Origin of the sequence: Streptomyces sp. AgN23 (assembly GCF_001598115.1) — a bacterium.
GTDB classification, from domain to species: domain Bacteria; phylum Actinomycetota; class Actinomycetes; order Streptomycetales; family Streptomycetaceae; genus Streptomyces; species Streptomyces antimycoticus.
Map to the genome: position 1 here is coordinate 1,774,758 of NZ_CP007153.1, position 57,671 is coordinate 1,832,428.

Annotated in this window: 47 protein-coding genes and 3 pseudogenes (1 of these 50 only partly in view); 38 read left to right on the plus strand and 12 right to left on the minus strand. The window is 71.3% G+C overall.

The features are described from left to right. The 6 genes and pseudogenes from AS97_RS07845 to AS97_RS47000 form a co-directional block, all read left to right on the plus strand. Window positions 1-195: the final stretch of an MFS transporter gene (locus AS97_RS07845; RefSeq protein WP_086707928.1), read on the plus strand. 1,134 nt of this gene lie to the left of the window's left edge; 195 of the gene's 1,329 nt are visible here — the last part of the coding sequence; the start codon falls outside the window, past its left edge; its stop codon occupies window positions 193-195. Further along, complete coding sequence (locus AS97_RS07850) at window positions 195-1,049, plus strand: SDR family oxidoreductase (RefSeq protein WP_210564604.1); 855 nt, start codon at window positions 195-197, stop codon at window positions 1,047-1,049. Before AS97_RS07845 ends, AS97_RS07850 begins: the two co-directional genes overlap by 1 nt. After that, a complete protein-coding gene (locus AS97_RS07855; protein ID WP_210564605.1) occupies window positions 1,046-3,274 on the plus strand; it encodes a M20/M25/M40 family metallo-hydrolase in 2,229 nt (742 codons plus the stop codon). The genes AS97_RS07850 and AS97_RS07855 overlap by 4 nt, the downstream gene beginning before the upstream one ends. A 355-nt stretch (window positions 3,275-3,629) precedes the next feature. Then, complete coding sequence (locus AS97_RS07860; protein WP_247204270.1) at window positions 3,630-4,358, plus strand: hypothetical protein; 729 nt, start codon at window positions 3,630-3,632, stop codon at window positions 4,356-4,358. A 118-nt stretch (window positions 4,359-4,476) separates the two neighbouring features. Continuing rightward, a complete protein-coding gene (locus AS97_RS07865; RefSeq protein ID WP_086708068.1) occupies window positions 4,477-5,370 on the plus strand; it encodes an NAD-dependent protein deacetylase in 894 nt (297 codons plus the stop codon). A 98-nt stretch (window positions 5,371-5,468) separates the two neighbouring features. Continuing rightward, a pseudogene (locus AS97_RS47000) lies at window positions 5,469-5,615 on the plus strand (serine hydrolase); the annotation flags it as partial. Window positions 5,616-5,726: 111 nt separating this feature from the next. Here the strand turns inward: AS97_RS47000 and AS97_RS07870 are convergent. Continuing rightward, the gene (locus AS97_RS07870) at window positions 5,727-6,062 is read right to left on the minus strand and encodes a hypothetical protein (protein ID WP_086708064.1); all 336 of its coding nucleotides are present in this window, start codon (window positions 6,060-6,062) and stop codon (window positions 5,727-5,729) included. A 76-nt stretch (window positions 6,063-6,138) separates the two neighbouring features. After that, the gene (locus AS97_RS07875) at window positions 6,139-6,510 is read right to left on the minus strand and encodes a helix-turn-helix domain-containing protein (RefSeq protein WP_059143010.1); all 372 of its coding nucleotides are present in this window, start codon (window positions 6,508-6,510) and stop codon (window positions 6,139-6,141) included. Window positions 6,511-6,616: 106 nt separating this feature from the next. On the opposite strand from AS97_RS07875, the gene AS97_RS07880 reads away from it, so the two are divergent. Then, complete coding sequence (locus tag AS97_RS07880) at window positions 6,617-7,456, plus strand: enoyl-CoA hydratase/isomerase family protein (RefSeq protein ID WP_210564606.1); 840 nt, start codon at window positions 6,617-6,619, stop codon at window positions 7,454-7,456. A gap of 490 nt (window positions 7,457-7,946) precedes the next feature. Here AS97_RS07880 and AS97_RS07885 read toward each other — a convergent pair whose 3' ends face one another. The 4 genes and pseudogenes from AS97_RS07885 to AS97_RS07900 all read right to left on the minus strand — a co-directional run bounded on the left by AS97_RS07885 (window position 7,947) and on the right by AS97_RS07900 (window position 13,492). Next, window positions 7,947-9,062, minus strand: a complete 1,116-nt coding sequence (locus tag AS97_RS07885) for a Xaa-Pro peptidase family protein (protein ID WP_210564607.1) — start codon at window positions 9,060-9,062, stop codon at window positions 7,947-7,949. A 245-nt stretch (window positions 9,063-9,307) separates the two neighbouring features. Next, a pseudogene (locus AS97_RS07890) lies at window positions 9,308-9,448 on the minus strand (3-hydroxyacyl-CoA dehydrogenase NAD-binding domain-containing protein); the annotation flags it as partial. Between the two features lie 41 nt (window positions 9,449-9,489). Continuing rightward, window positions 9,490-12,720, minus strand: a complete 3,231-nt coding sequence (icmF, locus tag AS97_RS07895; protein ID WP_210564608.1) for a fused isobutyryl-CoA mutase/GTPase IcmF — start codon at window positions 12,718-12,720, stop codon at window positions 9,490-9,492. 223 nt (window positions 12,721-12,943) lie between these two features. Continuing rightward, the gene (locus tag AS97_RS07900; protein WP_086708056.1) at window positions 12,944-13,492 is read right to left on the minus strand and encodes a class I SAM-dependent methyltransferase; all 549 of its coding nucleotides are present in this window, start codon (window positions 13,490-13,492) and stop codon (window positions 12,944-12,946) included. 487 nt (window positions 13,493-13,979) lie between these two features. On the opposite strand from AS97_RS07900, the gene AS97_RS07905 reads away from it, so the two are divergent. Next, window positions 13,980-15,119 (plus strand): PQQ-dependent sugar dehydrogenase, encoded by a 1,140-nt coding sequence (locus AS97_RS07905; RefSeq protein WP_210564609.1) that lies wholly within the window; start codon window positions 13,980-13,982, stop codon window positions 15,117-15,119. 95 nt (window positions 15,120-15,214) lie between these two features. Here AS97_RS07905 and AS97_RS48480 read toward each other — a convergent pair whose 3' ends face one another. Then, entirely contained in the window at window positions 15,215-15,649 is a 435-nt protein-coding gene (locus tag AS97_RS48480; protein WP_282615674.1) for a dihydrodipicolinate synthase family protein, read from the minus strand. Beyond that, window positions 15,556-15,900: a dihydrodipicolinate synthase family protein gene (locus AS97_RS48485; protein WP_282615675.1), complete on the minus strand. Its 345-nt coding sequence runs from the start codon at window positions 15,898-15,900 to the stop codon at window positions 15,556-15,558. The genes AS97_RS48480 and AS97_RS48485 overlap by 94 nt, the downstream gene beginning before the upstream one ends. A 187-nt stretch (window positions 15,901-16,087) precedes the next feature. Between AS97_RS48485 and AS97_RS07915 the strand changes: the two genes are divergently transcribed. Together AS97_RS07915 and AS97_RS07920 are read left to right on the plus strand one after the other, a co-directional pair. Further along, window positions 16,088-16,663, plus strand: coding sequence for a helix-turn-helix domain-containing protein (locus tag AS97_RS07915; RefSeq protein ID WP_059143016.1), 576 nt, complete (start codon window positions 16,088-16,090; stop codon window positions 16,661-16,663). 62 nt (window positions 16,664-16,725) lie between these two features. Continuing rightward, a complete protein-coding gene (locus tag AS97_RS07920) occupies window positions 16,726-17,979 on the plus strand; it encodes an MFS transporter (protein WP_059143017.1) in 1,254 nt (417 codons plus the stop codon). 54 nt (window positions 17,980-18,033) lie between these two features. On the opposite strand, the gene AS97_RS07925 is transcribed toward AS97_RS07920, so the two are convergent. After that, on the minus strand, window positions 18,034-18,987 hold the full coding sequence (locus tag AS97_RS07925) for an aminoglycoside phosphotransferase family protein (RefSeq protein ID WP_059143018.1): 954 nt from the start codon (window positions 18,985-18,987) through the stop codon (window positions 18,034-18,036). Window positions 18,988-19,250: 263 nt separating this feature from the next. Between AS97_RS07925 and AS97_RS07930 the strand changes: the two genes are divergently transcribed. From AS97_RS07930 to AS97_RS07955, 6 genes are all read left to right on the plus strand, one after another. Then, window positions 19,251-20,681 (plus strand): MFS transporter, encoded by a 1,431-nt coding sequence (locus tag AS97_RS07930; RefSeq protein WP_210564610.1) that lies wholly within the window; start codon window positions 19,251-19,253, stop codon window positions 20,679-20,681. Window positions 20,682-20,819: 138 nt separating this feature from the next. After that, on the plus strand, window positions 20,820-22,397 hold the full coding sequence (locus tag AS97_RS07935) for an FGGY family carbohydrate kinase (protein ID WP_059143020.1): 1,578 nt from the start codon (window positions 20,820-20,822) through the stop codon (window positions 22,395-22,397). A 73-nt stretch (window positions 22,398-22,470) separates the two neighbouring features. Continuing rightward, window positions 22,471-24,144 carry a glycerol-3-phosphate dehydrogenase/oxidase gene (locus AS97_RS07940; protein ID WP_059143021.1) on the plus strand — a complete coding sequence of 558 codons (1,674 nt, stop codon included), beginning with the start codon at window positions 22,471-22,473 and terminating at the stop codon, window positions 24,142-24,144. Next, window positions 24,141-25,694, plus strand: coding sequence for an FAD-binding oxidoreductase (locus AS97_RS07945; protein WP_059143022.1), 1,554 nt, complete (start codon window positions 24,141-24,143; stop codon window positions 25,692-25,694). Before AS97_RS07940 ends, AS97_RS07945 begins: the two co-directional genes overlap by 4 nt. Before the next feature lie 44 nt (window positions 25,695-25,738). Then, window positions 25,739-26,401, plus strand: coding sequence for a glycerol-3-phosphate responsive antiterminator (locus AS97_RS07950; RefSeq protein WP_059143023.1), 663 nt, complete (start codon window positions 25,739-25,741; stop codon window positions 26,399-26,401). A 6-nt stretch (window positions 26,402-26,407) separates the two neighbouring features. After that, entirely contained in the window at window positions 26,408-26,710 is a 303-nt protein-coding gene (locus tag AS97_RS07955; protein ID WP_125755800.1) for a putative quinol monooxygenase, read from the plus strand. 147 nt (window positions 26,711-26,857) lie between these two features. Here the strand turns inward: AS97_RS07955 and AS97_RS07960 are convergent. Beyond that, window positions 26,858-27,049, minus strand: a pseudogene (locus AS97_RS07960) (DUF4232 domain-containing protein); the annotation flags it as partial. Window positions 27,050-27,116: 67 nt separating this feature from the next. Continuing rightward, window positions 27,117-28,049 (minus strand): NADP-dependent oxidoreductase, encoded by a 933-nt coding sequence (locus AS97_RS07965; RefSeq protein ID WP_125755798.1) that lies wholly within the window; start codon window positions 28,047-28,049, stop codon window positions 27,117-27,119. Window positions 28,050-28,139: 90 nt separating this feature from the next. On the opposite strand from AS97_RS07965, the gene AS97_RS07970 reads away from it, so the two are divergent. Further along, on the plus strand, window positions 28,140-28,532 hold the full coding sequence (locus AS97_RS07970; protein ID WP_059143026.1) for a helix-turn-helix domain-containing protein: 393 nt from the start codon (window positions 28,140-28,142) through the stop codon (window positions 28,530-28,532). A gap of 42 nt (window positions 28,533-28,574) precedes the next feature. Here AS97_RS07970 and AS97_RS07975 read toward each other — a convergent pair whose 3' ends face one another. After that, window positions 28,575-29,042: a M1 family aminopeptidase gene (locus tag AS97_RS07975; RefSeq protein WP_059143027.1), complete on the minus strand. Its 468-nt coding sequence runs from the start codon at window positions 29,040-29,042 to the stop codon at window positions 28,575-28,577. 819 nt (window positions 29,043-29,861) lie between these two features. Between AS97_RS07975 and AS97_RS07980 the strand changes: the two genes are divergently transcribed. From AS97_RS07980 to AS97_RS08080, 21 genes are all read left to right on the plus strand, one after another. Beyond that, window positions 29,862-31,340, plus strand: a complete 1,479-nt coding sequence (locus AS97_RS07980; protein ID WP_059143028.1) for a sugar transferase — start codon at window positions 29,862-29,864, stop codon at window positions 31,338-31,340. Between the two features lie 70 nt (window positions 31,341-31,410). Next, complete coding sequence (locus tag AS97_RS07985; protein WP_059143029.1) at window positions 31,411-32,736, plus strand: nucleotide sugar dehydrogenase; 1,326 nt, start codon at window positions 31,411-31,413, stop codon at window positions 32,734-32,736. Beyond that, window positions 32,726-34,006, plus strand: a complete 1,281-nt coding sequence (locus AS97_RS07990; RefSeq protein WP_125755796.1) for a glycosyltransferase family 4 protein — start codon at window positions 32,726-32,728, stop codon at window positions 34,004-34,006. Before AS97_RS07985 ends, AS97_RS07990 begins: the two co-directional genes overlap by 11 nt. Further along, window positions 34,003-35,400: a Wzz/FepE/Etk N-terminal domain-containing protein gene (locus tag AS97_RS07995; protein ID WP_125755794.1), complete on the plus strand. Its 1,398-nt coding sequence runs from the start codon at window positions 34,003-34,005 to the stop codon at window positions 35,398-35,400. Before AS97_RS07990 ends, AS97_RS07995 begins: the two co-directional genes overlap by 4 nt. Further along, a complete protein-coding gene (locus AS97_RS08000; RefSeq protein WP_125755792.1) occupies window positions 35,397-36,917 on the plus strand; it encodes a Wzz/FepE/Etk N-terminal domain-containing protein in 1,521 nt (506 codons plus the stop codon). Before AS97_RS07995 ends, AS97_RS08000 begins: the two co-directional genes overlap by 4 nt. 3 nt (window positions 36,918-36,920) lie before the next feature. Continuing rightward, on the plus strand, window positions 36,921-38,855 hold the full coding sequence (asnB, locus tag AS97_RS08005; RefSeq protein WP_059143033.1) for an asparagine synthase (glutamine-hydrolyzing): 1,935 nt from the start codon (window positions 36,921-36,923) through the stop codon (window positions 38,853-38,855). Window positions 38,856-38,873: 18 nt separating this feature from the next. Further along, complete coding sequence (locus AS97_RS08010) at window positions 38,874-41,081, plus strand: bi-domain-containing oxidoreductase (RefSeq protein WP_210564611.1); 2,208 nt, start codon at window positions 38,874-38,876, stop codon at window positions 41,079-41,081. After that, entirely contained in the window at window positions 41,078-43,063 is a 1,986-nt protein-coding gene (locus tag AS97_RS08015; RefSeq protein WP_210564612.1) for an alginate lyase family protein, read from the plus strand. The genes AS97_RS08010 and AS97_RS08015 overlap by 4 nt, the downstream gene beginning before the upstream one ends. Before the next feature lie 8 nt (window positions 43,064-43,071). Continuing rightward, window positions 43,072-44,589, plus strand: coding sequence for a right-handed parallel beta-helix repeat-containing protein (locus tag AS97_RS08020; RefSeq protein WP_059143036.1), 1,518 nt, complete (start codon window positions 43,072-43,074; stop codon window positions 44,587-44,589). A gap of 1 nt (window position 44,590) precedes the next feature. Then, window positions 44,591-45,832 carry an O-antigen ligase domain-containing protein gene (locus AS97_RS08025; protein WP_210564613.1) on the plus strand — a complete coding sequence of 414 codons (1,242 nt, stop codon included), beginning with the start codon at window positions 44,591-44,593 and terminating at the stop codon, window positions 45,830-45,832. 11 nt (window positions 45,833-45,843) lie between these two features. Then, window positions 45,844-47,085 (plus strand): glycosyltransferase, encoded by a 1,242-nt coding sequence (locus AS97_RS08030; protein WP_059143101.1) that lies wholly within the window; start codon window positions 45,844-45,846, stop codon window positions 47,083-47,085. Beyond that, a complete protein-coding gene (locus tag AS97_RS08035; RefSeq protein ID WP_210564614.1) occupies window positions 47,082-48,383 on the plus strand; it encodes a class I SAM-dependent methyltransferase in 1,302 nt (433 codons plus the stop codon). Before AS97_RS08030 ends, AS97_RS08035 begins: the two co-directional genes overlap by 4 nt. Window positions 48,384-48,396: 13 nt before the next feature. Then, complete coding sequence (locus tag AS97_RS08040) at window positions 48,397-49,191, plus strand: hypothetical protein (protein WP_059143039.1); 795 nt, start codon at window positions 48,397-48,399, stop codon at window positions 49,189-49,191. Further along, a complete protein-coding gene (locus AS97_RS08045; RefSeq protein WP_086707965.1) occupies window positions 49,188-49,835 on the plus strand; it encodes a PIG-L deacetylase family protein in 648 nt (215 codons plus the stop codon). The genes AS97_RS08040 and AS97_RS08045 overlap by 4 nt, the downstream gene beginning before the upstream one ends. Window positions 49,836-49,838: 3 nt before the next feature. Next, window positions 49,839-50,873: an SDR family oxidoreductase gene (locus tag AS97_RS08050; protein ID WP_059143041.1), complete on the plus strand. Its 1,035-nt coding sequence runs from the start codon at window positions 49,839-49,841 to the stop codon at window positions 50,871-50,873. Beyond that, window positions 50,861-52,183 (plus strand): DUF4910 domain-containing protein, encoded by a 1,323-nt coding sequence (locus AS97_RS08055; protein ID WP_059143042.1) that lies wholly within the window; start codon window positions 50,861-50,863, stop codon window positions 52,181-52,183. The genes AS97_RS08050 and AS97_RS08055 overlap by 13 nt, the downstream gene beginning before the upstream one ends. Window positions 52,184-52,188: 5 nt before the next feature. Next, window positions 52,189-53,487, plus strand: a complete 1,299-nt coding sequence (locus AS97_RS08060) for a hypothetical protein (protein WP_210564615.1) — start codon at window positions 52,189-52,191, stop codon at window positions 53,485-53,487. Further along, window positions 53,484-54,431 carry a glycosyltransferase family 2 protein gene (locus AS97_RS08065; RefSeq protein ID WP_125755778.1) on the plus strand — a complete coding sequence of 316 codons (948 nt, stop codon included), beginning with the start codon at window positions 53,484-53,486 and terminating at the stop codon, window positions 54,429-54,431. The genes AS97_RS08060 and AS97_RS08065 overlap by 4 nt, the downstream gene beginning before the upstream one ends. Beyond that, on the plus strand, window positions 54,428-55,717 hold the full coding sequence (locus AS97_RS08070; protein WP_210564616.1) for a polysaccharide pyruvyl transferase family protein: 1,290 nt from the start codon (window positions 54,428-54,430) through the stop codon (window positions 55,715-55,717). The genes AS97_RS08065 and AS97_RS08070 overlap by 4 nt, the downstream gene beginning before the upstream one ends. Continuing rightward, complete coding sequence (gene rfbC / locus AS97_RS08075) at window positions 55,714-56,265, plus strand: dTDP-4-dehydrorhamnose 3,5-epimerase (protein WP_210564617.1); 552 nt, start codon at window positions 55,714-55,716, stop codon at window positions 56,263-56,265. The genes AS97_RS08070 and rfbC overlap by 4 nt, the downstream gene beginning before the upstream one ends. 6 nt (window positions 56,266-56,271) lie before the next feature. After that, window positions 56,272-57,663: a glutamate-1-semialdehyde 2,1-aminomutase gene (locus AS97_RS08080; RefSeq protein WP_210564618.1), complete on the plus strand. Its 1,392-nt coding sequence runs from the start codon at window positions 56,272-56,274 to the stop codon at window positions 57,661-57,663. The last annotated feature ends 8 nt before the right edge of the window (window positions 57,664-57,671 follow it).

The window sequence follows — 57,671 nt, forward strand, 5'->3', positions numbered from 1 at the left end:
GTGCGCGCCACCGGCATCGCCCTGCCGTACGCCCTGGCCGTCGCGCTCTTCGGCGGCACCGCGCCCTATCTCACGACGTGGATGCACGAGCACGGCCACAGCGACCTGCTGTGGATCTACGTATCGGCGGCCTCACTGATCTCCCTCGTGGTCTACCTCACGATGCCGGAGACCAAGGACAAGGAGTTCAGCTGATGACCCACGTCCTGGTCACCGGTGCCGCGGGCGGCATCGGCGGGGCGATCGCCGAGGAGTTCGCCGCCCGGGGCGCGTTCCTCACCCTCGTCGACCGCGACCTCGCCGCGCTCCAGCGGACCGGGGCGCGGGTGGGAACCCGTACCGCGGCACGGGCCGCGGACCTGACCGACCCCGACGCGCCCACCGCCGTCGTCGAGGCGGCCTGGGCGGAGCACGGCCCCATCGACGTCCTCGTCAACGCGGCGGGCGTCTACCCCTCCCTCGACATGGCCGAGGTGGACGCGATGGCCTGGGACCGGCTGTTCGCCGTCAACCTGCGCGCCCCGGTCCTGGCCACCGCCGCCTTCGCCCGGCTCGCCATCCGGCATGGACGGCCCGGTGCGGTCGTCAACATCTCCTCCGGCTCCGCGCTGCGCGCCCGCACCGGCGGAGGCCCGTACGCGAGCTCGAAGGCCGCCCTGGAGATGGCCACCCGCGCCGCCGCGCTGGAACTGGGCACGCACGGCATCCGCGTCAACGCGGTCAGCCCCGGTTTCATCCCGGTGGACAGCGACTGCAACCCCGTCTCCGCCGAGTACGCCGAGGCCATCGGCGCCAACCCGCTGGGCCGCCCGGGAACGCCACAGGACATCGCCCGGGCGGTGCGCTGGCTCACCGGCCCCGACGCCTCCTGGATCACCGGCGAGGTGGTGCGGGTGGACGGCGGATCCAGCACGGGCGCCCTGCACCTGCCCCGGATCTGGCAGCCCGACGACACCCGCGTCACCCCGCCCGCCCCGGTGCCGGCGACCACCGCGACCACCGCGACCACGACCACCGCGACCACGGAAGAAGGACGAACAACCCGATGAAGGACGCCCATCCGGTCAGGCCCGGATACACCGTCGTCGGCGCGGGAGCGATCGGCGGCACCCTCGCCTTCGCCCTCGCCCGGGCCGGCCACCCGGTCACCGTCGTGGACACCGACCGCACGCATGTGGACGCCATCCGCACCCGCGGACTCGTCGTCGCCCGCGGCGGCACCCGCGAGAGCGTGCCGGTCACGGCCACGACCCCGGACGAGTTCACCGGCACCCTCCACCGCGTCCTGCTGGCCGTGAAGGCGCAGGCCACCGGCACGGCGCTGGACTGGATCGCGCCCCGCCTGGCCCCGGACGGCTACGTCGTCTCCCTGCAGAACGGCTTCAACGAGTCGCTGATCGCCCAGCGGCTGGGGGCCGCCCGCACCATCGCGGCCTTCGTGAACATCTTCGCCGACGTCATCGAACCGGGCGTCATCCTGGACGGCGGCGCCGGAGCCCTCGTCATCGGCGAGCCCGACGGCGGGCCGGTCAGCCCGCGGGTCCGGGACCTGGTGGCCCATCTGCACAGCTGGGGCCCGGCCGTGGCCAGCGACAACGTCGAGGGATATCTGTGGGCCAAGGCCGGGTTCGGCGCCATGCTCGCCGCCACCGCCCTCGCGGACGCCCCCATGGCCGACCTCATCGACCGGCACCGCCCCGCCATGGCCGCGCTCACCGGCGAGATCTTCGCCGTATCCGACCGCCTCGGCGTCACCCTGGAAGCCTTCGACGCCTTCGAGCCGCACCCCTTCCGGCGAGGAGCGGATCCAGCCGCCCAAGACGCCGCCTTCGACCGTCTCACCGCATGGCTGCGCACCCAGACCAAGGACCGCAGCGGTATCTGGCGCGACCTCGCGGTGCGCCACCGGCCCGTGGAGGCCCCCACCCACTACACCGAGGTCTTCGACCACGCGGCACGCGAAGGTCTGCCCACGCCCCTGCTGCACACGGTCGTGACCGGCCTGCGCCAACTGGAGGGCGCCGCGCAGAACATGTCGGAGTCACGGCTGGACGAGCTGGACCGCCTGGCGCAGCCCCCCGCGCCCTCGCTCCCGCTCCCGCTCGGCGCCGAACAGGCCGACGCGGTGCGGCAGTGGCTCGACGCCCACCGCGAGGACATGGTCGCCGACCTCGCCGCCTACACCTCCCAGGGCAGCGCCAGCGACGACCTGGACGCCCTGGACAGCTGCCTCGGCTGGCTGCGCGACTGGCTCGACCGGCGCCTGGGCGCACCGGACGCCGAGGAGACCCTCGCGCGCGAGGAGGCCGGCGACATCCTCGTCCGCCGCTACTCCGCCCGGGGCACCACCGCCCAGGACCACCGGCCCGTCCTTCTCCTCGGGCACTACGACACCGTCTGGCCGACCGGCACCCTGGACACCTGGCCCTTCCGGCGGGAGGGCGACCACATCACCGGCCCCGGCGTCTTCGACATGAAGGCCGGCCTGGTCCAGGCGGTCTGGGCACTGCGTGCCCTGGACGCCCTCGATCTGCCCCGCCCGGCCTGCACCGTGATGCTCAACGGCGACGAGGAGACCGGCAGTCTCGCCTCCCGCGACGCCATCGTCGAGGAGGCACGCGACAGCCGGCTCGCCATGGTCTTCGAGGCCGCCGCCGACGGCGCGATCAAGACAGCCCGCAAGGGCGTCGGGCTCTTCACCGTCACGGTCACCGGCGTCGAGGCCCACGCCGGTCTGGACCCCACGGCCGGGGCCAGCGCCGTGGACGAACTCGCCCACCAGATCCTGCGGCTGACGGACCTGCGCGCCCCGGACGCGGGCACCTCGCTGAACGTGGGTGTGGTGGAGGGAGGCACCCGCAGCAACGTCACGGCGGGGCACGCCGTCGGCCACATCGACATCCGCGTCGCCACCGCCGCCGAACAAAAACGCCTCGGAGACGCCCTGGCCGCTCTGCGTCCCGTCGGCCCACGGACCCGTGTGGAGGTCACCGGTGGCTGGAACCGCCCGGTGTTCGAACGCACGGAAGGGGTCGCCGCACTCGCCGACCTGGCACGCCGGTGCGCCGCGCTGCTCGGACACGACCTGCCCGAGGCGTCGGTCGGCGGAGCCAGCGACGGCAACTTCGTCGTGGCCCAGGGCACTCCGGTCCTGGACGGTATCGGCGCGGTGGGCTCGGGCGCACACGCCCGCTCGGAGAACACCTCGGTACAGGGCATGGTCACCCGCGCGGCGCTGGCCGCCACCATACTGGCGGCGCTGGCAAGGGAGTGACCCCCTGCCAGGCACGACCCGGTAGGACATCGAACCGCGTGCCTTACAATTCCCCCGCCACTGGCGAAAAATGAGCGGTCGAAGGCATGGGCCGCAGGGGCGAGGAGGAATCACGATGGCATCGGGGGGATGGGGTCTGCCGAACGACCCCGGACAGGGAGGAAACCGCTGGGGGCCTCCGCCGTCACCCGGTCCGTACGGGCCGCCGACGCCGGATCCGTACGGGCCACCACCACCGGCACCGCATCCGTACGGGCCACCAGCGAACCCCTACGGGCCCCCTCCCCCGCCGCCCGGGCCCTACCGCCCGGCGCCCAGGAACCGGCACTGGTACCGGCGGGTGCCCTTCCTCTTCTTGATCGTCCCACTGCTCCGCTCGGTGCACCGGGCCGCGCGCAGGGTGTTCGACCAGGACGGCGGCGGGCGTGTCCACGATCCCGTGGTCACCCGCTTCCAGATCACCCGCACGGTGCTCGGCGTCCTCGCCACGCTCGCGCTCTACTACATGTACGGGGCGGACGACGGCCTGGAGGACCAGGCCAGCGAGGGTCTCGGCCAGCTCCTCCTGACCCCGGTCCTGCTCATCATCGCCGGACCGGTGGTGATCACTGCCTTCATCCGCTACGCGCCCGCGGAGCGGCGGCGGCTGCTGCGCTCCCGGCTCGGTGTCCCGGCCAAGACCGTCGGCTGGTACGTCCTGGTCGTGGCAGCCCTCGTCGGCACGGCGTGGGTGATCTCGGGCACCACGCTGCTGCACGGGCTGCACGGGGTGTGGCTGTTCGTGGCCGCCGTCCCCGCGCTCGCGTTCGTGCTGTGGGGGCTGCCGTTCTTCTTCATGGCCTCGGCCTACGTCGCCCGCTCCGCCTTCAACACCGCCTATGTGCACGCCGCGCTGCCGGCCGTGCTCACCGTGGTGATGGTCTGGATCATCGCCATCCTCAACCTGACCGGGAGCGGCATGCCGAACGGTCCGATGTGGGCCCAGTTCTGCTCCCTGTTCGGCGGCCCGCTCTCGGTGACCGGGCTCTCCCTGTGGGAGCTGCGCCGACTGCGGACGCGCCACGGCGTGACCATACGCGGCTGAGACCTCCCCCCTTCCCGGTGGCGCGGCGGTCGTACCGCGGGCACCAGGCGCTCCGCCGCGTTGCCCGCGAATCGACGGCGGACGCGGGCGGTGGCGGCCTGTTCCGTACCCTGGCGGCATGCGTATGCGCCCCACCTTGAGCTGGACCCCGGTCGAGGACCTGCCGCCGGGCAGCACGGACCTGGAGCCGGTCGCCGACGCGCTGAGCACCGGCGGTGTGCTGGTGCTCAGCGGGGCCGGCATGTCCACGGAGTCGGGCATCCCCGACTACCGGGGCGAGGGCGGGAGCCTGAGCCGGCATACCCCGATGACCTACCAGGACTTCACCGCCGGCGCCCAGGCCCGGCGCCGGTACTGGGCCCGCAGCCACCTCGGCTGGCGCACCTTCGGCCGCGCCCGCCCCAACGCCGGACACCAGGCCGTGGCCGCGTTCGCGCGGCACGGCCTGCTCTCGGGTGTGATCACCCAGAATGTCGACGGCCTGCACCAGGCCGCCGGCAGCGAGGACGTCGTGGAACTCCACGGAAGCCTGGACCGGGTCGTCTGCCTTGCCTGCCGCACCTCCAGCCCGCGCCGCGAACTCGCCCGGCGGCTGGAGGAGGCCAATGTGGGCTTCGCGCCGGTGGCCGCCGGAATCAATCCGGACGGTGACGCCGACCTCACCGACGAGCAGGTCGGGGACTTCCGCGTGGTGCCCTGTACGGTCTGCGGCGGCATCCTCAAACCGGACGTGGTCTTCTTCGGCGAAGCCGTTCCGCCGTCGCGGGTCGAGCACTGCCGCGAGCTGGTCCGCGAAGCCACCTCACTGCTGGTCCTGGGCTCCTCACTGACGGTGATGTCCGGGCTGCGGTTCGTCCGCCAGGCGGCCAAGGCCGGGAAGCCGGTACTGATCGTCAACCTGGACCCGACCCGGGGCGACCAGCACGCCGTCACCCGGGTCGCACTCCCGCTGGGAACGGCCCTCACCAGCGTGGCCGACCGGCTGGGCATCCCGGGGCCGGCACAGCCCTGACGCGGATCCGGCGTGACGCGGACCGGATCCGGCGTGACGCGGACCGGGTCCGGCACCTTTGCGGCCCTGGCTGTTCCGCCGGGCGTAATCCACCTCCGGGCGAACTGCTCGGCTATCACACCTGGGGTGGCGTCACCCGGGACGGCACCCGGACGGCCGTGGTGTACGTCACCAGCGACGGCGGCGGCGACACCCAGCAGGTCATGAGCACACTCGTGGACCAGGAGCTCTGCCGGACCCGCACCTGGTACTCCGCTCCGTTCCGCGACCCAGGTGCGGGCCCGGTCGCCGCTGCCAGTGGCCTGCGCCCATTCGACCAGTACGGCAGGGCGGCCGGACAGAGGCGTGGGCGAGCGCTACGCAGCGCGCGCCGCGAACACCGCCGCGCCCAGCATGGCCTGGTCCTCGCCGTCGTCGCGTAACGACAGGGCGAGGCGTGCGAGTCGCGGGTCGTGGTGGGTGAGGCCGGCGGAGAGCGGCGGGCCTGTCAGGGGCCATGCGGCCGTGATGGAGCCGCCGAAGACCACCGTGTCGGCCTCGAAGGCGGTCAGCCACGGGGCGAGGGGGTCGCCGAGGGCGCGCAGGACAGAGGTGATGATGTCGCGGGCGGTGATGCCGGTGACGGCCAGGACCGTCAGCTCCCGCAGCCCGTCGACGGGGCGGCCGGTGCGGTCCGTGTAGCGAGCGGTCATCGTGCGCATCCGCGGCGCGGGGTTCGGCGGACCACTCGGCTGTATGACCGGTGGACCCAGCAGGCACCGGCCTGCGTTACGGCGTGTGGGGCGTTTGTTCGCTGCGCGTACGTCGCTCGTCATAGTCGGATCGGGCGGCTTCCACCACGTCGAGGTTGTCGACGACCCACCTCAACATCGCTTGCAAGGGTGACTCGAGGCTCCGGCCCAGGTCAGTGATGCGGTATTCGATCGCCACCGGGTCCGTCGACACGACCAGCCGTTCGACCACGCCATTGCGCTCGAGCCGCCGCAGGCATGTGGTCAGCGACTTCGGCGTGACGGCAGGCAGGTGCTGGCGAAGCTCATTGAAGCGCCGGGGGCGGTCGCACAGCGCCTCCAACACCAGCAGGGACCACTTGTCGAAGAGCTGGTCGAGCAGGCGACGGCCTTCGCTGTCGAAGTCCATTCCCGTCACGCCGGTCTCCTCCGCGATACCTGGTTTCGTTGAAGTATATCGCACCTACTAGGTATACAGAAGATACTCCATTGCTCGACCAGTGAAGGCAGGATCCATGCCCGGCGCATACTCGGCTCTCCAGGTCTCCATCAACGGCGGTGTGGCGCACGTCGTCATCGACCACCCGCCGCTCAACTTGCTGGACGCCACCCTCATGCTCGACCTGGACCGGTTCGCGGCCTCGATGTCCGGCAACGACGACGTCCGGGTGATCGTCTTCGACAGCGCGGACCCGGACTTCTTCATCGCGCATGGCGACATGACGTTTGCCGACGATCCCGCGACGTTCTCGGCACTCCCGATCGCCCCCGAGGGGGACCAGTCCTTGAACCCGATGATGCGGCTCCACGAACGCCTCAGGTCGCTGCCGCAGATCACGATCGCCAAGGTGCGCGGACTGGCACGCGGTGGCGGGGCGGAACTGCTGTCGGCGATGGACATGCGGTTCGCTTCCCTCGAGCACGCCGGTCTGGCGCAGCCCGAGGCTGCGGGTGGGATCATCCCGGGCGCGGGAGGCACCGCGTACCTGCCCGGTCTCGTGGGCCGCGCACGGGCTCTGGATATCATCCTCGGTACGCGGTTGATCGATGCGGCGACCGCGGAACGGTACGGATGGGTGAACCGGGCCGTGCCCAACGCCGAGCTCGACCATGTCGTCGACACGCTCGCTGCCCGAATCGCCGCCTTGCGACCCGGTGTCGCGCGCGCCGCGGTCGAAGCGGTCGACGCCGCGTCGGACTCGATCGCTCACGGCCTGGAAAGGGGGAATGAACTTCTCGGCCAGCTCCTCGGCGGGCCCGCCGCGGCTCGTCTCACCCAGGCCGTACTGGCCGCAGGTGCACAAACCCGCGATGGGGAGCGGCACTTGGAGGACATTTTCGACAAGGTCCAGTAGGTCCGTCTTCGAACGGACCCCAAAGCGGGTGGAAGGGTGGGCCGTTACTCGTCACACGCGACTGCGAGCGCGCGGGGCGGGGCATCGGAGGCCAGGGGGTGCGCCGCGCGTACCGGCCGAGCGCCGGTGCGATGGCGAGCCCACGTCGCGTCGCCGACGCCCGCGGCGGCGCGGCCCACCGCACAGAAACTACGCGGCGAGCGGCCGGCGGACGAGCACGAAGCCGCTCCGCGCTTCGACGCCCCAGGCGCCATGGACGATGTGGTGGTCGGCGACGCCGCCCATGCGCCGTCCCACCTGACGGGGCAGGCCATCGGCCTGGCCCTGACCGGTGCCTACCTGCTCGCCGTCGAGAAGCCCGGCACTCCCCCCTCGTCCACCCGGGCGAACTCGCCATCGCCACCGCATGAGGCACGGGAACACCCATGGCGATTCCATGCCTCATGCGGTGTTGCGGCCCCGCCCCGGGAGCGTCGACCGCACAAGACGGTCACGGCAGTACGACCAGCTCACGGCTGGTGCGGTTGAGCCGTTCGCCGCCGTCGTCGGTGCAGATGACGATGTCCTCGATGCGGGCTCCGAATCGGTCGGGAAGATAGATGCCCGGCTCGACGGAGAAGGCCATGCCGGGCTCCAGCGGCAGGGCGGAGCCCGCCACGATGTAGGGCTCCTCGTGGGTCTCCAGCCCGATGCCGTGACCGGTGCGGTGAATGAAGTGAGGCCCGAAGCCCGCGTCCGTGATGATGTCCCGGCCGATCGCGTCCAGTCGCTCGGCGGTGATACCGGGCCGCACCGCGTCGGTCTGGGCGCGCTGGGCGGTCAACAGCACCTCGTACAGCCGTCGGTACTCCGCCGGGGGCTCGCCGACGACGTAGTCGCGGGTGGAGTCGGAGCAGTAGCCGTCTTCGGTGGTCCCGCCGATGTCGACCACCACGGGGTCACCGGGCTGGATCACCCGGTCCGACAGCTCATGGTGGGGGCTGGCGCTGTGGGGTCCGGAGCCGACGATGACGAAGTCGGTCCGCACATGGCCTTCGGCCGTGATGGCTTCCGCGATGTCCCGGCCGACCTCGCGTTCGGTGCGCCCGGCGCGCAGCCACTCGGCCATGCGGGCGTGCACCCGGTCGATGGCCGCGCCCGCCCGGCGCAGCGCCTCGGCCTCGGCCTGGGTCTTGCGGATCCGCAGCCGGCCGAGCACCTCTCCGGCCAGTGCCTGATCGGTGTCGGGCAGCACGGCGCGGAAGGCGATCACCTTCTCGGCCCACATGTGGTTGTCGACGCCGACCCGGGCCGTACCGGCGGGCAGCCTGGCCGCGACGAGGGCATACGGGTCCTCGGTCTCGGCCCATCCGGTGATCTCGATGCCGAGGTTCCCGGCCGGGGACGCGAGCGCCGCGGGCCGCTCCAGCTCCGGCACCAGGAGGAAGGGCTCGTCGTCCACGGGGATCACCAGGCAGGTGAGCCGCTCCAGGGGCAGGGCCTGGTAACCCGTCAGGTAGCGCAGGTCGGCGCCGGGACTGATCAGCAGCGCACCCAGGCCCGCACCGGCGGCGGCCTCCCGGGCGCGCTCCAGACGGTCGGCGGGGTAGAGATCGGTGGGGATCACAGGGAGTTCTCCATCCTGGTATCGGGCCGGTCCGGGCCGAGGCAGCGGGCCGGACCGTCCTCGACCGGCTGGGCCCCTTCAGCCTCAGCCTCAGCCTCCACAGCATGCAGCACAGCGGCATCCCCGAAGGCACGGGACGCACTGCCCGCGCCAGGTCCAGCCGCCTTGGCCGGTTCGCTCGGCACTACCGCCCGACCGACGAGGAGTCGGGGCCCGCTCCCGGCCCAGGGGTCTCAGGCATCGTAAAGACGACGGCGGCCCGCCTCGACGGCGTCCGGGATGGCTTCGGCGACACGGACATCGATGCCGTGCCGGACGGCGACTTCGGCGACGCCGGAGCCCATGAGGCCGCAGCCGACGACGCCGAGACGGGCAACGGGATCCATCTGGGGTCCAATCCGGTGAGATGGTGGTGTGCCGGGGCTGGTCAGACGTTGCGGCGGTACTGGCCGCCGACCTCGAAGAAGGCGTCGGTGATCTGCTGCAGCGAGCAGACCCGGGCGGCGTCCATGAGGACGGCGAAGACGTTGCGGTCACTCACCGCCGCGTCCTTGAGCGCGGCCAGCGCGGCATGGGCCGTCTCATGGTGGCGGGCCTGGAAGTCCCGCACCCGCGCCAGCTGGGACTGCTTCTCCTCCTCCGTGGCGCGGGCCAGCTCGATGGCGTCGGGCTCGGCGGTGTCCGCACGCGGGTTACGGAAGGTGTTGACGCCGATGATCGGCAGGGTGCCGTCATGCTTGCGCTGCTCGTACAGCATCGACTCGTCCTGGATACGGCCGCGCTGGTAGCCGGTCTCCATCGCCCCGAGCACACCGCCACGCTCGCTGATCCGCTCGAACTCCTCGAGGACGGCCTCCTCCACCAGATCGGTGAGCTCGTCGATGATGAACGACCCCTGCAAGGGGTTCTCGTTCATCGCCAGACCCCACTCACGGTTGATGATCAGCTGGATGGCGAGGGCCCGGCGGACCGAGTCCTCGGTGGGGGTGGTGACCGCCTCGTCATAGGCGTTGGTGTGCAGGCTGTTGCAGTTGTCGTAGATCGCGATGAGCGCCTGCAGAGTGGTGCGGATGTCGTTGAAGTCCATCTCCTGGGCGTGCAGCGAGCGGCCGGAAGTCTGGACGTGGTACTTCAGCTTCTGGCTGCGCTCGTTCGCACCGTACTTCTCCTTCATCGCCACCGCCCAGATGCGGCGGGCGACCCGGCCGAGGACCGAGTACTCGGGGTCCATGCCATTGGAGAAGAAGAACGACAGGTTCGGGGAGAAGTCGTCGATGTGCATGCCCCGGGCGAGGTAGGACTCGACGTAGGTGAAGCCATTGGCCAGGGTGAAGGCCAGCTGGCTGATGGGATTCGCGCCGGCTTCGGCGATGTGATATCCGGAGATGGACACCGAGTAGAAGTTGCGGACCTTGTTGGCGATGAACCACTCCTGGATGTCGGCCATCATCCGCAGGGAGAACTCGGTGGAGAACAGGCAGGTGTTCTGGCCCTGGTCCTCCTTGAGGATGTCGGCCTGCACCGTGCCGCGCACGGATCCCAGCGCATGCGCCCGCAGTTCGGCCGCCTCCTCGGGCGACGGGTCGCGGCCCTCGGCGGTACGGAACCTCTCGATCTGCTGGTCGATCGTGGTGTTGAGGAAGAACGCCAGGATGGCCGGCGCCGGCCCGTTGATCGTCATGGAGACCGAAGTCGTCTGCGCCACCAGGTCGAAGCCGTCGAAGAGCGCCTTCATGTCCTCCAGGGTCGCCACCGACACTCCGGAGGTGCCGACCTTGCCGTAGTTGTCCGGGCGCTCGTCCGGGTCACGGCCGTAGAGGGTGACGGAGTCGAACGCGGTGGACAGCCGGGTGGCCGGCTGGCCCTCGGACAGCAGCTTGAAACGCCGGTTGGTACGGAACGGATCGCCCTCGCCCGCGAACATCCGCGCCGGGTCCTCGCCGTCACGCTTGAACGGGAAGACCCCGGCGGTGAACGGGAAGTGGCCGGGCAGGTTCTCCCGGCGCCAGAACCGCACCAGTTCCCCGTGGTCGGTGAAGCGGGGCAGGGCGACCCGGGGGATCTTGTTGCCGGACAGGGACTCGCGGGTGAGCGTGGTGCGGATCTCCCGGTCCCGTATTCTCACGATCTGCTCGTCGCCGGAGTAGGAGGCCACGACGGCGGGCCAGTTCTCGATGCGTTCCGCGACCTCGTGCGGGAGTTTCCGGCGGGCGTCCTCGAGCAACGACCGCACATTCCCGGCGTCGGAGCCGGCCTGGACGAGTTCGCCCTCCACCGCCTCCAGCCGCTGCACCCGACGGGCCGACTCGGCCATCCGGTCGGTCTCGGCGTGGTACCCGCGGACCAGCTCGCTGATCTCGGCGAGGTAGCGCACCCTCTCCGCCGGAACCACCTGCCGGATACCGGAGGAGTAGCGCACATCGACGGGCGCCAGCCAGCCCTCGGACAGCGGCAGCCCCTTCTCGGCCAGGGAGCTCTTCAGGTGCTGGTACAGCGCGGTGACACCGTCGTCGTTGAACGTGGCCGCCGAGGAGCCGTACACCGGCATCTCCTCGGGCCGCATGCCGAACGCCTCGCGGTTGCGGACCAGTTGGCGGCCCACGTCACGCAACGCGTCCTTCGCGCCGCGCCGCTCGAACTTGTTGATCGCCACGACGTCGGCGAAGTCGAGCATGTCGATCTTCTCCAGCTGCGAGGCCGCGCCGAACTCGGGTGTCATCACATACATCGAGGTGTCGACGAACGGCACGATCGCCGCGTCGCCCTGGCCGATGCCCGGCGTCTCCACGATCACCAGGTCGAACCCGGCCGCCTTCACCACGTCGATCACATCGGCCAGGTGTTCCGGCAGCTCACGGCTGTTGCGCGTGGCCAGACTCCGGAAGAACACCCGGTTCCCGTCCAGGGAGTTCATCCGGATCCGGTCACCGAGCAGCGCACCGCCACCACGACGGCGGGTCGGGTCGACCGCGATCACCGCGACCCGCAGCTTGTCCTGCTGGTCGACGCGGAACCGGCGCACCAACTCGTCGGTGAGCGACGACTTACCCGAGCCGCCGGTGCCGGTGATACCGAGCACCGGTGTGACCCGTGCCGCCGCGGCGGCCCGGAGCTGCTCCAGGAAGTCCGCGGGCAGCTTGCCGAGTTCGGCGCCGGTGATGGCGCGGGCGACAGCGAACCGGTCGCCGGCGAGTACGGCGGCGATGTCGGCCTGCCTACCGTCCCACAGGTCGAAGTCGCAGTCCTTCATCACCGAGTTGACCATCCCGGCGAGGCCCATCCGCTGCCCGTTCTCCGGGGAGAAGATGGTCACTCCGCTGTCGCGCAGCCGGTCGATCTCCTCGGGCACGATGACGCCGCCACCACCGCCCACCACACGGACGTGCTCCGCCCCCTGCGCACGCAGCGACTCCACCAGGTACTCGAAGTACTCCACGTGACCGCCCTGGTAGGACGAGACCGCGACACCGTGTGCGTCCTCCTCCAGCACCGCGTCCACGACCTCCCGCACCGACCGGTTGTGACCGAGGTGGATCACCTCCGCGCCCTGGGACTGGAAGATCCGCCGCATGATGTTGATCGACGCGTCATGCCCGTCGAACAGCGCCGAGGCGGTGACCAGGCGGACGGGGTGCGCAGGACGGTGCAGATCGCTCATGAGGGCCTTCCCAGACAGGTCAGGGCGCTGACTGAAGAGATAGTAGGACGTCCTAGTAAATTACTGGAGGCCGGGGCGGTGTGAAGAGCAGCACACGTCCCCCCGGGAACGGCCTTCGCCGGAGCCATCCCGCCCGACAGCAGCGTCCAGCTGCCGCAACGGCTGTCAGGCACCTGTGAGCTGGACATCGTCCGCGACAGGGGCCCTCCGGATCCCCTGGCAATCAGCGCGAGGGCTTGCCATGCACGGAGACGGCATACTGCCCGCCGGTGTAAGGATCCCGGGACCATGTCGCGTACCTGGCTTCAACGGTGAGTCCCACCGCACGGCAGTGCGCGTCGTAGTCGTCCAGCGTGTAACCGCGGTCCAGGGCGAAACCGGCGACAAGACGGCCGGCCGGACGCACATGGGCCGCCGCCCCGGCCACCAGGGCCGGTTCCGTACCCGGCGGGGTGAACAGAGGGACATTGCCCGCCAGCACCACGACATCGAAGGACAACCCCAGATCGAGGCCGACCAGATCCCGCTGATACCAACGGATCTCCGGGGCCAGCCGCCGGGCGGTGGCGAGCATCGACGCGTCGGTGTCCACGCCCACCACGTCGATCCCGTGACGGGCCAGCTCGATGGCCACCCGGCCGGTGCCGCACCCCGCATCGAGGACGGTGGCGGGCTGGAAGGAGCGGACCAGCGCGGCTTCACCGTGGATGTCCCCGCCTTCGGCGGCGATGCGGTCAAACCGCGACTGGTAGTCGTCACCGTTCCACCTCATGCTCACGCTCATGCGGCCAGAGTGTCACATGCGTGGTCGCGCAGGACAATGCGGGCAGCCAGGACCTCTGGCTGACTCGGGAACCCGCCCGCGAAGGCCGCGGTCAGCCCGTCCCAGCCCTCCCCTCAACGCATCGCTTGGCACATTATTTCGCACTCCACAGGTCGCCCGGCCGGAGCCGGCGGGTCGCTGCCGGGAGCCGGGCGGGGCCAGCTGACCACCTTCAGCTCCCCCTCGGAATTGCTCGCCGGAAGGGAGGCTCGTCCGCTCTGGCCCCGTCGGCGCGGGTTCCTGCGCGCCGGACGGCGGAACGGAGATAGCCGGGTGGAATTCTGGTCTATACCAAGCACGTCCGTCCCAGTATTCTCATCCATGGCCAGTAGCACACCATCCCCCACCCAGGTTGCGTGCTGGCGCGGGCGAGACCCCCTGAACCTGCCCAAGCAGCCAGGTGACCTCCCGATTCACCGCCTCTAGGAGGATCACGGTGAAAGTTCGCACCAGAAGTTCGGCGATCATCGGCACCATCTGCCTCGTCGCTTCCCTCGCCTTGACCACGGCCTCCGCCGACCAGCCCGCCGCCCCGCGGCAGGCAGCGGCGAAGGTCGCGCTCAAGAATGTGGCCACGGCCCAGAATCCGACCGCCGGCGCCGCCGGTCCCGGAGGCACGGTCTGGATCGCCGAACGCCCAGGCACCGTAAGGGTTTTGGATGATCAGGGACTGGGCGAACCCGTCCTGGACATCTCCGACGAGACCACCACCGACGGCGAGCGCGGCCTGCTGGGCATCGCGTTCGACAAGGAATTCGCGCACTTCTACATCTCGTTCACGAACCTCGAAGGCACCAGCACCGTGGACGAATTCGCCATGCGGGACGGCAAGATCCAGCCGGACACCCGGCGCACCGTCCTCACCCAGACGCAGCCGTACTCGAACCACAACGGCGGCGATATCAAGTTCGGCCCCGACGGCTACCTCTACATCGCCTTGGGCGACGGGGGCGCGGGCGGCGACCCGCACGGCAACGGGCAGAACCTCGACACGCTGCTCGGCAAGATCCTGCGGATCGACCCGAGCGGCGGCGAGCCGTACGCGATCCCGCCGGACAACCCGTTCGTGGACGACCCGAACGCGAAGGACGAGATCTGGGCGTACGGGCTGCGCAACCCGTGGCGGTTCTCCTTCGACGCGGGCACGGGCGACCTGCTGATCGGTGACGTCGGCCAGAACGACTGGGAGGAGATCGACTGGGCCCCGGCGGACAGCAAGGGCGGCGAGAACTACGGCTGGTCCCAGATGGAGGGCACCCATCCCTTCCGTGGCGGCACGGAACCCGCGAACCATGTGCCGCCGGTCCACGAGTACGACCGCACCAATCTGGGCTGCTCGGTGACCGGCGGCTACGTCTACCGCGGCGACGCGATCCCGGACCTCAAGGGTCAGTACGTGTACAGCGACTACTGCGACGGCACCGTCCGCTCTCTGCGGATGGAGAACGGCAAGGTGACCGGCGTGAACGACCTCGGAGTCAACGGCGGTGAGGTCATCTCGTTCGCGCAGGGCGGCAACGGCAAGCTGTACGTGCTCGCCATAGGTGGCAGCATCTCCCGCATCGACCCGGCCTAACCACTACGGGACCCGCGGCCGAGTGGCGAGTGCCACCGGCGCACGTCGCCGCCCTCCTCTGTACTGAAGGGCGGCGACGTGTCCGGGGCGAGTCGTCATGCATGGAGTTGCGGGTCCTCGATCACCGTGGCGACCCGCGCGCGTTCCTTCGCGTCGAGGCCGCGGAGGGGAAGCGGGAGGCCGCGGGGCGCGGTGAGGCCGAGGTGGGCGGCTGCTGCCGCGACGACACGCAGGGACCCGTCGTGCTGGGCGAAGAGGTCCCACAGGGGCTGGAGCCGCTGGGATTCCTGCTCGGCCCGCTCGGCCCGGCCGGTCTGCGCGGCCCGGGTGAGGGCGAGGGCCACCTCGGGGAAGAGGCCGCCGATCACCGAGTACCAGGCGTTGCATCCCGCGTTCAGCCCCCTGGCCGCGTCCGCGTCGCCGCTGACGCCGATCGTCACCGTGGCGGGCAGAAGGTGCCGCAGGTGCTCGATGCGGGCGCGGGCCGCCGCGGGGGCGGCGGGCGCCCCGGAGATCTTGATGGAAGCCACGTTGGGGAGCCGGCCAAGCCGCGCGTACAGCTCGTCGGTGAGGTGAAGCGCGTCGTGCGGGGGTTGTCGTAGACCACCAGGGGGACGGACAGGCTCGCCGTGACGTCCTCGAAGAGGCCGAATACCTCGTCGTCGGTGAGCGGCTGGTACGACACCGGCGCCAGCAGGACTCCGGCCGCCCCCGCGCTCTGGGCGTCCTCGGCCGCTTCCAGCACGTGCCGGGTGCGCAGGGCCCCGATTCCGACGATCACCGGGACTCCGTCGGCGTGCTCCACCGCGATACGGGCGGCGCGGACCCGCTCGGGGGGGCTCGAGGTCCCCGGAGTTCGCCCTTTGGTGTCAGCAGAACGACTGGAAAGTACAACGGACCGACCGCGCGAGGTCAACCGAACGACCGCGTGGTACGGCAGACTGAACTACGTGGAGAGGAGCGACCTGATGGCGGAGACCGAGGCGGCTCTGCGGACGCTGGCGTACAACGTCAGAACCGCTCGCACGCGCGCGGGGCTGTCCTTGGACGAACTCGGCCGACGGGCCAAGGTCAGCAAGGGCTCACTGGTCGCTCTGGAGAAGGCCCAGGGGAATCCGAACTTCGCCACCCTGGTCCGGCTGGCCGACACCCTCGGCGTCTCGGTGTCCTCCCTGATGGAGGGGGCGTCCCAGGAGCGCGTCCGGGTCGTGTCCGCCGAGGCCGTGATGCCACTGTGGGCGGGAACGCACGGCAGCGAGGCCCGGCTGATGCTGACGACCTCCGGGCCGACCACGGTCGAGGTCTGGCGCTGGAAACTCCAGCCCGGCGAGGAGTACCCCAGCCACCCCCACCAGGCCGGCGTCGTGGAGACCCTCAGTGTCACGGCCGGCCGGATGGTCCTGGTCGTCGACGGCGTCGACCATCCCGTCGAAGCCGGGCAGACCGCCGCCTTCGACGCCGACACCCCCCACACCTACCGCGGCGACGGCGGCGGGACCTGCCATCTGATCATGACCGTCCACCTGCCACCCGGCCCTGCCTGACCACGTCGACCCGTTCCGTTCCGTCCCCACCCGCCTCGAAGATCAAGGCCAAGAGGAGGTTCATGTCCGAGCGCGCGAAAGAATCCGTCATACGGGCCCCGGGCATACCGCACCTGCTGATGGTGGTGCTCTGCTGCTTCTCCGGATTCGCCCTGCTGCTGCCGGTCTCCCCGGCGTGGGCCGTCAGCGGAGGAGCCGACGAGTTCGGTGCCGGACTCGTCACCGCCGTCCTGATGGCCGCCACCGTCCTGGCCCAGCTGTGCGTCAAAACGGCGCTGCGCGTCCTCGGCTGGACCCGCATCCTCGTCCTCGGTTCCCTGCTGCTCGGCCTGCCCGCCCTGCTGCAAGCCCTCAGCGACCACCTGTTGCCCATCCTGCTGACCACAGCCTTCCGCGGAGTGGGCTTCGGCATCGTCACCGTCTGTGGATCCACCGCCGCGGCCGCGCTGGCCCCGCGCGGACGCCAGGGAGCGGCCATCGGCCTCTACGGCTTCGCGGTCGCTCTCCCCCAAGTCGCCCTCACCCCGGCGGCGCCCTGGCTGGTGGACACGTTCGCCCTCCCCGCGATCATCGCGTGCGGCGCGCTCCCCGTTCTGGCACTGCCCTGGACACGAGCCCTCGGCCGCGTCGTCGAGGCCCGCATCGGCAGCCCCGCGCCAGCGGACAGCCACCCGCGGCACCCCGCCCCCGCGACCACGGTGCTCCGGCGCATCCTGCTCCCGCTCACCGTGCTGCTGCTGGTCACGGCCGCGGGCGGTGCCGTACTCACCTTCGCTCCGCAGTTCACCACCACCCCGACGCTGGCCGCCACGGCCCTTCTCGCCCTCACCGCCACCGCCGCGGTGTCCCGTTGGGGCTGCGGAGTGCTGGCCGACCGGATCGCTCTGCGGCCGATCAGCGGCGCCCTCGCCTCGGCCGCGTGTGCGGGCCTGGCGCTGATCGCCCTGGCCGTGGGCTCGGAGAGCGTCCCCGTCCTCGCCCTGCCGGCCGGACTGGTCGTGCTGGGAGCGGCGTACGGAGGGCTGCAGAGCCTCACGCTGGTGCAGGCGTTCACCTACGCGGGCGCGGAGAACCGGCATACGACATCAGTCGCGTGGAACATCGGCTACGACGCGGGCACCGGACTGGGCTCCCTCATGCTGGGCCTGGCAGCCCAAGCGGCCACCTTCTCCACCGGCTTCGCCACGATGTCCGCGGTGATGGCGGTCGCGGCCCTCACGGTTCTCCTCACCGGTCGCAGACCGGCCACCGGCCGCTCGGCGAACAGCCGCCGGCGTACGCGAAGCCGAAAGCGCCGATCGCTCACCGACCGCTAGAAGCCACTCCCACGCAGGTGTGGGTCACGGGACCGCGCCCCGAACCGCCGTGGCTCAGCCCAGCGCGTCCATCACGGCGGTGACATAGGCATCCAGCCGCTCCTCCACGGCTCGTGTCGTCAGCTCTGTCCTCCCTGCCTCCCGCCATGGCCGCGACACCAACCGCACTTCTTCCGAGCACGCCAGCCCGTCCCGCACCTGCCAGTACAGCCGCTCGCTCGCGGTCGCGGCCAGCACCCCGCCGGCCTCCTCGTACGCCTCGGCGAACCGCAGGCCCCACGCCGGGCCGTGCAGCAGCGCGAGATTGGTGGAGCAGTGCGCCACATCGAGATCCGCCGGGCCCCAGGAGGCCCCTGCCCAGTCGACGACGCCGGTGATGCGGGCACTTGCCGGCCTCGAGGGCTCCACGTCGAACAGCACGTTGCCGGGTTGGAAGTCCCGGTGCAGGAAACGCCCTTCATAGGGTGGCGCGGGCTTGCGGATCACGTCGATGGCCGCGGCCCATGCCGCCGCGTCGGCGCCCTTCGGAGTCACGACGGTGTCGGCGGTCGTCAACGCCACGTACTCCCGGGGCCGAACGGCGGGTCGCACCGCGTGGATCGCCACGAGTTGACGGGCCAGCCGTGGGACGCGCGTCTCCAGTCCCTCGTCGTCGAGGACCGTCCGGCCCGCCAGATGCGTCATGAGGAGCGAGGGATACTCGCACTGCGCGGCGGTCGGATCGACCGCGACCAGCCCAGGAGCCGGCACGCCGGTCCCCGCGAGCAGGGTCAGGGCGCCGGCCTCCCGGTTCAGCCAGTCCTCGGCGTGCTCCATGTTGACGAAGGTCCGCAGCACCAGGTGACGGGTGTCTCCGTCCCGCGTGCCGATGGTCAGCCTCCGCATGTCGGCAGTGATGCCGCCGTGCAGCGCCTGTGCTCCGACGACCCGTTCGCCGGCCTCCAGGTGTCGGTTCACCCAAGTCAGTGTCAACGGCCGGACACCCGCCGCCTCATCGTGGTTGTTCACCGTGCCACCTCACCATCCGGACGGCGGCACGCGCGAACGCCCGGCCCATCACGTTTCGGTAACCTGGCCGAAACCCTTGACGTTGCTCATGGCTCGTTCTTAATCTCGCTGCACCGCGTCATCAGCAGTTCCAGCAGTTCGCGCGCTGCGGCGTTTTCCGCAGTGTTTTGGCAGGCACAGACATAGACCACCTGTCGGTGGCTTCGTCGTGCCCTTTTCCGTGCTCCCCGTGCCGCCGGTAGGTCTTCCTCGAAGGCGGATTCATGGCACAACGTCCGAGCGTCAAAGGCGTCGCCGATGTCGTTGCGCTCATCGATGGGCTGGGAAAGATCACCGGCCGGGCGCAGATCATCTGGTTCCTCGTGTTCGGCGGGCTGTTCCTCGACGCCTACTCGAACGCGGCGCTGAGCGCCGGTCTGGGGCCCATGACGACCCAGATGGAGCTCACCAGCACCCAAGTCTCGATCCTCACGGCCACTGCTCCGGCGCTGGCCATCATCTTCAACCCCCTCGGTGGCTGGCTCGCCACCCGCATCGGCCGCGTCCGCCCGCTGCTCATCGCCAAGGTGTTCGCCCTCGCGGGCGCCCTGCTCGCCGCCTTCGCCGGTGACTTCACCGTCGTGTGGCTCGGCCGGGCCCTGGTGGGTGTCGCGTACGGCATCGACTTCGCGGTCGCCATGGCGCTGCTCGCCGAGTACACGCCCGCGAAGCTGGGCGGCCGGCTCAACCTGTGGCAGGCCGTCTGGTACGTCGCCACCACCAGCAACCTCGCCCTGGCCCTGCTCTTCTTCAACCTGGATGTCGGCTCGGACATCTGGCGCTGGTCGGTCGGCTCGGCCGCGGTCGTCGCCGTCGCACTGCTGCTGAGCCAAGCACTGATGCTCAAGGAGAGCCCCACCTGGCTGGCCGGCAAGGGCCGGCTGGGCGAGTCCGTCATCAACCTGGACCGGATCTACGGGATCAAGGCAGTCGTCGGTACGCCCGACGCGATGACCCGCATCGCGGCTGAGGCACCGGTCGTCGGGTTCCGCCAGACCGGGCTTCTGTTCAAGGGCGAGTACCTGCCGCGCACGATCCTCTCATCGGTGATCTCGCTCGGGCAGTCGATGCAGTACTTCGCGGTCGGCTGGTACCTCCCGCTGATCAGCCTGACGATCTTCGGCGAGAGCTTCGAGAAGGCCACCATCGGCTCGATGGTGTTCAACGCCTTCGGTATCGCGGGCGGGCTGCTGTCCGCGTACTTCGGCCGCCGCCTCGGGCTGCGGCTCAGCTCCGCTGCCGGCTTCGCCGGGGTCTTCGTGGCCCTGGTGGCGATGGGACTAACCTTCGAGAAGGTGCCCATGGCCGTGGCGTTCCTGCTGCCGGTGCTGTTCATCCTCTGCCACTCCGCGGGCCCCGGTGCCAACGGCAAGTCCATCGCGGCGCTCTCGTACAGCAGCGATGTCCGCGCCCTGGGCACCGGTGTCACCGGGATGGTCGGCAGCTTCGGCAGTGTCGCCGGCCTGTATGTCTTCCCGCAGATCAAGGACTCGCTCGGACTCGCCGACACCTTCTTGGCGCTGTCCGTCGTGCCGCTGCTCGGCCTGATCACCTGCCTGGTGATCAAGTGGGACCCGACGAAGGCCGCCTCGCCCGACGAGGTCGCCGGGCAGGACCGTGACGCCACTGCGGCGCTCTCCGTGACCGCCGGCTGATCCGCCGCCGGACCTGGCGCACCGCACGGTGGTCCCCCTCCTCCGTGTGCGCCCCTTCCCCAGCCCTTCCCCGCCGCATCCGTCCCCTCCCTATCCCTCCGCACGGCTCGCTCGCGGTGCTCGAACGAAAGAGCTGCCATGACCCAGACGTTCCCCGGCGCCGCCCCACGGCGTGGTGTGCTGTCCATCGACGAGGGCACCACTGGCACCAGGGCCGGAGTCGTCCTCGACTCGGGCGCCACCCACGAGGTGTTCTACCGGCCGATCAAGGTCAGCCATCCGGATGACCTCTCGGTCGAGCAGGACCCGATGGAGATCTGGACCGCCACCCTCGAGGTGGCGCGCCGGGCCGTCGGCGGGGCCCGCGAGGACGGCATCGAGATCACCGCCGTCGCGCTCTCCACCCAGCGGGCCACCGCGATGCTCTGGGACCGCGTCACCGGGCAGCCGCTGCTGCCCGCGGTGGTGTGGCAGGACCGGCGCCACGCGACCGAGCTCACCGCCTACGAGGCGGAGTGGGACGCCGTCCTGCTGGCCCGGCAGGGCCGGCCGGTCGGCGCCCGCGCCCCGTTCCTCTGGGCCGCCCGGCAGATCGCCGAGCACCCCGAGGTGGCCGCCGCGCACCGCCGGGGCCGGCTGCTCTTCGGCACCGTCGACACCTGGCTGATCTGGCGCCTCACCGGCGGCGCCGTCCACGCCACCACGCCGACCAACGCCGCGTCCACCGGTGGCTATCTGCTGGAGCGGCACGCCTGGGACCAGGAGTGGATCGGCCACCTCGGTTTCCCCCTCGGCCTGCTGCCGGAGCTCCGCTCCGACGACACCGGATTCGGTACCACCGACCCGGCCGCCCTCGGCATCGCCGTCCCGCTGGCCGCCTCCATGGGCGATCAGCACGCCGCACTCGTCGCGCTCGGCGGTCTCGCCGCCGGGCAGGGCATGTGCATGTACGGGACCGGCGCCTTCGTCGACGCGGCGACCGGCACCACGCCCGCCCTGCCCCGGCCGGACATCTCCGGGGTGCTCGCCCAGCCCGGCCGGCGGCAGGGCGACATCAGCCACTACAGCCTGGAGGCATACACCTCCACCGTGGGTTCGGCGCTGCGCTGGCTCTGTGACGATCTGAGCCTGTTCGCGTCGCCGAAGGAGCTCGGTGAGGAAGCGGGCCGGGTCCCCACCCGGCCGGGCCGCACCCCGCGTTTCGTCCCGGCGCTCGCCGGGGTCCGTACGCCGGTCTGGCAACCGGAGGCCACCGCGTCCCTCACCGGGCTCACTCTCGCCACCACTCGCGCCGATCTCGCCCGTGCCGTGCTCGACGGGATCGCGCACTCGGTGTGCGATCTGATCGACGGGGTCGCCGACACCATGGGCACCCCGTTCACCCGGCTCCGGGTCGGCGGCGGCGTCTCCGGCAGCGACCCGCTGTTGCGGATCCAGGCCGACCTGACCGGTCTGCCGCTGGAGCGGGTCGCCGACTCCGCGACCGCGAGCCTGCGCGGCACCGCCTATCTGGCGGGTGTCGCCCAGGGTCTGTGGCCCTCGCTCGAAGAGGTCGTCGAGGCGCAGCCGCACGGCCGGATCTTCGAGCCCGCGATCACGGCGGCCGAACGCGCCGAACAGCGCGCCGCCTGGCGCGATGTGCTGATCGCCCATCTGAAGGACCCCGCGCTGCTCCCCCTGCGGGAGGGCCCGCCCGAACCACCCACCCCCCGCTGACGGCCCACCGACCGTCGCACCGGTGGCCCGCCGACCACGCGGCCGCCGTACCGAAACACCAGGAGTTGATGTTGTGATCACCATGCCCGCCCGGAAACCGCGGCGCACCGCCGCGGCGACCCGTCGGACGCCGCTGCTGCTCGACCGGGCCGCCATCAAGCGCCAACTGGCCGACGAGACCTACGACGTGCTCGTCATCGGCGGTGGCATCACCGGGGCGTACACCGTGCTCGACGCCGCCTCGCGCGGGCTGCGCGCGGCCCTGATCGAGAAGGACGACTTCGCCTCCGGCACCTCGTCGAAGTCCTCGAAGATGGTGCACGGGGGCTTGCGCTATATCGAGCAGGGCAACGTCAACCTGGTCCGCCACTCGCTCCTGGAGCGGCATCGCTTCCGCAAGAACGCCCCGCACCTGGTGCACCGGCTGCCGTTCCTCTTCCCGATCCTGGAGAAGGACGGCATCTTCGACGCCCGCCTCGCCAAGGGCTTCGAGGGGCTGCTGTGGACATACGACCTGGTCGGCGGCTGGCGGATCGGCAAACTGCACCAGCGGCTCACCGTCCCCGAGGTCCTCGCGCAGGCGCCGACGCTGCGCGCGGAGAACCTCAGGGGCGGGCTGATGTACTTCGATGCCCGTGCCGATGACGCCCGGCTCGTCCTGACCATCGTCCGCACCGCCGCCGCGCTCGGCGCCACGATCCTCAACGGTGCCAAGGCCGAGGGTCTGCTGATGGAGACGGACCAGGTGGCCGGTGCCCGGGTCACGGCGGACGGCGACACCTTCGACATCCGCTCTCGGGCCGTCGTCAACGCCACCGGGGTGTGGACCGACGAGCTCGACGCGAAGGCGGACGACGGTCACCGGCCCCAGGTCCGCCCGGCCAAGGGTGTGCACATCGTGGTGCCCTGGGACAAGGTGCGGATCAACTGCACGGTGACCGTGCCGATCCCCGGCCGGGCCCGCCGCGCCACCTGCACCCGCTGGGGCAACAGCGTCGTGCTGGGCACCACGGACGAGGACTACCAGGGCTCCCGGGACGATGTGCACTGCACCCGTGAGGAGATGGACTTCCTGCTGGAGGGGGCCAACACCGCCTTCGAGGGGAAGCTCACCCCGGACGATGTGATCGGCTCCATCGGCGGTCTGCGTCCGCTGGTGGGCGGCGGCGAGGGCGCGACGCTCGATATGCGCCGCGACCACCACATCACCGTCGGCCGCACCGGCATGGTGACGGTGACCGGCGGCAAGCTCACCACCAGCCGGCACATGGGCGAGCTCGTCATCAACAAGGTGATGACGGTCCTCGGCCGCAGGGGGAAGAGCCGTACCACGGACCTCCCGCTGCTCGGCGGCGCCGGCTACGACGCCGAAGCCGTCGCGGCGTCCGGTGGCGTGGCCGCGCACCTGGGCGAGCGCTTCGGCACCGAGGCCCGTTTCGTCGGCGACCTGATCCAGGACGACCCGTCGCTGGCCGAGCCGATCGTGGCGGGGCTCCCGTACACCAGGGCCGAGGTCGTGTACGCGGCCCGCGCCGAACTGGCCCGCTCGGTCGACGATGTGCTCTCCCGCCGCACACGCGCCCGGCTGTTCGCCCGGGACGCCTCCGTGGACGCCGCCGAGGCCGTCGGCGCGATCCTCGGCCAGGAACTGAACCTCACGGAGGCCGAGGTCGAGCGCTCGGTCGCCGAGTACCTCGCAGCCGTCCACCACGAAAAGTCCGTACTCCTCGAAGGGGCAGCAGCATGATCAGCCGCCAGACCATCACCCACCCGTTCAACCGGGGCGACTACACGATCGGCGCCCCCAGCTCCGCCAGGTGGGCGCGGAACACCCCGATCGGGGAGGGCGAGGCGGCCCTCCAGGTGAACCCGGTCGAGGTCCCCGAGTCCGTGGTCGAGGCGCTGCGCGAGGCAGCGCGCGCCGTCCACACCTCCCGCCACGAGGTCGTCACCCGGACCCGTGACTGGTGGGCCGGTTCGATGATCGGCGAGACCGAGGGCCGTCCCGCCACCCCGAACGCCGTGATCGTCGAGGCGGCCGACGCCGACCAGGTCGCGGCCGTGCTGCGGATCTGCCACGAGGCCGGCATCCCGGTCACCCCCTCCGCGGGCCGCTCCAACGTCACGGGCGCGGCGCTCCCCGTCTTCGGCGGCGTCGTCCTGGACGTCTGCGGGCTGGACCAGATCATCGACTTCGACGCCGAGTCGAACATCGTGGATGTCCAGGCGGGCATGTTCGGCGACCTCTTCGAGAAGCACCTCCAGGAGGAGTACGGCGTCACCACCGGCCACTGGCCGTCCGCCTTCGCCGTCTCCACGGTCGGCGGCTGGATCGCCTGCCGCGGCGCCGGTCAGCTCTCCACCCGTTACGGCAAGATCGAGGACATGGTCGTCGGCGTCGACGTCGTGCACGCGGACGGTACCCGTGCCACGTACGGCGACTACGCCCGCGCCGCGGTCGGCCCGGACCTGCGCCAGCTGTTCGTCGGCTCGGAGGGCACCCTCGGTGTCATCGTCTCGGCGCGCCTGCGGGTCCACCCGCTGCCGCGGTACGCCGACGCCGTCGCGTTCGGGTTCACGACCTTCGCGGAGGGCCTGGACGCCTGCCGCGAGATCATGCGGCGCGGTGCCACCCCGGCCGTCCTGCGGCTGTACGACACCCTGGAGTCCGGCACCCACTTCGGCCACCCGGAGACCAACCTGCTGCTCATCGCCGACGAGGGGGACCCGGCCATCGTCGACGCCTCGATCAAGGTGGCGACCGAGGTCTGCGCGGCGTACGGCCCCGAGCTGGACAGCAAGGCGGTCTTCGAGCGCTGGCTGGACGAGCGGATGCTGGTCGGCAAGTCCGCCGACGGCTTCACGCCGGGTCCGGGCTTCGTCGCCGACACCCTGGAGATGGCCGCGTCCTGGACCGACCTCCCGGTGATCTACGACGAGGTGGTCGCCGCGATCCAGTCGGTGCCCGGCACCCTGGCCGCCTCGGCGCACCAGTCCCACGCGTACACCGACGGCGCCTGCGTCTACTTCTCGCTGCGCGGCGATGTGGCGCCCGAGTCGCGGCGCGACTGGTACCGCTCGGTGTGGGACGCGGCCAACGCCGTACTGATCAAGCACGCGGCGGCGCTCAGCCACCACCATGGCTGCGGTCTGCTGCGCGGCCCCTACCTGGAGGAATCCCTCGGGGCGGGCTTCGCGACGTTCGTCGCGGTGAAGCGGGCCCTCGACCCGACGGGCATTCTCAACCCTGGCAAGCTGGGCCTTCCCAGTCGCTTCGGCGCGTCCCCGCTGAACTGACCTGATCAGCCACGTCCCCCTCCTTCCCCAGGCAGGTCTTCACCATGGCCCCTTCCCCGTCCCCGTCCGGCGCCGCACTCGCGCCGCGGCTCGCCTCGGCCTTCGCCGAGGTGCCGGTCGTCGCGTCGGTGATCGGCACCGAGCCGCTGCGGCAGTTCCTGACCGCACCGGCCAAGGTGTGCATCCTCGCGTCGTTCACCGTGGGACAGCTGCCCAAGGTGGTGCCGGCCCTGGTCCGGGCGGGGAAGACCGTGTTCGTGAACGTGGACAGCACCCCCGGTCTGGCTCAGGACCGGGGCGCGCTGGACTACATCAAGAGCCTGGGCACGCATGGCGTGGTCAGCACCCGGCTCTCCCTCATCGAGAAGGGCCGTCCGCTGGGTCTGCTGACGATGATGAAGGTGTTCGTCACCGACCGGTCCAATCTGCGCCGCTCCACGGACGCGATCTCGCGTGGGGCACCGGACCTGGTCGAGATCATGCCCGCCCCGATCGTCGCCCGGATGAGCGCGCAGGCACAGCGCGCGATGTCCCCCTCGATCGCGGCGGGCTTCGTGGAGACCCCCGCGGACGTGGCGCTCGCGCTGGCCCTCGGGTCCGTCGCGGCCGCCACGTCCGACCCCCGCCTCTGGCACCTGCGCCGCGAACAGCTACCGCCGGTCCCGCCCTCCGCACCGAAGCGGCCTGCCACACCCTCCCAGGAGTAAGCCCCCATGTCCTACGTCGTCGTCGCCCGCTACCGCACCAAGGAGGGCGCGGAGAACACCGTCCTCCCCCTGCTCGACGCGATGGCCGCCGCGTCCCGCCAGGAGCCGGGCAACCTCGCCTACCGCGTCCACCAGGGCACCGAGGACCCGCGGGCGCTCGTGCTGTACGAGGAGTACGTCTCCGAAGCCGCCTTCACCGCGCACTGCGCCACCCCGCACTTCCAGGAGATCGTGCTCGGCAAGGTCGTCCCGCTGCTGGAGAGCCGTGACGTGCTGCGCTGCGCCCCGCGTCCGCAGATGCGGGCATGAGGACCCGTGCGGCGGTGCTGCGCCGCGTATCGCCCGCCCGGCCCTGCTCCGAGACCCGCCCCGTCGAGGTGGAGGAGCTGGAGCTGGGTGCCCCGCGCGCGGGCGAGGTGCTGGGCGGCGCGGCCCGAGCGCCCTGGAAGGTGCGGGTCAGCCGCCCTGACCGAGGCCGCCGATCGGGCCGACCTTCACCGGGGGGCCGGCGCCGCCCGTGACGGGCAGGGTGCCGCCGCCCGGCCAGTCGAGGGTGACCGACTTCGTCTCGTTCGGCGGGGTCACCACCGGCCCCGTGACGCGGACGCCGGAGCCGCCCGACTCGTTGATCGGGTAGTCGACGCCGAAGTTACACGACCGGCCGGGCGCGGCCGTTCATCAGTGGGGCCTCCCGCGTGCGAGGCCGCGCGACGGATCAGAGGGTGAGGACGAGCTTGCCCTGGAGGTGACCGCCGTCGAGCAGCCGGTGCGCGTCGGCGACGCGCTCGAACGGGAACATCTCCTGCACGTGGACCCGGAGCCTGCCCTGTTCGACGAGGTCGACGAGACCTCGCAGGGCGACCGGATCGGGGTCGACCGCGATGCCGCTGAAGCGCATACCGGCCGCCTCGTACCGTGCGACGAGCTCCGTATCCTCCTCGGCGACCGCCGTCACCAGGTGACCGCCTGGGCGGAGCACGCCGAGCGACCGCTCGACGGTGTCGCCGCCGATCGTGTCGAGTACGAGATCGATGCCGCGGGCCGCCTCGGTGAAGTCGACCGCCGTGTAGTCGATCACCTCGTCGGCGCCGAGCCCCTCGACGAACTCCCGCTTGCTCCCACTGGCGGTCGCGATCACATGCGCGCCGAGCGCTTTGGCGATCTGGATCGCGACGTGGCCGACCCCGCCACCACCGCCGTGAACCAGGACGCGGTCCCCCTCACGCACGCCGCCGAGGTCGACGAGGCCCTGCCACGCCGTCAGCCCGACGACCGGCAGCGCCGACGCCTCGGCGTGCGAGAGCGACGCCGGCTTGCGCGCCAGGTGCACCGCCGGCGCCGACACGACCTCGGCGTACGCGCTCGCCGCCCGCGGGAACAGCGGCATCCCGAACACCTCGTCGCCGGGCCTGAACCGATACGTCAGCGACCCCTCCTCGACCACGCCGCTGATGTCCCAGCCGAGGACGAACGGCGGCCGGCCGAGCATCGGGGGAAACTCGCCGGAGCGCAGGAGCGCCTCCAGCGGGTTCAGCCCGATCGCCTTGACGCGGACGAGGACCTCGGTCGGAAGGGGCCGGGGCTCGGGCGCGTCCACGATGGTGAGCACCTCGGGACCGCCGAGCGACTGCTGGGTGATGACTCGCATGACTCTCCTGGCTTGGAAAGGGGGAGAGAACTCAGGCTAGGTTTCCGACAGGAACCCGCAGGTACCTCTGGCACAGGTACCTTTGGCGCCATGAGCGGTTTCGGTCCCGGTGATCCCTTTCTCGCCGACTGCCCGGCGCGTCTGACAGTCGAGCTGCTCGCCGACAAGTGGACGGCGGTGGTGCTCTACGGCCTCAGCGAGGGCCCGGTGCGCCATGGCGAGCTGATCGAGCTGATCGGCGGCATCTCCCGCAAGATGCTCACCCAGACGCTCCGACGGCTCGAGGCGCACGGACTCATCCGCCGCCACGCCTACGCCGAGGCGCCGCCCCGCGTCGAGTACGAGCTCACCCCGCTCGGGGCGACGCTGATCGACCCGATCCACATGCTGACCGAGTGGGCGAGGGCGCACGGCGACGCGGTGCTCGACGCGCTCGACGCCGATCCCGAGCCGGTCGCCCACAGCGAACCAGGCCCCCGCTAGGGCCCTGAGCCTCACCACACCCCGCCCGGGTGTGGGAGCCGATCACCTGGGGCCGGGGAGTTCCGGCAGGCGCGGGGCGTGGAGCCAGGCGGTGAACAGCGCGTCGAGCGGCTGCGCGGCGCGGCGCCCGGCGAGAGCGGTGAACTCCTCGGTGCTGACGGTGGCGTGGCGGCGGTGGCCGTCCATTCGCGCGGCACCGAAGAAGGTGTCGTCGCCGAGGACCGTACGGAGCGCATGCGGCGTCAGTGCGCCCCGCTGGTAGACCCGGTCGTCGAACATCCGCGGCATGCCCGGGTCCGCGACCGGCAGGTCCTGCGGCTGATCGGCCGGCGTGGCCCTGGTGCGGGCCGCGACGGCGGCGGGGACACTGCCGGAGACTTCCGACCACAGCCACTCGCTGTACTTGGCGAAGCCCTCGTTCAGCCAGATGTGGCGCAGCCGCCACCGTCTCCGCTGCTCGGTGCGGGGTCGGTGGCGACATGCGGGGTACCTTGTGAGCCGCCGCGGCACCGAGCGGCGCCGGCCCTGCGCGCATGAAGAGGACGACCTCGAACGCCTTCGCGGATTGGCTGATGGAAGCAGTCTCCGCCCATCGCAGGGGCGGTGCCCAGGGCGGCGCCCCCCGGTGCTCCCGCCGGATCGCCCTGCGTGCCGCCAAGCGCGGGCCACCCTTCCCCGTCACGCACCCTCGGCGTGCGGCACCACCGGGCAGGCCCTGAGCGCGGCCCGGCCGGCAGTGTCGGGACGCCTCGGGGTTGCCCGGTGCCGGCAGCCCGGAGAACTCCCGTCATCACAGGTCACATGGCACGCCTTCGCCATCAAGGCCCCCACGGGCAACCACCGCCCAGTGGACCCGGCTTCAAAGTTTGAGCACAAATTGCACACAACTCTTCTTCAGGCGGGCCCCGATGTTCTAGATTGACCCGTGCTTCACAAGTTTGGACACGAGCGACAAATAATGATCTACAGATCCGGTGCTATGGGCGGCCAGCAGGCGCGTCCCCGGCGCCGGACGTGGGGTTGATCAATTCTCGGGGCCCGAGAGGGGCGGCCTTGGGTGTGGGGAGCACCCGAGGTTTCGACGGGCTCCCACGCACCTCGAAGTCTGGCAAGACACGCGAGTCCGCACCCGTCCGGGTGGGGTGTCCAAGTAGCGCTGCGATTCCGGGATGTCATTCGCGGGGGCGGGGGCCTCCCGGCGGAGGAACAGCGCGACGGGAGGCGGGGCCTCCCGAGGGGAGGAACAGTGCGGGAGGCAGGGGCGCCTCCCGAGGGGGAGGAACAGTGTGAGGCGAACACGTCGAACCACTGGGGACCTGGGGGGGTTCTGTGCGGCGAGGGGGATTACTCAGCCCGTTTTCGTCAGAGCGCGGGCGTCTGGCGAACGGGGCAGTCAGCCGGCCCGCGAACAACTGGGAGCAGCGGTACCGCCGTACCGTGATCACCAGCGATGCCGTGGCCACCGCCTTCGTGGTGGCGGCGATCGGCAACTTCTTCGGGGCCCGGGACGCGGCCAACTGGCACGAGAAGTGGGGAATTCTCGCGTTCGGCACCGAGCTGCTGGTGCTGGGGGCGCTTGCGGTGAGCCGGTCATGGGCTCCGGCCGTGCTCGGCCAGGGTGCCGAGGAATTCCGCCGGCTCGGACGCTCACTGTTCACGGCGACCGTCGTCCTGGCGCTCGGCGGGATCGCCCTGACCTCGCGCAATATCAAGCTCTGGATCTTCGTCGCGATCCCCGCGATCGCGCTCATCACCATGACCGCGCGATATCTGCTCCGCCTCTGGCTGCACAAACAGCGCAAGGAAGGACGGTGCCTGAGACCGGTGCTCGCTGCCGGGAGCCCGGCCACCGTGCGCGACCTGATCGCCCGAACCCGCAAGTTCCCGCATCTCGGCTGGCGGGTGGAGGCGGTGTGCACGACGGACGGTCGCGGGCTCGACAGTGACCAACTGGACGGAGTGCGGGTCGTCGGCCGACTGACGGACGTCGCCAAGCACGTCCGCCACGACGGCTACCGTGTCGTCGCGGTCACACCGGACCCGCACTGGTCACCGGACCGGCTGCAGCGGCTGGCCTGGAACCTCGAAGGCAGCGATGCCGAGATGGTCGTGGCCCCCGTGCTGATGGAGGTGGCCGGCCCGCGGCTGCACGTCGACGCGGTGCTCGGGATCCCGCTGCTGCGGGTCAGCATGCCGACCTTCACCGGGGGCCGCCGGGCGATCAAGGAGGTTGTCGATCGGGTGGGCGCGGCGGTCCTCCTGATGCTGTTCGCGCCGCTGATGGTGCTCGTCGGACTGCTCGTGCTGCTGGACAGTCGGGGCGGGGCGTTCTACCGCCAGCGCAGGGTCGGAAAGGACGGCCGCGAGTTCACCATTCTCAAGTTCCGCACCATGGTCGCCGGGGCCCACGGGGCACGTACGGAGCTGGCCGACCGCAACGAGGGCGCGGGCCTGCTGTTCAAGCTCCGCCGGGATCCGCGGGTGACCCGGGTGGGAGCAGTGCTGCGCCGGTACTCGCTCGACGAGCTCCCGCAGCTCTTCAACGTGCTCACCGGATCGATGTCGCTCGTCGGACCGCGGCCTCCGCTTCCGGAGGAGTCCGCCGCGTACGGCCCGGACATCCGGCGGCGGCTGCTGGTCAAGCCCGGGCTCACCGGCCTGTGGCAGATCAGTGGACGCAGCGACCTGCCGTGGGAGGAGGCGGTCCGCCTCGACCTGCGGTACGTGGAGGACTGGTCGCTCGCCCTGGACACAGTGATCTTGTGGAAGACGCTGCGTGCGGTGCTCCACGGGCAGGGGGCGTACTGATGCGCGGAGGTCGTCCGACCGGCGCGCGGACCGCAGGCCGCAAGGGCCTGCCTGGGGGGAGAGACGGGTCATGAGAGTCAGCGTTTTCGGGCTCGGCTACGTGGGCTGCGTATCGGCCGCGTGCCTGGCCAGCATGGGGCACGAGGTCATCGGGGTGGACGTCAACCAGATGAAGGTCGACCTGGTCAACGACGGCAAGGCCCCGGTGGTCGAGGAGCGGATCGGCGAGCTCATCGCCGAGGTCGTGCGGACCGGAGCGTTACGCGCCACCGGCGACGTCCGCGAGGCGATCATGGACAGCGAGGTGTCGCTGGTCTGCGTGGGCACGCCGTCGGAGCCCAACGGCAGCCTGTGCACCACGTATCTGGAGCGGGTCACCGAGCAGATCGGCGCCGCGCTGGCCGAGGGGGTCGAGCAGGGGGGCCGGCAGACCGTCGTATTCCGCAGCACCATGCTCCCGGGCACATGTCTGAACCTGCTGGTGCCGATCCTGGAGAAGAACGTCGGCGGCACAGCCGGGGTGGACTTCGGGGTCGCGGTCAACCCGGAGTTCCTGCGCGAGGGCACGAGCGTGCGGGACTTCTTCGACCCGCCCAAGACCGTCATCGGCGAACTCGACCCGGCAAGCGGCGACGCGGTGATGGCGCTGTACGACGGCTTGCCCGGCGAGGTGTTCCGGGTGCCGGTCCCGACAGCCGAGGCGATCAAATACGCGGACAACGCGTTCCACGGCCTCAAGATCGGCTTCGCGAACGAGCTGGGCGCGGTGTGCCAGGCGCTCGGGGTGGACTCGCACCAGGTGATGGACGTGTTCCTGGCCGACCGCAAGCTGAACATCAGCCCCGCCTACCTGCGGCCCGGCTTCGCCTTCGGTGGCTCCTGTCTGCCCAAGGACCTGCGCAGCCTGGTCCATGCGGCGCAGCGGGCCGACGTCTCGGTTCCCATTCTCGCCCACGTACTGCCCTCCAACTCCGAACACCTGCAACGCGCGGTGGACCTGGTCGAACGCACCGGCAAGCGCCGGATAGGCATGTTCGGGCTGTCCTTCAAACCCGGCACCGACGACCTCCGCGAGAGCCCGCTCGTCGAACTGGCGGAGAGGCTCTTCGGCAAGGGCTACGACCTGCGGATCTACGACGCCAACGTCAACCTCTCCCGGCTGATCGGCGCGAACCGCGAGTACATCGAGAACCGGCTGCCGCACCTCGCGCAGCTGCTCGCGGAATCCGTCGGCGAGGTGCTGGAGCACGCCGAGGTGTGCCTGGTCGGGACCAGGGATCCGGCCGTGCTGGCGGCGCTGCCCCAGGGCGACGGTCCGGTGCTCGTCGACCTCATCCGCCTCCCCGACGCCGAAGCGCGCCGGGCCGAACCGGGGTACATGGGCCTTGCTTGGTGACACGCCGTTCGATGAGACAGCCGGCGGCGACGGGTCGCACCGGCGCGCGCTGATCCTGGTGGAGAACCTGTCGGTGCCGTTCGACCGGCGGGTGTGGCAGGAGTGCACGACGCTGCGCGACGCGGGCTGGGAGGTGCACGTCATCTGCCCCCGGGGGGAAAAGCGGGACACGGAGCCCGAGGCGGAGATCGACGGGGTGCGGATCCACCGCTACCCGTTGCGCGCGGCCACCGGAGGACCGGCCGGGTACCTGCGGGAGTACGGATCGGCGCTGTGGCACACGGTCCGGCTGGCCCGCAAGGTCGGCCCGGTCGACGTGGTCCACGCCTGCAACCCGCCGGATCTGCTGTTCCTGCCGGCACGGTGGCTGAAGCGGCGCGGTGCGCGGTTCGTGTTCGACCAGCACGACCTGGTACCCGAGCTGTACCTCTCCCGGTTCGACCGCGGCGAAGACCTGCTCTACCGCGCCGTGTGCGCGCTGGAACGGCGGACCTACCGGGCCGCGGACATCGTGCTCGCCACGAACGAGAGCTACCGGGAGGTCGCGCTGCGCCGTGGCGGCCGGAGGCCGGAGGACGTCTTCGTCGTGCGCAGCGCGCCCCAGATCGACCGGTTCCAACCGGTGCCTGCTGAGCCGGAGTTGAAGCGCGGCAAGCCTTATCTGCTGTGCTACCTCGGCGTCATGGGCCCTCAGGACGGCGTCGACTACGCCTTGCGGGCCCTCGCGAAGCTGCGCGACGAGCTCGGACGGACCGACTGGCATGCGGTGTTCGTCGGCGCCGGCGACGCCTTCGACGCGATGGTGGACCTGTCCCGGCAGCTCGGGCTCTGTGAGCAGGTGCGATTCACCGGACGCGTCCCGGACGCCGACCTGGTGCGCTACCTGTCCACCGCGGACGTGTGCCTCTCCCCCGACCCGCGCAATCCGCTCAACGACGTGTCGACCATGAACAAGGTCCTGGAGTACATGGCGATGGGCCGGCCGATCGTCTCGTTCGACCTCAAGGAGGCGCGCGTCTCCGCCGGTGACGCCGCGGTCTACGCGCCCGCCAACGACGAGGCCCAATTCGCGGGGCTCATCGCGCTGCTCCTCGACGATCCGGAGAAGCGGGCCCGGATGGGCAAGGTCGGTCAGGAGCGGATCGGCGGGCCGCTCTCCTGGCGGAACTCGCAAGCGTCGCTGCTCGCCGCCTACGCCGCTGCCTGCCGCGACCGCACTCCGGTGCCGGCGGGCTACCCGGCACGGTCAGGGAAGAGGCCGCGCCGTTGAGCGATGACACGATACGCCTGGTCACGATCGGGCGGATGCTCCGTCGGCGCTGGCGGCTTCTCACCGTCGTCGCCGTGCTGGGTGCGCTCGTCGGCTACGGCACCTCCTTGCTGTTTCCGCCGCGGTACACGACGTCGGCATCGGTACTGCTGCCGGGGCAGTGGGAGGAGCGCGAGCTGCTGACCCAGGCGGAGATCGCGACCAGTTCGGTGGTGGTCGACCGCGCGGCCGCCACGCTCGGCTGGCCCGGGGTCAGCGGCAGCGAGCTGCGGGATCGAGTGAGCGCCAAGGCCACCGACGGGAACATCATCAAGATCTCGGGTACGGCCGACACCCCGGAACGTGCGCGGCAGCTCTCCGACCAGGTGGCCCAGCAATTCATCACCTTCGCCGCGCGGCTCGCGGGCGACAACACCGACCCCGAATCGGCGGCCGGGCCCGAGGACTTGCGGAAGATGGTGGTGCAGACCAACCGCCGCATCACCGACCTGGCCGAGGCGGCCGATCCGGGGCAGACCGTGGAGAGCGTGCAGGCCCGCACCGAGCTCGCGAAGCTGCGTACCGCGCTGCAGCAGGCCGTGAAAAAGCTGGACGAGGCCGACCCGACGACCAACAGGGCCAACATGGTCGTCATGGGGCCGGCGGCCCGGCCGACCGGCGAGGCCGCGCCGACGAGGACGCAGTTCATCGTCGCCGGGGTGCTGCTGTTCTTCCTGCTCGCGGTCATCGGCCAGCTCGCCGCCGCACGGGTGAGCCGCCGACCGCGCACCGCACCGGAGATCGCCGCGGCGCTGGGCTCCACCTTGCTGGGTACCGTCGACGTACCTGATGAACGGCGCGCGCACCGGCCGGAAGGCCGTGGCCCGCGGGCCCGGATCCGCCGGCTGCTGGGCGTCGACATCCGGTGGGACGCACCGACCCCGCGGACGCCCGGCGACGAGGCCGGCAGGCAGATCCGCTACCGGCGGGTGTGCGCCCGCCTCCGGGACCAGGTGCCGGCCCCCCGACGGCTGCTGGTCGTCGTCCCGGACGGCGACGAGGTCGCCCGCCGGGCCGCCGGGCAGCTCGTCGCCGAGGCCGAGAGCGATCCTTCCCCGGCCTCTTCGAGCAGGGGATACCCCATGCTGCGGGTGGTGGGGGTTTCGGTGTCCGGGCCGATGGTGCCGGACCGCGACACCGAGTCCGGTGCCCTGGTCGTGCTCAGCGTGGGCAGCCGGACCGCGGAGGAGCTGGCCGACGTCGCCGAGGCGTGTGCGGACGCGGGGCATGAGGTCATCGGCACCGTCGTCGTCGGCACGGTCCGGGCCCGTCCGACACGGTCCGCCGACCCTCCTCGGGATGCCGTCACGCCGGCGCTCACGGTCCGCGGCCACGCGCCGGGAGGTTCGGCGTGACGACGAGCAAGACTTCGGAGTCGTCGGCCTCCGCTCCGCTGCTTGACCTGCAGGCGCTGGTGGTGGCGGTGCGCAGGCGCCGTCGCCTCTGGTGCTCCTTGGCGCTGCTGGGACTGCTGGTCGGTGGGGCGGTGGCGGTCCTGCTGCCGCCACCGCCGACCGCGGTGGCCAAGGTGCTGGTCGCGCACAAGGAGGACCAGCCGAACGACACCGGAACGCTGATCCGCACCGACGTGGCACTGCTGCACACCACGCGGATCGCCGACAAGGCCCTGCGGTCCCTCACGTCCCGGGACAAGCCTGAGGACTTCATGGGGGACTACCGGGGTACCGGCTTGACCAACAACTTGCTGCAGATCACGGTGACAGGCGACAGCGACGCGCAAGCGGTGGCCCGCGCCAAGGCACTGGCCGACGCGTTCGTCGCGGACCATGTGCGGCGGATGCGGGAAACCGCGAAGGCCGAGTCCAAGGCCCTGCTCGACCAGCGTGACCGCATGCGGGACGAACTCACCCGGGTCAACGAGGAGATCGGAGATCGATCGCCGGAGAGCGATCCAAAAGCGTCGGCGGGCATCGAGTCGCTCTTCGCCCGCCGCGCCGAGCTCAACTCGCGGATCGCCGAATTCGACCAGCGCGCCGCGGAGGCGCGCACCGGCACGCCCAGGGTCGTCTCCGGTACGCAGATCGTGGACGCCCCGCGCGCGGTGCGGTACTCCCTGCCCAAGGCCGCCGTCACCGACGCCGCGATCGGGCTCGTCCTCGGGCTCGTCCTCGGGCTCGCGCTGGCCGCGGTCGGCACGGTGGTGGCGGACCGCCCCGTGCTGCGCCGGGAGATCGCGGCGAACCTCGGTGCCTCGGTCATCGCGGAGCTGCCCTGCCGGTCGGGCAGGCTGTGGCAGCGCCGGCGCACCCGGTCGGCACGGACAAGGCTCACCACGTCCCTGGCCCGCACCGTGCGCGACTGTGCGGAACCGGTGTCGCTGCTGGAACTGGGCTGTGCGCGCAGCACGAGCGCGATCGCCCTGGACGTCGCCGGGGCACTGGCGGCGGACGGCCCAGTGGTCATCGTCGATGGGCTGCCCGGCCGGCAGCTCGCAGGCCGCCGCCCGAAGCCGGGAGACCCGACCGTGGTCGGCGGCGAGCGTGCCGCGGCCGTGCCGGATCAGGAGCGCCGGCTCGGAGTCGGCTCGGTCGCGCCCGGCACGGCGTGGACCGACCTCCAGTACCTCGGCACCCAGACCGTGCTCGTCGTGCGTGCCGGGCACGGCAGCGCCGCATGGCTGCACACCGTGGCGCGGCAGCTCGCGGACCAGCGCATTCCAGTGATCGGTGTGGTGTTGATCGACCCCGATCCGCGTGACCGGACCGACGGCACGTTATGGGACGGGCTGCACATCGCGCTGCGGGGCCATGGCGAACGACCGGCCCGGCAGAACGTGAAGGGCCGGCTACGGACGGAGCGGCTGCCGATGTGGGCCGCACGGGTCCCGGACAGCGACCAGGAGGCGCGGTAGGACATGTGTGGCATCGCAGGCACGTACCGATGGCCGGACGGGAAGGTCGTGACCGACCGGCTCACCGACACCCTCGCCCATCGCGGTCCGGACGGGGCGGGCCGGTACGACCACCGCGCCGGTGACGGCGAAGTGCACCTCGGGCACCGCCGGCTGGCCATCATCGACCTGTCCGGGACCGGCGCCCAGCCGATGGTCTCGGACGGCCTCGCCCTGACGTACAACGGCGAGCTGTACAACGCGCCCGAGCTGCGTGCCGAGCTGACAGCCGCTGGGGTGCGCTTCCGCGGTACCTCCGACACCGAGGTGCTGCTCGAGGCATGGCGGCGCTGGGGCACGGGCTGCCTGCCCCGGCTGCGCGGCATGTTCGCGTTCGGGATCTTCGACGAGCGCACCGGCGACCTGGTGCTCGCCCGCGACCAGCTCGGCATCAAGCCGCTGTTCCTGCTCCGGCGCGGTGCGGGCCTGGTGTTCGCCTCCGAGCTCAAGGCACTCGCCGCCGCCACCGGCGAGTCGCTGGAGGTGGACCATGCGGCGCTGGTGGCCTCGCTGCTGTACTACTGGGTGCCGGACTCACGGTGCGCGTTCCGCGAGGCGGAGAAGCTGCCGCCGGGGAGCTGGCTGCGGTTCCGGGCCGACGGCCGGGTGGAGCGCGGCCGGTTCTGGGACCTGAAGGACGTCGCCGCCGAGGGGCGGGAGCGGGCCCGGGGCGGCGAGCAGCCGGATGTCGCTGCCGTCGTCGAGGAGTCGACTCGGCGCCACCTGCTCTCCGATGTACCGGTGGCGACCTTCCTCTCCGGCGGTCTGGACTCCAGCTACCTGACCGCGCTGGCGGCCCGCGACCGACCCGGGATCTCGGCCTACACGATCGGATTCCGTGCCGAGGACGCCAGGTTCGAGGCGATGCCGGACGACCTGCGCCATGCCCGGCGGGTGGCCGAGCGGTTCGGCGTCGACCTGCACGAGATCGAGATCGCGCCGAACGTGCTCGACCTGCTGCCGGAGATGACGTACCACCTGGACGAGCCGATCGGCGACCCCGCCGCGATCAACACCTTCCTGATCTGCTCGGCCGCCCGGGAGGCCGGGGTCAAGGTGATGCTCTCGGGGATGGGTGCCGACGAGCTGTTCGCCGGGTACCGCAAGCACCTGGCCAACCTGCTCGCGCTGCGCTATCAGCGCGTCCCGCGGCCCCTGCGGCGCGGGGTGTCCGCGGCCGTGGACCGGCTGCCGGTCGCCACGTCCCGCCGGGGGTACCGGTCGGTGCGCTTCGCGAAGCGGTTCCTCTCCTTCGCCGATCTGCCGGAGGAGACCGCGTTCCGGCGCAGCTACACCATGTACGACCAGGCCGAGCTGCTCGCCCTGATCGATCCGGACCTGGCCGGGACGGTCGAGGACGTGCTGACCGAACACGCGGACATCTATCAGGACAATGACCTCGACGACTTCGTCAACCGCATGTGTCTGGGCGACGCCCGGATGTTCCTGCCGGGACTGAACCTCACGTACACGGACCGGTCGAGCATGGCCGCGTCGACCGAGGTGCGGGTGCCGTACGTGGACGTCGAGGTGGTCAGGGCGGCGTTCGCCGTGCCCGGGAATCGCAAGATCGTCGGACGGCAGGGCAAGGCCGTCCTCAAGGAGGCGGCCACCTCGGTCCTGCCCCGGGAGATCGTGTACCGGCCCAAGGGACTGTTCAGCGCCCCGCTGCGGGCCTGGATGAGCCGGGATCTGGCACCGCTGGTGCGTGAGGTGGTCAACGACGGGGTGCTCGTCCGTTCCGGGTTCCTGCGCCGCGACGCGCTGGCGCGGATGGTCGCCGAGGACGCCGCCGGACAGCGGGACTTCTCCAAACATCTGTGGCATGTGCTGACCCTCGAGTACTGGTATCGCGACGCGACCTCTGGGTCCGGCCAGAGCACTCGGTTAACGGCTTAGGAATACAGAGGAGTTCGGGTGAAACAGGTTGTGCAGAACTACAAGAGCGGCGAGCTGGCGGTGCTCGACGTGCCGGTGCCGGGGTGCAAGCCCGGCGGTGTGCTGGTCCGCAGCGCCTACTCGCTGATCTCCACCGGGACCGAGCTCATGAAGGTGTCCGAGGCCGGCATGTCGATGCTGGGCAAGGCCCGCTCCCGGCCCGACCAGGTGGCCAAGGTCATGCAGAGCGTGGCCACCAACGGGGTGCCCGCCACCTACCGCAAGGTGATGGGCAAGCTGGACTCCTACACGCCGCTGGGCTACTCGCTGTGCGGGGTGGTCGAGCAGGTCGGCGCCGGGATCGACGATGTGAAGGTCGGCGACCTGGTGGCCTGCGCCGGCAACGAGCACGCGCTGCACGCCGAGTTGAACTGGGTGCCGAAGAACCTCTACGCACCGGTGCCGGACGGCCTCGCGCCGCGGCACGCGGCCTTCGGCACCGTCGGGTCGATCGCGATGCAGGGCGTCCGCCAGGGCGAGTCCCGGCTCGGCGAAGTGGCGCTGGTCATCGGCCTCGGCCTGATCGGTCAGTTGGTGGTGCAGCTCCTCGCCGCCTCGGGCGTCCGCGTCGTCGGGGCCGACCCCGACCCGGCGCGCTGTGAGCTCGCCGCGGGCCTGGGCGCCGCGGCCTGCGGCGATCCCGCGTCCACGACCGTGGAGGCCGCCGTCGCCGAACTCACCGGCGGGCACGGAGTGGACCAGGTGTATCTGGCAGCCGGCGGCGGCAGCAACCAGCCCGTCGAGCTGGCCGCCCGGCTCTGCCGGGACCGCGGCCGGGTCGTCGACATCGGCAAGTGCCGCCTGGACCTGCCGTGGAACGCGTACTACGAGAAGGAGCTCGACGTCCGGTTCTCCCGCAGTTACGGCCCCGGTCGCTACGACCCGGAGTACGAGCTGGAGGGGCGGGACTACCCGATCGGCTACGTGCGCTGGACCGAGCGCCGCAACCTGGCGTGCTTCCTCGATCTCCTCGCCCGCCGCAGCGTCGACGTGGAGCCGTTGGTCTCCCACGTCGCCGACTTCGACGACGCCGTCGAGACGTACCAGCGCCTGAAGGACGGCGGTCTGAAGGCCGTGACCGTGCTGTTCCGGTATCCCGGGCACCCCGACCAAGCCGTGGAAACAGGGGAAGCGGCGGCCCCGGCGGTGGCCGTGCCCGCGGTGAGGCCACGCAGCGGTGGAGCGTCCACCCCGGCCCGGGCCGTCCCGACGCCGGTGCGCCTCGCGTTCGTCGGCGCGGGGAACTACGCGACGTCGATGCTTCTGCCGCACCTGGCGCCGCGCGACGGAGTCGTGTTGTCGACCGTCGTCACCACGACGGCGCTGTCCGCGGCCAACGCGCAGCGGAAGTTCGGCTTCGCCGAGGCGACCACCGATCTCGACGCCGTGCTCGGCGACCCGTCCATCGACGCGGTGTTCGTGGTCACCCGGCACAGCTCACACGCCGAACTGACCCGAAGAGCACTGCTGGCCGGCAAGCCCGTGTTCGTGGAGAAGCCCCTGGCCCTCACCGAGGACGAACTGGCCGGCGTGCTCGCGGCGGTGGAGGAGTCCGGCAACGACCGGCTGCAGGTGGGCTTCAATCGCCGGTTCGCCCCGCTGCTGCAGGAGGCCAGGAAGCGGTTCGGCGCCCGGACCGGTCCGGCGAACCTCCGCTACCTGGTCAACGCGGGCCGCCTCGCGCACGGCAGCTGGTACCTCCAGCAAGGCACCGAGGGCTCGCGGTTCGCCGGCGAGGGCGGACACTTCATCGACACCGCGAGCTGGCTGCTGGATTCCGACCCGGTCTCGGTGTACGCGGTCGCCACGTCCGGCCACGAGGACCTGCAGGTCGTGCTGCGCTACCCGGACGGCTCCGCCGCCACCATCAGCTACGTCACCAGCGGCCCGGCCGACTTCCCCAAGGAGACGCTGGACCTGGTCGCCGATGGCAAGGCGCTGCGGCTCGACGACTTCGTCCGTGCCACTGTTCACGATGGCGGCCGCAAGCGGTGGATCAGTTCGCGGCTGCCCAAGGCCCGGGACAAGGGCCAGTCCGCCGAGCTGGCCGCGTTCATCAAGGCCGTGCGGACCGGCGGGCCGATGCCGGTGCCGCTGGAGTCGCTGATCGCCACCACGACGGCCACCCTCGCCGTGCGGACCGGCCTGGCCGGCGGTGCGCCGGTGACGTTGGCGAGGGCGCGATGACGGTGAACTCGGGGAGTCCGGGCTGGTACCTGCGGCGGCTGTCCCGGATGGGACCGCGGGAGGTCGCGGGCCGGGTGGGCGACGCGGTGCGCAGGCGGCGGTGGCGGTCGGCGCGGCCGGACTGCCCGAGCGTGACCGGCGCCCGGTTCACCGCGGTACTGCCCGCCGGGACGATCGCCGCGGTGTCACCGGACGCCGCGAAACGTCTCATCGCCGAGGCGGACCGGCTGATGTGCGGGCACGCCGAGTACTTCGGGGTGGTCCGCGACGACCTGGCCGACCCGGACTGGTGGTGCGACCCGAAGACCGGGCGCCGGGCTCCGTGGGGCTACGCCTTCAACGTGCCGTACCGGAACGAGGACGCGGTCGGGGACATCAAGCAGATCTGGGAGCTGTCCCGGCATCAGTACCTCACCGTGCTCGCCGCCGCCTACGCGATCACTGGGGACGAGCGGTACGCCGAGCGCGTGGCCGCGCACCTGCGGTCGTGGTGGGCGGCCAACCCACCGCTGCGCGGCGTGCACTGGATCAGCGGCATCGAGCTGGGGATCCGGTTGCTGTCCTGGGTGTGGATCCGCCGGCTGCTCGACGGCTGGCCGGGCGTGGCCGGGCTGTTCGAGGGCAATCCGGTGGCGCTGAACCAGATCTGGCACCACCAGCGCTGGCTGGCCGCCTTCCCCAGCCGGGGATCCTCGGCGAACAACCACGTCATCGCCGAGGCCGCTGGGCAGTTCGCCGCGGCCTGCGCGTTCGGCTGGTTCCCCTCCTCGGCGCGCTGGCGGGCCGGCGCGCTGCGGTCGCTGGAACGGCAGCTGCGCCGCAACACCTTCGACTCCGGCCTCAACCGCGAGCTGGCCACCGAGTATCACGGACTGGTACTGGAGCTCGGCCTGGCCGCGGTGGCCGAGGCGGATGCCACCCGCGTGCCGGTCCCCGCGTCCATCCGGCTGGTGCTGCTGCGGATGACCGACGCGCTCGCGGCCGTCGTGGACAGCCGGTTACGTCCGCCGCGCCAGGGGGACGCGGACGACGGGCACGGCCTGGTCGTGGACGGCACGGGCACCGACCGCTGGGCCTCGCTGCTGGCCACCGGGGACGCCGTATTCGGCCGCCTCGCCTGGTGGCCGGAAGTGACCGGTACCGATGTGCGTACCCCGCTGCTGGCCGCGCTCATCCGGCCGTACGCGAAGATCGCGGCCGCACCGGTCGTGACCCGCCCGCCAAGCCGGCCGGGCCACTTCGCCGACGCGGGGCTCACCGTCCTGCGCGGTCCGGGAGAGATCTGGTGCCGCTGCGACGGCGGTCCGCATGGCTTCCTGTCCATCGCCGCGCATGCCCACGCGGACGCGCTGTCCGTGGAGGTCCGGCACGACGGGGTCGACGTGCTCGCCGACCCGGGGACGTTCTGCTACCACGGGCAGCCCGAGTGGCGGCGGTACTTCCGGTCGACCCTCGGCCACAACACCCTGCAGGTGGATGGCGGTGACCAGTCGGTCTCCGGCGGCCCGTTCCTGTGGACGCGGCATGCCCGCAGCCGCGTCCTGACCGCGGACACCTCGGACACCTCCGACGGGGGGACGGCCCGCTGGTGTGCCGAGCACGACGGTTACCAGCGGTCCGTGCACCGCCGCCGGGTGGAACTGGCCACCGCGAACCAGGAGTTGACGGTCGTCGACGAGGTGCGCGGTCCGCGCCGGGACGTACGCCTGGCGTTCCACCTCGGCCCGGCCATCGCCGCGGACCTGGCGGGGAACCGGGCAGTGCTCACCTGGACCCGGGACGGCGAGGGGCGTTCCGCGGTGCTCGACCTGCCCGGGCAGCTGTCCTGGCGGGCGCATCGCGGCGAGACCGACCCGCCGCTGGGCTGGTACTCCGCCGGATTCGGGCGCAAGGAACCCGCCACCACGCTGGTCGGCACCGGCTTCGCCGACGGCACCGCGCTGTTGGGGGAGTTCACCACCGTGCTCAGGTTCCACGGCTAGGGGGGCGCGTGGGGATCAGGAGGCGGCACTGGGCGTTGGCGGCACCGCTGGCGCTCGCCCTGCTGGCGGCGACCGGCTGTGAGAGCACGCCGGGCGCCCGGGCGAAGCCGACCGCTGTGCCATCCATATCCGTGGCCCGGGTGTGCGCCAAGCCCGCGCCCGGGCCGGCGAAGCCGCCGGCGGGCGCGGTGGCGATCGACCCCGCGGTGGCCGGTGACCTGGCTGCGAAGACCAGGAGCAGCCCCCGGAACACCACGTTCTGGCTTCGACCGGGCAGGCACAGGCTCGAGTCGGACCGCTACGCCCAGGTCATCCCCAAGGAGGGGGACCGCTACCTCGGTGCGCCGGGCGCGGTGCTCGATGGCCGGAAGAAGAACCAGTACGCGTTCGGCGGTACCGCCCGCAACGTCACCATCCGCTACCTGACCGTGCGGGGTTTCGTCGCGCCGCACGACGAGGGCGTGGTCAACCATGACTCGGCCGACGGGTGGGTGATCGAGCACGCGACGATCCGGAACAACTCGGGTGCCGGGCTGATGGCCGGTGCCCGCCAGCGGGTCCGCGCCAGCTGCCTGCGCGACAACGGTCAGTACGGCATGAACGCGTACAAGGCCGAAGGCCGTATCAGCGGCCTGGTGGTCGAGGGCAACGAGATCGTGGGCAACAACACCGGCGACTGGGAGCGGCGGCGGGAGGGCTGCGGCTGCACCGGGGGCATCAAGTTCTGGGCCGTCAACGGCGCCGACATACGCGGCAACTGGGTACACGACAACCGCGGAACAGGGTTGTGGGCGGACACCAACAACAACGACTTCCGCATCGAGAACAACGTGCTCGAGGCCAACGACGGTGCCGCGCTGATCTACGAGACCAGCTACAACGCGGTCATCCGGAAGAACACGATCCGGCGGAACAACTGGGTCGAGGGCCGCAGGTACGCCGACCGCGGCGACACCTTCCCGTATCCGGCCATCTACCTGTCCGAGTCCGGCGGCGAACCACGGATCCGAGCCCGCACGGACAAGATCGAGATCTACCGGAACGTGCTGGAGAACAACTGGTCGGGGATCACCCTGTGGGAGAACGCCGACCGGTTCTGCAACAGCCCGGCCAACACCTCCTCAGGTGACTGCACGTTACTGGTGAAGAACACCGGCCGCTGCGCACAGCCGGCGATCGCCACCGCACCGCTCTACGCCGACTGCCGGTGGAAGACCCAGCGGGTGGACATCCACAAGAACCGCTTCGTGCTGGACAGGTCCGTCGTCGACTGCACCGGGAAGTGCGACCGCATGGCGGTGCTGGCCAACTACGGCACCTATCCGGACTGGTCGCCGTACCAGGGTGAGCGGGTGGCCGAGGCCATCACGCGCAGGCAGCACAACCGCTGGCACGACAACGTCTACCTCGGACCATGGAAATTCGTCGCCCACGACCCGAGCCGGATACTCGACTCCTGGCAGTGGCAGAGCACGCCGTACCAGCAGGACGCGGACAGCACCTTCCGCGCGCGGGACGGTGGTTGAGATGAGCGCCGGCCACGCGTCGGGCACCTCGAAGACCGTCGGGACAGTCTGGGGGCTGCTGGTCCTCAACACGCTCGGCTCCGCCGGGGCGAAGACCATCATCCCGCTGCCCCGCTCCCTCATCCAGATGGTCACCATGGGTGCGCTGGTCGCCGCGTTCGCGCTGGCGCTCGCGGTCAATCTCCGGCTGCGCATCCGAGCCGGCGCCTGCTTGTTCCTGCTCACCCTCCTGCTGGTGCCGAGCGTGATCTCCAGCGCGGACCTGGAGTCCGGGTTCGGTGCGCTGTTCCGCTGCGCCCGGCTGGCTCTCTTCGTCGGCACGCTGTGGCTGCTCAGCCGCTGGTGGGACGGCGGCCTGACCTTCGTTCGACACCACATCCGGATGTACTTCGCGGTGCTCGGGTCGGTGGCCGCCGGACTGGTCGTCTCACCGGGCGCGGCCATGCCCGAGCTGTACGGCGGGCGGCTGGTCGGCGCGTTGTGGCCGCTCACCCCGCCGCAGATCGGACAGTACGCCGCGGTGATCACCGGGCTCACCGTGCTGCTCGTACTGGGCCGCCGGACCGACAAGGCCGGCGCCGCGGTGGTGATCGTGCCGTCACTCGTCCTGCTCGCGTTGACCCACACCCGGACGGCCACGCTCGGCCTGTTCATCGGGTTGGCCTTGGCGATCGGCTCGCTCATCCTGACCAGCGCCGCCGCCCGCCGGTTCTTCGCCTGGGCGGTGCTGTGCGCCGCGGTGGCCGCGGTGGCGTTCGCCTCCGCGCTGCAAGCGTGGTTCCTGCGCGGACAGAGCAAGGAGAACTTCTCCAATCTCACCGGCCGGGCCAAGGTCTGGGACGCCCTGCTGGCCGCGCCCCGGTCGACCTCGGAGAAGTTGTTCGGCGTGGGCCTGGGCGACAAGTCGTTCGGCGGGCTGCCGATCGACAACAGCTGGCTGGCCGTTTACCACGAGCAGGGTCTGATCGGCGTCACCCTCGTCTCGGCGATCATCATCGTGCTGGGCGGCGTCGCGTTGCTGCGGCCACCGTCGCTGCAAAGGGCCTGCGCGATCTTCCTGATCAGCTACTGCGCCATCGCCTCGTACACCGAGGCCGGGCTGGGCGACGCCTCACCGTATCTGCTGCATCTGGCCCTGGCCGCCTCGCTGTTGGCGGCACCCGCCGCGGAGATTCCCCCCTCGACGCCCGAACTCCCTCGACGACACATCCCGCGCTGGGCCCGTAGACCGGAGGTTCCTTGAGCATGCACGTCATGCGTGTACTGGTAGTGCACAACCGCTACGCCTCGGCGCAGCCGAGCGGGGAGAACAAGGTCGTCGACCAGGAGGTGGCACTGCTGCGCGAGGCCGGCCACCGGGTCGAGGTGTTCGAGCGGCGCAGCGACGACATCGCCGCCCGGTCCCTCCTCGGCAAGGCCGCGGTGCCGCTGCTGGTGCCGTGGAACCCGGCGGTCCGCGCGGAGCTCGCCGCCCGGCTGCGCGCCGAGCGGCCGGACGTGGTGCACGTCCACAACGTCTTCCCGCTCCTGTCGCCCGCGGTGCTTGCCGCCTGCGCCGACGTCGGCGTGCCCGCCGTCGCCACGCTGCACAACTACACCCAGGTCTGCCCGCCCGGCACGCTGCGGCGGGACGGCCGACCGTGCACCGAGTGCGTCGGATCGGCGCCGGTGCCCGCCGTCCGGCACGGCTGTTACCGGAACTCCCGCCTCGCGACGGTGCCGCTCGCGGTCAGCCTGTCGGTCAACCGGCGGCGGTGGTGGTCCGGCGTGGAGCGGTTCTTCTGCATCTCCGCGGCCCAGCGCGACGTCCTGGTGCGGTCCGGCATGCCGGCCGAGCGGCTGGCGGTGAAGCACAACTTCGTGCCGGAGCCCGGCATTCGCCGAGCAGGCGGCGGAGAGCATCTGCTCTATCTCGGCCGGCTCGCGGAGGCCAAGGGCGTGCGGCTGCTCATGACCGCGTGGGACGAGATCGCGGCGAGCGGCGGTGTGGGCGTCCCTCTCGTGATCGCCGGCACGGGGCCACTGGAGCCAGAGGTGACCGCCTGGGCCACGGGCCGGGACGATGTGCGCTACGTCGGCCTGTGGGACCCGGCGGAGTGCCGGAAGGGCATCGCGCGCTCGGTCGCCGTGGTGGCTCCCTCGACGTGGCTGGAGGCGTTCGGCCTGGTGGTCGTGGAGGCGATGGCGGCGGGGGTCCCGACCGTCGCCGCCGGTCACGGCGCCTTCGTCGAACTCGTCGAGGACGGGGTGACCGGGCTGCTGCACCGGCCGGGCGAGTCCGCCTCGCTCGCGTCCCGCATCCGCCGGATCACGACCGAGTCGGCCCTGGGCCGGGAGATGGGCCAGGCGGCCCGGCGCCGTTACGAGCAGGGTTTCAGCCCGGCCGTCGGGCTGGAGCGCCTGGTGGAGGGGTACCGCACCGCGATCGCGGGTCGGTCAGCACTGGCTCACGGCGGGGACACCCGCGCGAGCAGGGGGGATGGGGACAGTAGATGACACGATGCCGACTCTGCGGCTCGGAAGCGATGACGAGCGTCGTCGACCTCGGGGCGACGCCACCATGTGAGAGCTTTCTCGCCGCGGACCAACTGGATCAGCCGGAGCCGGCGTACCCGCTGCACCTGCGGGTCTGCACCGACTGCTGGCTGGCGCAGATCCCGCCGCTGATCACGCCGGAGGAGACGTTCAAGGAGTACGCGTACTTCTCCTCCTACTCGACCTCCTGGGTGGAGCACGCGCGCACGTTCGTCGCCGACGCCGTGCGACGGCTTCCGCTCGGCCCCGACGCCTTCGTGGTCGAAGTGGCGAGCAACGACGGGTACTTGCTGAGGCACGTGGTGGACCGCGGGATCCGCTGCCTCGGCATCGAGCCGTCGGTGAACGTCGGCGCCGCGGCGCGCGAGGCGGGTGTGCCCACGCTCACGGAGTTCCTGGACCCGGCCACCGGATCGGGCGTCCGCGCCGACCACGGCCCGGCGGACCTGGTCGTGGCCAACAACGTGTACGCGCACATCCCCGACGTGGTCGGGTTCACCCGGGGTCTGCGCGCCCTGGTCGCCGACGACGGCTGGGTCTCCATCGAGGTGCAGCACCTGCTGACCCTGATCGAGGAGAACCAGTACGACACGATCTACCACGAGCACTTCCAGTACTACACGGTCGCTTCCGCGATCCGGGCCCTTGCCAGTGGCGGACTCGCGCTCGTGGACGTCGAGTCGCTGCCCACGCACGGCGGCTCCATCCGGCTGTGGGCCCGGCCCGCCGAAGTGGCCGGCGAGCCCGCCCATGGGGTATCCCCTGCTCCGGGGGCACCTCCCGGCCGAAGGCTGGGGGAGGAGCCGGGAGCTCGCGGAAGGGTGGCCGACGTGCTGGCCCGGGAGAAGGCCGCCGGGCTGGGGACGTTGTCCGGATACGCCGAGTTCTCCGCCCGGGTCGCCAAGGTACGCCGCGACCTCCTCAAGTTCCTGATCGAGGCGGCCGAGCGCGGTGAGACGGTCGTCGGCTACGGCGCCCCGGGCAAGGGCAACACCCTGCTCAACCACTGTGGCATCCGGCCCGACCTGCTCGCGTACACGGTCGACCGCAACCCCTACAAGCACGGGAGGTTCACCCCGGGCACCCGCATCCCGATCCTGCCGCCCGAGCAGCTGGCCGCCGACCGGCCCGACTACGTCCTCGTCCTCCCGTGGAACCTGCGGGCCGAGCTGGTCGAGCAGCTGTCCTTCGTCCACGACTGGGGCGGCCGGCTGGTCTTTCCCATCCCGGAACTGAGCATTGTCGAGATCGCGTCGTGAAAGAGGTCACAGCATGAAGGTCGTCCTGTTCTGCGGCGGTTACGGGATGCGCATGCGGAGCGGTGCCGCAGACGACGTGCCCAAGCCAATGGCGATGGTCGGGCCCAGACCGCTGATCTGGCACGTCATGCGCTACTACGCGCACTTCGGGCACACGGAGTTCATCCTGTGCCTCGGCTACGGGGCCCACCACATCAAGAACTTCTTCCTCAACTACGAGGAGACGACGTCCAACGACTTCGTGCTGCGGGGCGGGCGGACCGAGCTGCTGTCCACCGACATAGCCCAGTGGACGATCACGTTCGCGCAGACCGGCATCGAGTCACCGATCGGGGAGCGGCTGCGCCGGGTGCGGCACCACCTGGACGGGGACGAGATGTTCCTCGCCAACTACGCCGACGTGCTCACCGACGCCCCGCTGCCGGAGATGATCGAGAACTTCGCCCGGCGTGACGCCGGTGCCTCGATGATGGTGGTGCCGCCGCAGTCGTCGTTCCACTGCGTGGACCTGGGTGAGGACGGCCTGGTGGGGGGCATCACCGCGGTGAGCGACATGCCGCTGTGGGAGAACGGCGGCTACTTCGTGCTCCGCCAGGAGGTCTTCGACCACATACCGGAGAACGGGGACCTGGTCGCCGACGGATGCGCCCAACTGGCCAAGCGGGGCAGGCTGGTGGCGCATCAGCACCGCGGCTTCTGGAAGCCGACCGACACGGTGAAGGAGCGGGCCGCGCTCGACTCCGCCTACGCCCGGGGCGAGCGCCCGTGGGCCGTGTGGGAGCGCGACGGGGCGGGGGTGGGCGCGTGATCCGGCTCGGGGCCGGACGCCTGGACCGGATCGTCGCGGTGGGCGCGCACTGCGACGACATCGCCATCGGCGCCGGCGGCACGCTCCTGACGCTGTGCGGCGCGCGGCCGGGCATCCGCGTCGACGCGCTGGTGCTCTCCGGCGGCGGCACCGACCGGGAGCAGGAGGAGGAGGCCGCACTCGCCGCCTTCTGCCCGGGCGCCGACCTGCGGCTGACCGTGCTCAAGCTGCCGGACGGGCGGATGCCCGCGCACTGGGAGGAGACCAAGGCCGCGGTCGAGGAGCTGCGCGCGCGGACCGAGCCGGACTTGGTCCTCGCCCCGCGGACCGATGACGCGCACCAGGACCACCGCGGCCTGGCGCAGCTGCTGCCCACCGCGTTCCGCGACCACCTCGTGCTCGGCTACGAGATCGTCAAGTGGGACGGCGATCTCGGCCGCCTCGCGGCGTACCAGCCGCTGTCGCCGGAGATCGCCGAACAGAAGGTGCGGCTGCTGCAGGAGCACTACCCCTCGCAGCGGCACCGGCCCTGGTACGACCGGGAGGCCTTCCTGGGCCTTGCCCGGATCCGCGGCATCGAATGCCACGCCCGCTATGCCGAGGCGTTCGCCGTCACCAAACTCACGCTCAACCTGGGGGGTTGAACCTTGCGCATACTGCTGACCGGACACCAGGGCTATCTGGGCACCGTGATGGCCCCGGTCCTTAGCTCCGCCGGACACGAGGTTGTCGGCCTCGACGCCGGCCTGTTCGCCGACTGCGTGCTGGGCGAGCCGCCCGCGGACCCGCCGGGTCACCGGGTGGACCTGCGCGACGTCACGGCCGAACACGTGGCCGGGGTGGACGCCGTGATCCACCTGGCCGCGCTCTCCAACGATCCGCTGGGATCGCTCGCGCCGCAGCTCACCTACGACATCAACCACCAGGCGTCGGTACGGCTTGCCCGGCTGGCCAAAGACGCCGGAGTGCGGCGCTTCCTGTACGCGTCGACCTGCTCGGTCTACGGCGCGTCAGGCGGCGGTGACTCGGCGGACTTGGTGACCGAGGACGCCCCGCTGCGCCCGGTGACGCCGTACGCGGAGTCCAAGGTGCGGGTGGAGGACGACCTGCACGCGCTGGCCGGCGACGACTTCAGCCCGGTGTTCATGCGCAACGCCACCGCCTTCGGCTACTCACCCCGGCTGCGCGCCGACATCGTGCTGAACAACCTGGTGGGCCACGCGCTGCTGTCCGGCGAGGTCCTGGTGCTCTCCGACGGCACCCCGTGGCGCCCACTGGTGCACGCCGCCGACATCGCACGGGCCTTCGCGGCCGCGCTGACCGCGCCGCGGGAAGCGGTGCACGACCGGGCGTTCAACATCGGCAGTGAGACCAACAACGTCACGGTCGCCGAGATCGCCGCGCAGGTCGCCGAGGCGGTGTCCGGCGCGAAGGTGGTGATCACCGGGGAGACCGGTGCCGATCCCCGGTCGTACCGGGTGGACTTCTCCCGGTTCCGCGCCGCGATACCCGGCTTCGACTGCGAGTGGACGGTGCAGCGGGGCGCGCTCGAACTCGCCGACGCCTACCGGAAGCACGGGCTGACCCGGGAGGGCTTCGAGCAGCGCTTCACCCGCCTCGCCGTGCTGCGCGCGGCGTCCGGCGCCGGCACCGTCGACGACACCCTCCGGTGGCGCCGGTGACCGAGGTGAGCGAGGAGATGTACACGCTGGTGGAGCGGATGTACCCGCTGTGCCGGAGCATCACCGGCGACGGTGTGCGCGCCACCCTGGACATCGTCGGGGAGTACATCCCGCTGCAGGTGCACGAGGTGCCGACCGGGACGCAGGTGCTCGACTGGACGGTGCCGCAGGAGTGGAACATCCGGGACGCGTACATCGCCGACGCCGCCGGCCACCGGGTCGTCGACTTCGCCGCGTCCAGCCTGCACGTGCTCGGCTACAGCGTGCCGGTGTCGAAGACCATGCCGCTGGCCGAGCTCCGCGCGCACCTGCACACTCTGCCGGACCACCCGACCTGGGTTCCGTACCGCACCAGTTACTACCAGCCGGAATGGGGGTTCTGCCTGGCCCAGGAGACCCTGGACGCGCTGCCGGACGGCGAGTACGAGGTCCGCATCGACTCCACGCTCGAGGACGGCCACCTCACCTACGCCGAGCATGTGGTCCCCGGGCAGGTCTCCGACGAGGTGATCGTCTCCTGCCACGTCTGCCACCCGTCGCTGGCCAACGACAACCTGGCCGGCATCGCGGTGGCGACGTTCCTGGCCCGGGCGCTGGCGCAGGAAACGCCGTACTACACCTACCGGTTCATCTACGCGCCCGGCACCATCGGGGCGATCACCTGGCTGGCCCGCAACGCGGAGCGGATCAATGGGGTATCCCCTGCTCGAGCGGAGCCGAGAGCCGGGGGAAGCGTCAAGCACGGGCTGGTGCTGGCCTGCGCCGGCGACCCGGGCCGGCTGACGTACAAGCGGAGCAGGCGCGGCGACGCCGAGATCGACCGGGTGCTGCGGCATGTGCTGACCGCCTCCGAACGGCCGCACCGTGTCATCGAGTTCACCCCGTACGGCTACGACGAGCGGCAATACTGCTCGCCCGGGTTCAATCTCGGCGTGGGATCGCTCACCCGGACTCCGTACGCCGGCTACCCCGAGTACCACACCTCGGCGGACAACCTGGACTTCGTCTCCCCGGAGGCGATGGCGGACACCCTCGCGGTCTGCCGCGAGGCGTTCGCCGTCCTCGACCGCAACCGCCGGTACCTCAACCTCAGCCCCTACGGCGAACCGCAACTGGGCCGGCGCGGGTTGTACGACGCGCTCGGCGGCCGCAGCGACACCAAACAGGCCCAGATGGCCATGCTCTGGGTGCTCAACCTCTCCGACGGCGAGCACAGTCTGCTGGACGTCGCCGAGCGGTCCGGGCTCCCGTTCGACACCGTCGCCGACGCGGCCGGCGCTCTGCACGGCGCCGGGCTGATCAAGGCATGAGGCCGATGACCACCGAGCGGGAGAATCCGCAGAAAACGGCGCCACCGGCCCGGTCCGCCAAGCGGGCCCTCGTCGGCCGGCTGTCCTGGGGACTGGCCGACCAGGCGGCCTCCAGCATGAGCAACTTCGTGGTGGGCGTCTATGTGGCCCGCTCACTGGGGGTGACCGCGTTCGGCGTGTTCAGCCTGGCCTGGGTGACCTACGGCGTGGTGCTCAACGTCTCCCGCGGCCTTGCCACCGACCCGCTCGTGGTGCGCTTCAGCGGCGTGTCGGACGCGTCCTGGCGCGGGGCGGTGGCCCGGTCGACGGGTACCGCACTCGGCGTCGGTGCGGCCATCGGCGCGGTGTGTCTGGTGGCCGGGCTCGGCCTCGGCCACCGCGTGGGGCCCGCGTTCGCCGCCCTTGGCGTCATGTTGCCGGGGCTGCTGCTCCAGGACGCCTGGCGGTTCGCGTTCTTCGCCGCCGGCACCGGGCGGAAGGCGTTCGTCAACGACGTCGTGTGGGGTGTCGCGCTCATCCCGGCCATGGTGGTGGCGGCCCGTGTGGGCAGCGTGGCCGCCTATCTGCTCGCCTGGGGCGCGTCCGCCACGGTGGCCGCGGGGTACGGCTACCTCCAGTCCGGCATCCGGCCCCGGCTGACCGACGCGCGCGGCTGGCTTCGCGAGCAGCGCGATCTCGGCTACCGGTACCTGGTCGAGAACGTCAGCCTCAGCGGCGCCGGCCAGGTGCGGGCGTACGGGCTCGGCGTGATCGTCGGGGTCGGCGCGGTGGGTACGGTGCGGGGCGCCGAGCTCCTGCTCGGCCCGTTCCTGGCGGTGCTCATGGGGCTTTCGCTGGTCACCGTCCCGGAGGCGGCACGGGTGCTGCGGCAGGCCCCGCGTCAACTGGGCAGGTTCTGCTTCCTCCTCGGCGGAGGGCAGGCCGCCGGAGCGCTGCTCTGGGGCTCGGCGCTGCTGCTGATGCCGGGCCGGCTCGGCGAGCTGGTGCTCGGCGGCGTCTGGCACTCCTCCTCGCAGCTCATCGTGCAGATCACCCTCAGTGTCGCGGGAGCGGGCCTCGGCACCGGCGCGGCGGCCGGGCTGCGCGCGCTCGGCGCCGCCCGGCGCAGCCTGCGCTGCCAGCTGTTCGCCTCCGCCTGCTATGTCGGCGGCGGGCTCGGCGGGGCGGCCGTCGCCGGCACGGCCGGCTCGGCCTGGGGCGTCGCCGCCGCGACCGTCAGCGGCTCGGCCGTGTGGTGGCTGCAGCTGCGGTCCGCCCTGCGCGAGCGCCACCACTCCCCCATCCCCGAAGTGAGGACCGCATGACCGACCGACCCAGGCTGAGCATCGGCCTGCCCGTGTACAACGGCGAGGAGTACCTCGCCGAGTCGCTCGACGCCCTGCTCGGCCAGACCTACGAGGACTTCGAACTCGTCATCTCCGACAACGCCTCGACCGACGGGACCCAGGACATCTGCCGCGAGTACGCCGCGCGCGACGCACGCATCCGGTACCTCCGGCAGCCCCGGAACATCGGCGCCACGCCGAACCACAACCAGGTGTTCGCCGAATGCCGCGGCGAGCTGTTCAAGTGGGCCTCGCACGACGACCTGTACGGCCGCGACCTGCTGCGGCGCTGCGTGGAGGCGCTGGACGAGCGGCCGGAGGTCATCCTCGCGCACGCCGGCCAGGCGGTCATCGACGGCGACGGCCAGGTGAAGGTCCCCTATGAGTACACGCTCGCCACCGACTCGCCCCACCCGCCGGAGCGCTTCCGGAGTCTGCTGTTCGAGCCGGGTGGCGACGACTTCTACGGGGTGATGCGGGCCGACATGCTGCGCCGGGTGAAGCCGATGGACAGCTACCACCACGCGGACCGCACGTTCGTCGCCGAGATCACCCTGCACGGGCGCTTCCACCAGGTGCCGGAGCTGCTGTACTTCCGCCGCGACCACCCCACCCGCGCCGAGCGGGCGAACCCGTCCAAGCGCTCCCGGTGCGTCAACCTGGACCCGCGCCGGGCGGGCCCGCTGCACCCGACGCCCCGGCTGCTCGCCGAGTACATCTGGGGCTTCGCCTCGGCGATCCGGCGGGCGCCGTTGTCCCCGGCCGACCGGCGCGCGTGCTACCGCCATCTGGCCGCGTGGCTGACCAGCCGGGTCCGGCCGGGCACCGGCGAGCGGGTCGAGGACCGCACCCCGGTCGACCCGGCCCTGCGCACGGTCTCCGTCGACGCCCTCGTCGCCGGCCGCGAGGGGAGGCGGCCATGACGTCCGCGGACAAAAGTCCGGTGCGCGTCGGGGTGTTCGGCCTGCTCGGCTCCGGCAACCTCGGCAATGACGGTTCGCTGGAGGCCGTCCTCGGGTACCTCCGCGCCGAGCACCCGGAGGCGGTCGTGGACGCGCTGTGCGGCGGGCCCGAGGCCGTGAAGACCCGGTTCCAGATCCCCGCGACACGGCTGCACTGGTACCGCGGGGAGTACCGGACCGCGTCCCGTGCGGGCGCCATCGCGGGGAAGGGCCTGGGCAAACTCGTCGATGTCTTCCGCACCGCCGCCTGGGTGCGTCGGCACGACGTGGTGATCGTGCCGGGCATGGGTGTCCTGGAGGCCACACTGCCGCTGCGGCCGTGGGGCTTCCCGTACTCGCTGTTCCTGCTCTGCGCGAGCGGCCGGCTGCTGGGCACCCGGGTCGCGCTGGTCAGCGTCGGCGCCGCCGAGATCGGCAACCGGCCCACCCGGGCCCTGGTGCGCTGGTCGGCGCGGCTGGCCGCGTACCGCTCGTACCGGGATGCCCAGTCCCGTGACGCGATGCGGGCGATGGGCGTGGACACCGCGCGCGACGGGGTCTACCCGGACCTGGCATTCGCCCTGCCGACCCCGCCGGAATGGGATATCCCCTGCCCGGAGCTTGTCGGAGAGCTTGGGGAAGTGCCCTCGGGCCCGCCCGGCCCGGTCTGCGTCGGTGTCATGGACTTCCACGGCGGCAACGACGACCGTGCCCGGGCCGATGAGATATACCGGCGCTACCTCGACGGGACGATCCGGTTCGTCCGTGCGCTGGTCGAGGAGGGCAGGCCGGTCCGGCTGCTCACCGGAGACGAGTGCGATGCGTCGGTGGTCGCCGCGATCCTCGACGCGGTTGACTCATCGCTGGTCACCGCTGCCCAGCCGACCTCACTGGCCGACCTGATGAAGGAGATGGCGGCCGCCGACACCGTGGTGGCGGTCCGGTACCACAACCTGATCTGCGCGCTGAAGACCGGCACGCCGGTGCTCGCCCTCAGCTATGCGGCGAAGAGCGACGCGCTCATGGACCGGATGGGCCTCGGCGCGTACTGCCACCCGGCGCGCGAGGTCGACGCCGACCGGCTGCTCGAGCAGTTCCGGGCGTTGGAGAAGCGATCGGCCGAGCTGCGGCAGACCCTCACCGAGCGGAACCTGGCCGCCGCCCGGCAACTCGAGCATCAGTTCACCGCCTTGACCGCGGCCCTGTTCCCGGCGCCCGACCACGCCCACGCCCACGCCCACGCCCACGCCCGCCAGGAGGCGCCATGAAAGCGATCGAAGTCCCGGCGATCACGGGTGCGTACCTGTTCGAGGCGACGCCGTACGTCGACGAACGTGGCTTCTTCTGCCGCACCTTCGACGCCGAGGTGGTCCGCTCGGTGGGCCTCGACCCGGACGCCTTCGTCCAGGACAGCCTGTCCCGCTCGGTCCGGGGCGTACTGCGCGGCCTGCACCTGCGCTCCGGCGCCGGCGAGGCCAAGCTGGTGCGGTGCTCGTACGGGAGGATCTTCGACGCCGTCGTGGACCTGCGGCCGGACTCGCCGACGTACCGCGACCGGGCCTTCTTCGAGCTGTCCGGCGAGACGCAGACGACCCTGTACATCCCGGCGGGGTGCGCGCACGGTTTCCAGGCGTTGACCGAAACCGCCGACACCTCCTACCGGATCGATCGCCCGCACGATCCGGCCGAGGACGTGACGATCGCCTTCGACGACCCGGAACTCGCCATTCCCTGGCCGCTGCCGATCACATCGATGTCCCAGCGGGACCGGGAGGCGCCGAGCCTCGCCGAGGTCCTGAAGCACCGAGGAAGTTGAGGTCCCGTGAACGCCGAAGAGCTGCGCCTGCCCCTGTCCCGGACGGCGAACGAGCGGCTGCACGCCATGATCCCCGGGGGCGCGCACACCTACGCCAAGGGCGACGACCAGTACCCCGAGAACCTGGCTCCGGTCATCAGCCACGGCCGCGGTGCCCACGTGTGGGACATCGACGGCAACCGCTACCTCGAGTACGGCTCCGGCCTGCGATCGGTCAGCCTCGGCCACGCCCACCCACGCGTGACCGAGGCGGTGCGGCGGGAACTCGACCGCGGCAGCAACTTCGTCCGGCCGTCCATCGTGGAGGTCGAGGCCGCGGAACGCTTCCTGGCCACGGTGCCGACGGCCGAAATGGTGAAGTTCGCGAAGAACGGCTCCGACGCCACCACCGCCGCGGTGCGCCTCGCCCGCGCCGCCACCGGGCGCCCGCGGGTGGGCATCTGCGCCGACCATCCGTTCTTCTCCGTCGACGATTGGTTCATCGGCACCACACCGATGTCCGCCGGTGTTCCGGCGGCGACCACCGAGCTCACCGTGGCCTTCCCTTACGGGGACCTGGCCGCCACGGAGGAGCTGCTCACCCGGTACCAGGACGAGGTCGCCTGCCTGATCCTCGAACCCGCCACCCACACCGCGCCTTCCCCAAGCTCTCAACTTCTCCCCCAGCCTTCGGCCGGGAGGTCCCCCCAGAGCAGTGGAGACCCCACTCCCGGATACCTCGCGGGCTTGCGCGAACTGGCCGACCGGCACGGCTGCGTACTGATCTTCGATGAAATGATCACCGGCTTCCGCTGGTCCGAGGCGGGCGCCCAGGGCCTGTACGGCGTCGTCCCCGACCTCTCCACGTTCGGCAAGGCGCTGGGCAACGGATTCGCCGTCTCCGCGCTGGCCGGGCGCCGCGACCTGATGGAGCGGGGCGGACTGCGTCACTCCGGCGAGCGGGTGTTCCTGCTGTCCACCACGCATGGCGCGGAAACGCACTCCCTGGCCGCCGCGATGGCCGTGCAGACCACCTATACCGAGGAAGCCGTCACCGCCCAACTGCACGCCCTCGGCGAGCGGTTGGCGGCGGGTGTCCGGGAGGCCGCGGCCGCCATGGGCGTCGGCGACCACCTCGTCGTCCGGGGCCGAGCCAGCAACCTGGTCTTCGCCACCCTCGACGAGAACCGGCAGCCGTCTCAGCAGTACCGCACCCTGTTCCTGCGCCGGCTCCTCGCGGGCGGGGTGCTGGCCCCGTCGTTCGTGGTGAGCAGTGCGCTCGGCGACGCCGACATCGATCACACCGTCGACGTGGTGGCCCAGGCGTGTGCGGTGTACCGGAAGGCACTGGAGGCCGCTGACCCCACCCCCTGGCTGGCCGGACGACCGGTGAAGCCCGTATTCCGCCGCCTGGCGTGACAGGACGT

Bases quoted from the DNA above. Each gene is read 5' to 3' on its own strand.
- AS97_RS07850 (WP_210564604.1), top strand. From the start codon at position 195: ATGACCCACGTCCTGGTCACCGGTGCCGCGGGCGGCATCGGCGGGGCG.
- AS97_RS07855 (WP_210564605.1), top strand. From the start codon at position 1,046: ATGAAGGACGCCCATCCGGTCAGGCCCGGATACACCGTCGTCGGCGCG.
- AS97_RS07865 (WP_086708068.1), top strand. From the start codon at position 4,477: ATGCGTATGCGCCCCACCTTGAGCTGGACCCCGGTCGAGGACCTGCCG.
- AS97_RS07870 (WP_086708064.1), bottom strand. From the start codon at position 6,062: ATGACCGCTCGCTACACGGACCGCACCGGCCGCCCCGTCGACGGGCTG.
- AS97_RS07875 (WP_059143010.1), bottom strand. From the start codon at position 6,510: ATGGACTTCGACAGCGAAGGCCGTCGCCTGCTCGACCAGCTCTTCGAC.
- AS97_RS07880 (WP_210564606.1), top strand. From the start codon at position 6,617: ATGCCCGGCGCATACTCGGCTCTCCAGGTCTCCATCAACGGCGGTGTG.
- icmF (WP_210564608.1), bottom strand. From the start codon at position 12,720: ATGAGCGATCTGCACCGTCCTGCGCACCCCGTCCGCCTGGTCACCGCC.
- AS97_RS07900 (WP_086708056.1), bottom strand. From the start codon at position 13,492: ATGAGGTGGAACGGTGACGACTACCAGTCGCGGTTTGACCGCATCGCC.
- AS97_RS07915 (WP_059143016.1), top strand. From the start codon at position 16,088: ATGGCGGAGACCGAGGCGGCTCTGCGGACGCTGGCGTACAACGTCAGA.
- AS97_RS07920 (WP_059143017.1), top strand. From the start codon at position 16,726: ATGTCCGAGCGCGCGAAAGAATCCGTCATACGGGCCCCGGGCATACCG.
- AS97_RS07930 (WP_210564610.1), top strand. From the start codon at position 19,251: ATGGCACAACGTCCGAGCGTCAAAGGCGTCGCCGATGTCGTTGCGCTC.
- AS97_RS07935 (WP_059143020.1), top strand. From the start codon at position 20,820: ATGACCCAGACGTTCCCCGGCGCCGCCCCACGGCGTGGTGTGCTGTCC.
- AS97_RS07945 (WP_059143022.1), top strand. From the start codon at position 24,141: ATGATCAGCCGCCAGACCATCACCCACCCGTTCAACCGGGGCGACTAC.
- AS97_RS07950 (WP_059143023.1), top strand. From the start codon at position 25,739: ATGGCCCCTTCCCCGTCCCCGTCCGGCGCCGCACTCGCGCCGCGGCTC.
- AS97_RS07955 (WP_125755800.1), top strand. From the start codon at position 26,408: ATGTCCTACGTCGTCGTCGCCCGCTACCGCACCAAGGAGGGCGCGGAG.
- AS97_RS07965 (WP_125755798.1), bottom strand. From the start codon at position 28,049: ATGCGAGTCATCACCCAGCAGTCGCTCGGCGGTCCCGAGGTGCTCACC.
- AS97_RS07970 (WP_059143026.1), top strand. From the start codon at position 28,140: ATGAGCGGTTTCGGTCCCGGTGATCCCTTTCTCGCCGACTGCCCGGCG.
- AS97_RS07985 (WP_059143029.1), top strand. From the start codon at position 31,411: ATGAGAGTCAGCGTTTTCGGGCTCGGCTACGTGGGCTGCGTATCGGCC.
- asnB (WP_059143033.1), top strand. From the start codon at position 36,921: ATGTGTGGCATCGCAGGCACGTACCGATGGCCGGACGGGAAGGTCGTG.
- AS97_RS08015 (WP_210564612.1), top strand. From the start codon at position 41,078: ATGACGGTGAACTCGGGGAGTCCGGGCTGGTACCTGCGGCGGCTGTCC.
- AS97_RS08025 (WP_210564613.1), top strand. From the start codon at position 44,591: ATGAGCGCCGGCCACGCGTCGGGCACCTCGAAGACCGTCGGGACAGTC.
- AS97_RS08030 (WP_059143101.1), top strand. From the start codon at position 45,844: ATGCGTGTACTGGTAGTGCACAACCGCTACGCCTCGGCGCAGCCGAGC.
- AS97_RS08035 (WP_210564614.1), top strand. From the start codon at position 47,082: ATGACACGATGCCGACTCTGCGGCTCGGAAGCGATGACGAGCGTCGTC.
- AS97_RS08040 (WP_059143039.1), top strand. From the start codon at position 48,397: ATGAAGGTCGTCCTGTTCTGCGGCGGTTACGGGATGCGCATGCGGAGC.
- AS97_RS08060 (WP_210564615.1), top strand. From the start codon at position 52,189: ATGACCACCGAGCGGGAGAATCCGCAGAAAACGGCGCCACCGGCCCGG.
- AS97_RS08065 (WP_125755778.1), top strand. From the start codon at position 53,484: ATGACCGACCGACCCAGGCTGAGCATCGGCCTGCCCGTGTACAACGGC.
- AS97_RS08070 (WP_210564616.1), top strand. From the start codon at position 54,428: ATGACGTCCGCGGACAAAAGTCCGGTGCGCGTCGGGGTGTTCGGCCTG.
- rfbC (WP_210564617.1), top strand. From the start codon at position 55,714: ATGAAAGCGATCGAAGTCCCGGCGATCACGGGTGCGTACCTGTTCGAG.